The organism is Chromobacterium sp. Ag138, from assembly GCF_055181315.1.
The window spans coordinates 449,519-503,025 of record NZ_JBUPWA010000001.1 but is presented as its reverse complement, the minus strand read 5'-3'; the positions used below and the strand labels follow the sequence as shown (position 1 = coordinate 503,025).

Sequence of the window (53,507 nt, the reverse complement as noted above, 5' to 3'; positions counted from 1 at the left end):
CTCTCGGCTGGCATGCCACGCCGTCGCTGGCGGCCACGACGATCTGCTGCCCCAATCCGTGGCTGTCTGCCGCCGGGAAGGCGATGCCCTCGAAGCCCTGCGCCGCCAGCAGCGCGCGCCAGCCCTCCGGCCGCAAACCGGGGCATCCCTCGATCCGCAACGCCGGATCGTCATGCCGCCACCAGCCTTCGAGCAAGCCGAAAGTCAGGTGGGTGAACATCGCGCGATCGCTGATTTCGTTCAGCAGCAGCAAGCCGCCGCGCCTCAACGCGGACTTGACGTTGCCCAGCGAGCGCCGCAGGTCCGTCGTGGCGTGCAGGACGTTGGTGGCGATCGCCAGGTCATAGCAGCCGGTGGCGATGCCCTGTTCGGCGCAAGCCTGGCCGGCGTCGAAAATCGCGGTGCGCAGATACGGCGCCCGCGGCGCGAAGCGCTGTTCCGCATGGCGCAGGAAGGCCTGCGACACGTCGGTGTAGCAATACTCGGCGATGTGGTCGCTCCATGGCCGCAGCCGCTCTATCAAACCCGCCGTGGTGCCGCCGGTACCGGCGCCGACCTCCAGAATGCGCACGATTTCGCCGGCCTCGACTCGGCGGCGGACGATGTCGGCCGCCGCTTCGCACAATACCGCGTTGAAGTAGTCGGCGATCAGGTTGTTCTTGTAGACATCCTCGACCCGCGACATCGAACCGCCAGGGAACATCACTTCGGTAGCCGGCGTGTCGCCGCGCAGGATGGCGGGCAAGGCCCGCGCGCAGGCTTCCACCAGCCTCAGCTGGGCATCCAGGCCGCCATCACCCCGCCAGCCCTCGCTCGCCCGCTCCCACTCCCGCCACAGTCCGGCGGCATCGGACGATGCCTCCCGCAACCGCCCGGCCTCGTCGACATGCCCCTCTTGCGCCAACAGGCGCAGGCTTTCTCTCAGCCAGCGCCGGTAGAACGGCTGGGAGGCCAGATTGGCGGACACCGCCGGATGCGAGCAGATGGCGGATTCGGTCAGCGCTTCGCCGCCGGCCAGGTCGGCCAAACTGGCGCAAACCAGCCGCAACAGCAAGCGGTCCATGTCGCCGGCGGCGGCGTGGTGGCTGGGCGGCGGCCCCAGCCTGTCCGCCGCAGCCTGCCAGTCGACGGTTGCGGCGTCCGCCTGCTCGCCGGGATAGCAATCCAGCGACCGGCCGCCGTCTATGCCAGGAATCTCCATCGCCTCCAGCAGTTTGACCAGGCCCAGTTGCGGCAGCGGGGAGTCCAGCAGCGCGTCCAGCGCCGCCATGCCTTCTTCCGGCTCGATCGACCCCAGTCCCAGGCCAGCCATTCTGGCGCGGTGCTCCGGATCGGCCACCACGCCGACGCTGCCCCAATAGCCCCAGTTGATCACTTTCACCGGACACGGCCACCGCTGGCCAAGCCGGGCGGCGAACGCATCGGCGAACGCGCAGCCGGCTGCGTAATTGCCCTGGCCGGCGGCGCGGCTGAACGAGATCATCGACGAGAAGAACAGCGCGAAATCCAGCTCCGGACTGTGTTCCGGGCCGAACGCCTCGGCCATGCGCACGCTGGCCGCCATCTTCGCGTCGAGCGCGGAGACGAACCCGGCCTCGTCCATCTGCTCCAGCCTGGCGTCGTCCAGCACCAGCGCAGAATGCACCAAGCCATGGATAGCGCCGCAGGTTTCGACGACCTGCCGCCTCGCCCTCTCCAGCTGCGCGGCGTCGGTAGCGTCGGCCTGGATGTACAAGGGAGCCGGCGCGCCGCATGTCCGGCCGACCTCGGCCAGCGACGCCAGCTTGGAGCGGATCGCGTCGTCGACCGCGCGGCGGCCCAGCCAGACCACTTGCGCGCGGCAGCGGCGCATCGCGTGCACGGTCCAGGCTTCGCCTATGCCGCCGGCGCCGCCTATCACCAGATAGACGCCGCCTTCGCGATAGCGCGCCCCGCCATCCGGCCTCGCCCGCTCCGCCAGCGGCAGCAATCGCTGGCGGAACCATTCGCCGCCGCGCCAGGCCAGACACTCGGCCGGCAGTTCCGGCTCGGGCTCGCCGGCAGGCAGCGGCTGCCCATCGGTTGGCAAGTCCAGCAGCTCGACCCGCCAATGCTCGTACTCCTGGGCCAGCGAACCGGCCAGGCCATGGCAGGCGGCCAGTTCCGGCGCCGCCATCTCCCCGGCGCCGACGGCGGCGCTGCCTGAGAAAACCAGGCTCAGCGCCAGCGGCTGCTTGTCGTAACCCAGCCGGATCAATGCCTTGGCCAGACGGAACAGGCCCAACACGCGTTGGTCGCGGCCATCCAGCAAACCTTGGTCCTCAACGCTGTCCTGCGCCGGCGGCGCCACCCAAACCAGCCGCTGGAACGGGCCGCTGGCGTCAAGCTGAGAGGCGATGCCGTCCACGCTGTCAGCCAGCCCCGGCAGCGAGCGAAGCTGCGGATGCCGCCCGGCCAGCCAGTCGCGCATCGCATGCGTACCGCCTATCGCCAGCGTCGGCGCCGGCTGCGGCGGAACAGGCTCACCGGCCACGACTTCCCATCGCGGCGCCAGCAGGCTCAAACCGGCCGGCAGCGCGCCGGCGAGGTCCGGCGCGGCGGACGCCGCGCCCACCGGCCGCGAGCTGAAGCCGCGGATGCTGACGGCGATTTGGCCGTCCTCGCCGCACAAGTCGATGTCGATGCGCCGCCCCGCGCCGCCCCGGCCGCCGCGCCCCAGTCGGATGCTCGCCCACATCGCCGGCCGGCAGCCGCCGTAAACAGTCAAGCGCTCCAGCGCGAACGGCAGCCGGGTTTGGTCCAATCCGCCGTTCTGCAGCAGCAGGCCGATGGATGCCTGCACCGCGGAATCCAGCATGCCCGGGTGCAGTGTCCAATCGCCGCCGAACATGGCGGCATCCAGCTCCAGCCTGGCCAGCAGCCGTCCTTCTCCCAGCCACAGCCGCCGAACGCCGCGGTGGCCCGCGCCGTAATGGATCTCCATGCGCTCGAACAGCGGATACAGCTCGGCCGCATCCAGGACCCGCGGCCACGGCTCGGCCCTCAGCGCTGCCAAATCCAACGTTTCCGGCTCCATCGACGACGACGCAGCCGCACTGCCTTTACAGTGCTCGGTCTCGCCGCCGTCGGCCAGAGAATAGATTCTGAAATCGATCCGCTCGCCATCCAGCCCCAGCTCGACATGAAGTTCGCTATGCTCCAGCCCCGGTGTGTACGGCACCAGCCAGACGACGTTGTCGAACTGCAGCGCACAGCCGGCCAGCCGGTCCGCGCTCCATGACTGGGCAATCGCCGCGCGGGCCATTTCCAGGTAGCCGACGCCGGGCATGATCTTGCGGCCGCCTACCTGGTGGTCGACAAACCAGCTCTCCTCGCCCAGCCAGCGGCTGCTGAAACGCTGGCGGTAGAAATCGGAGGTATTGCGCTCCAGCATCGGATGCAGCCAGGCGCCGCCGGACGTCGGCGCGGACGGGCGGGCCGTCGCCAGATCGGTCACCCAGTATCGCTCCTCGGCGAAGGGATAGCCTGGCAGGCTGAGCCTTCGCGGCTGGCGGCCGGTGCGATGGAAGCGCTGCCAGTCTATCTCCAGCCCCTGGCACCACAGCTCCGCCAGCTTGCGGAATTTCCGCTTGTCCATCCAGGCCGCCAACGCGGCGGCCATGTCCTCGTCCTCCCGGAACAGCGCCGTCGCCTGGCCGCCGGCGGCGCGCCCATGGCAGGCGGCCTGACCGCCCGCGGCGAAATCGGCGAGCTGGCGCTGTAGCTCGTCCAGCGAATCGCAAAGCAGCGCCAGCCTTTCCTCCATCGGCTCGCGGCCGGTTTGCAGCGTGTAGGCCAGATCGTCGAGATACGGCAAGGGGTCGCGCCAGGCGTCGCCCGGACGATCCTCGAGGAATGCGGACAAGCGGCGCGCGTACTCGCGCAAGCGCTCAGGCGTCCTGGCCGACAGCAGAATGGGCCGCGCGCCGGGTTCCGCAGGACCGTCGCGCCGCGCCGGCGGATGATATTCCTCGAGCAAAATATGGGCGTTGGCGCCGCCGAAGCCGAAGGAGCTGACCCCCGCGCGGCGCGGCAGCTCCCTGCCCTGGGCGTCGCGTGCCGCCGGCCAGGGGCGGCTTTCGCGCACGATGTAGAACGGGCTGTCGTCCAGCTCGATATAGGGATTGATTTCCTCGCAGTGCAGGCTGGGGAACAGCGTCCGGTGCTTGAGTTGCAGCAGCGCCTTGATCACGCCGGCGATGCCCGCGGCCAGTTCCAGGTGGCCGACATTGGACTTCACCGAGCCGACCCCGCAATAGCCCCGCTCCAGCGAAGCGATGCCCATCTCTTCCGCCAGTTCGTCGAAGGCCGTCTTCAGCCCGTTGATCTCGATGGGGTCCCCCAGCGCGGTGCCGGTGCCGTGCGCCTCGATATAGCCGATGCTGCGCGGATCGACGCCGGCCTGGCGGTATGCCGACTTAAGCAACTCGGCCTGCGCTCGCGGATTCGGCGCGGTCAGCGAGTTGGCCTTGCCGCCGTGGTTTTCCGCGGTGGCTCGGATCAGTGCGTAAATGTGGTCGCCGTCGGCTTCGGCCTGGGCGCGCCGCTTCAGCACGATCATGCCCGCCCCTTCGCCGCGCGCGTAGCCGTTGGCCTGGGCGGAGAAGGTTTTGCTGCGCCCGTCCAGCGCCAGCATGCCCGCCTTGTTGAAGCTGATCTGCGCCTCCGGCGCGATCAGCGTGTTGACGCCGCCGACGATGGCCATCGAGCAGTCCCCGGCGCGCATCGCCTGCACTGCGCGGTGTATCGCCACCAGCGATGAAGAGCAGGCTGTTTCCACCGGTTCGCTGGGCCCGTGCAGGTCCAGGAAAAAGCTCATCCGGTTGGGGCCGACCGACGGCACCATCGCGGTGGCGCTATAGCCCTCGATAGGCACGCCGCTCTTGGCGATCAGGCTGCTGTAGCCGGTGACGCCGGTGCCGACGAAAATGCCTGCGTCGCTGCCAGCCAAGGCCGAGGCGGCGTAACCGGCGTCCTCCATCGCCAGCCAGACGTGCGTCATCAGCAGGCGCTGTTGAGGATCCATCAGCTGGGCTTCGCGCGGCGAGATGCCGAAGAACAGCGGGTCGAAATGATCGACGCCGCGGATGAAACCGCCCCATTTGACATTGGTCTTATCAGGCTGGCGGTGCGGATCGCCGTAGTATTCGCGCCAATCCCAACGGTCACCTGGAATCTCGCTTATGCAGTCTTTGCCGTCGCGAAGATTGCGGAAAAACGCGTCGACGTCGTCGGCCATGGGAAAGCGGCCGCTGACGCCGATCACCGCGATATCGTCGTCGGCGAGCGGCTTGACGGCCGGCGGCAAAACGCGTCCGGACCGGGATGGATCGGCCTTCATTCGCCGCCATCCCTGTTGCCCCCCCTTGGCCTGGCCCGCTGCCGGCGGCTGGGCGACGGAGGTCGGCGCGAACAGGCCCGCCAGCTTGCCGCCGTGCGCGCGCGCCAGATAAGCGGCGAAACGGGCTATCGTCGGGTGCTCGAAAAACACCGTCGGCGCCAGCTCCAGCCGCCATTGCCGTTTCAACTCGCCCGCCAGCGCGGTCAGGCTGATCGAGTCGTAGCCGTACTGGCTGAATTCGGCGTCGGCGCGGATATCCGGGGAGGGTATCTTCATCTGCCCCGCCACCAGCTCCGCCAGGCCTCGGCGCAACGCCTCGGCCAACGGCGCGTGATCCCCTGCAGGCATGGACGCGCCGGCGGACGGCTCCGCCGGCTCGCCTTGGCCGGCCATCAGCGCCTCAATCCGGACGGGATCGCCATGCATGACCAGCGCCTGCGCCTCGCCCAGCGCGACGCACTGGCGAAGCGCGTGGACGCCTGCATTGGTCGGCATCGCTGCGATGCCGGCGCTTCGGGCCATCCTCCGCTCGGTTTCGACGTCCACTTTCATGCCCCCCTCGCGCCACAGCGGCCAGTTGATCGCCAGGCTGAGTCCCCCGCGGCGTCCCTGCCGCGCCAGCCTGTCGCGGTAAGCGGCGTAACGGTCGACGAAGGCGTTGGCCGCGGCGTAGTCGGCCTGGCCGGCATTGCCGACCGCGCCGGTGCCAGACGAAAACAGGATCATGAAATCCAGAGGCAGCGACGACGTCGCCAAGTCCAGATTGCGCGTGCCGGCCACCTTGGCCGCCAGCACTTGCTCAACATCTTCATCGCGCTTGTTGACCAGCAGGCTGTCCCGGATCACGCCGGCGCAATGCAACACGCCATCCAGTCTCCCATGCTCGGCCAGCGCCGCGTCGACCAACCGGCCCACCGCGCCGCGGTCGCCGACGTCCAGGCGCTGGTATTCGATCCGGTTGCCGCACGCGCCCAGGCCGTCGAGCAAGGCCGGCGCGGGGTCCGAGCGACCAGTCAGGATCAGGACCGCGCCGCTGACATCGGCGTCGATCGCGCGCGCGAAGACGCGGCCCAGGCCACCCAGGCCGCCGGTGATCAGATACACGCCGCCATCCTTCCACGGCGCGCCCACCGCCAGATCCGCCTCGGGGCAGCGCCGCCAGCGCAAAATCTGGCGGCGTCCCGCGCGGTAGCGGATCTCCACGGCGTCAGCGCCCGCGTTGTCGTCCAGCCGCTCAGCCAGCGCAGCGGCTTCGTCCAGCTCGATCAGCTGGCAGACGATATCCGGCGCTTCCTGGCGCAAGCTGCGCAGCATCGCCGCCAATCCGCCGGCCATTCGCTCGCCGGATGGATCGTGCACGGCCAATTGCAGCCGCCGCAGGCCTCCTCCCTGCCGCAGCAGGATGCGGATGCGCGCCAGCAACGCCAATGCGGTGAGGCGGTAATCGTCGGCGGGATCGCCGGCCGCCGCGTCCAACGATTCGCAGCGGCAGGATGGATCGCGCTCGACCAGCCGCCGCTTCGCATCCGCGACCGTCTCCGCGTCGAAACCGCTCAACAGGACCAGGCGCTGCGCTGAGCTTGTTGCGGCCTGGCGGGAGGCGGCTTCGTCCTCCCAATGCGGCCGGAACAGCAGCGTTTCACCGCGCAGGCCTTCATCGGCCGGCGCTTCGGCCTCGCTCAACACCCGCGAAGTGAAACCAAGCATGGCCGCGCACAGCTTGCCCCCTTCATCGAACAGCTCGATGTCCAGCCGCTGCAGGCCCCCCGAACCGCCGCCCTCGGCCGGGTCGGCGCAACTCACCCGCGCCCACATCCGCTCGCCGCAGCGGTCGAATATCCGCAGTTCATCCAGCGCGAAAGGCAGGGTCGGCCGCGTGGCGGGCGGCAGCCCATCCCGGCCGCGGTCCGGCAACACCACGTCGGCTCCCAAGCTCAGTGCGATCGCCGCCTGCAAGGCTGAATCCATCAGCGACGGATGCAGTAGATAATCGTCCAGGCTGCCCTGCCTGCAAGGCGGCAGCGCCAGCTCCGCCAGCACCTCGCCCCGGCCCAGCCGGATCGAGCGCAAGCCCTGGTAGGCTGGGCCATGCTCGAAAGTCATGTCGTGGTAGGCGCGGTAGCACTGTTCCGCGCTCAGCGCGCCGCCGGCCGTCCGGGCCCGGAGCGCCTCCAAATCGACGCCGGACCCGGACCGCGTCTCGTCGAAACCGGCCACGCCCTGACTGTGCAGCTCCGGCTCCCCGCTGGCGACGCCGTTCGCCTGGTCGTAATCGCGGCTGGATATTTCAAAACGGATTCGGCCATCGTCCTCCGGGATCAGCGCCACCTCCACCTGCCGCGGACTGCCGTCCAGAATCAGCGGCCGCAGCCAGACGACGTTGCTGAACCAAGGCTGTCTGCCGGCGGCCATCGTCCCCGCCGCCAGCGCCACCGCGGCTCTGGCCATTTCCAGATGGCCGACGCCGGGGAAGATGCGGCGTCCGCCCACCACGTGCTGCTTGAGAAAGAATTCCTCGCCGTCGAAAACCGCGACATAGCGCTGGCTGCCCAGGTCCGACACATTCTGCGCCAGGAAGGGATGCAGGCGGCCTGCCCAGATCGGCGCGGCGGCAGAACCGGCCTCGCCGCGGCCCGAGCCCCTGCGCTCGGGGGGGATCCAGAAATTCTGCCGGGCGAATGGATAGGTCGGCGCGTGGATGCGCCGGGCCGCGGGCGCGTGCATGCGGCCGAATGCGAACCAGTCCACCCGCCCGCCGTCGGCCCAGGCTTCAGCCAGCCGCGGCAGCCCGGCGGCGTCGGACGGCAAAACGATCTGCCCGCCCTCGATGCCGTCCCCCGCGCCATGCCAGCAATGCTCGGGACGGCCGCCCTCCAACCAGCCGTCCAGCTGGCGGATCAATTCGTCCATGTCCCGGCACAGGAAAACCAGCCGATGGGCAAGCTCCGGCCGGCCAATCCGCAATGTATGGGCCAGGTCGGCAAGACTGACGCCCGGTTCGGCCGCAGCCTGCCGCAGTCGCCCGGCGTATTGCGTAAGGCTGTCCGCCGTGCGCGCGGACAACGGCAGCACGTGCGGGCCGTCGGACTGGGCAGCCGGCACTGCGGCCGCGTCGGCCTCCCGTATCACCATGTGGACGTTGGTGCCGCTGTGGCCGAAGGAATTCAGCGCCGCCATCAACGGCCCGCCGCCGCTGGACCACGGCTGGTCCTCGCGGGCGATATAGAACGCTGAGCCCTCCAGCGGCAGCTTCGGATTCGGCCGCTCGAAATTGAGCAGGCCCGGCAGACGGCGGTGCCGCATCGACAGCAATATCTTGATCAGGCTGACCACGCCCGCCGCGGCAGAAGCGTGGCCGATGTGGGCCTTGGCGCTGCCCAGCGCGCAATAACCGGCATCGGCGGTGAAACGGCGGAAGGCGCGCGCCAGCGCGCCGACCTCGACCGGATCGCCCAGCGGCGTGCCGGTGCCGTGCGCCTCGACATAGCCGATGCGCCGAGGATCGATGCAAAAACGACGATACAGCTCGCTGATCAGCCTTTCCTGGGCCTGTCCGTTCGGCGCGGTGATGCCGTTGCTGGCGCCGTCCTGATTCATGCCCGAGGCGCAGATCACGCCGTGGATGGGGTCGCCGTCGGCCAGCGCGTCCGACAGGCGCTTGAGCGCGACCATGCCGACCGCCTCGGCCAACACGATGCCGTCGCTGCGCTCGTCGAAAGTGCGGCAGCGGCCGCTGGGCGACAGCATGTCCATCTGCGACAGGCTGATCAGGCTGGGTTCGCCCAGGGTGGCGAACACGCCGCCGGCCAGCGCCAATCCGGTTTCGCCGTTGCGCAGGCTGTCGCAAGCCAGGTGGATGGCCGCCGCCGACGACGAGCAACCGGTGTTGACGACCAGAGCCGGCCCTTTGAAGTCTAGAAAATAAGACAGGCGCGACGCGATGATGGCGTCGGAAGCGCCGATGAAGGTTTCATGGAAATAGCCCGTCGGCTCCGCGCCGACAAATACGCCCACTGGGCAGTCCTTGAGGCTTCGCGGGTTGTAACCCGCGTCCTCCAGCGCTTTCCAGCCCTCTTGCAGGATCAGCCGCTGGTGCGGATTCATCGATTCCGCGTCGCGCGGGGAAATGTTGAAGAACAGCGGATCGAAATCATCCCGTGTCTCCAGCGCGCCGCCCCATTTGCAGTAAGTCTTACCGGCTTGTCGCTGCGGCGCGTAGCGGCGGCCGGCATCGAGATAGCGCTCGCCCAATTCGGCCACGCCGTCGACGCCTGCGGCGAGATTGCGCCAGAAAGCGTCGACATCCTCGGCGCCCGGAAATTGCCCGGCCATGCCGATCACCGCGATCTCCGCACCTGAGTCGGGCGGCGAGTTCCCCGATGCCTTTGTCGGGCTGGAGCCGGCCTTCAGCCGCTGCAAGCGCGACCTTGCCTCTGCCTCCGTGATCCGCCCGTGCTGCAACGCTGCGAGAATGGCTTGAAATTCTTGGCTGCTCATATTGATCGTTTCCAGACAATTTCCCGCGCTACGCAGCGGCCCATAACCGTTCAATGACAAATGTACGGACTAAAATGATTTAAATGCTTTTAAGATATGATTCTAGCATGGCAGAAATGTACAGATCGCTGGCGTTTTACGCAAAGTAACAAAAGATTTTTGCAACCCGTCGATGGCTGCCGATGCAAAAGAAACAGCCCCGGCGGTTCAAGGCCGCCTGGGCTGAACCCGGTCATCCAGGGCGCGGGGCTTATTGCTCGACGGCATCCTTGCCGATCAGATCCAGCAAGGCGTCGACGGACAGTTCGCCGGACAGGAAGCGCCGTTCCAGACCTTCCGCAGCCGGCACCCTGATCACCGCCTCCCTCGCCGGCCCGGCGTTGGCAAGCGCGTCCGCCGGCCGGCGCTTTGCGCCCAGGCCATCGAGATAGCCGGTCAGGCTGGCCACGGTCGAGTACTCGAACAATATCGCCGCGCCCAGCTCTACTCCCAGCGCCGCGCCCAGACGGTCTATCAAGCCAGCCCCCAAGATAGAGTCCAGCCCATAGTCGGAAAACGGCTGTTCGCGGTCGATCTGCGCCGGCTCCAATTGCAAGGCCTCGGCCAAAGCATCCGTCACCAACGCCGCCAACGCCTCCCCGTCGGCGCCGCGCTCACTGTCGGCGGCATGGGAATGCGCCGCGCGCCCATCCAAGCGGGCGCAGGCCTGGGGCCACCGCTCCGCCAGATGGGCCACCAGGCTGTCCAAGGTCGGGTAGTCGAACAGCAAGGCGGTGTTGAGCTCCTCGCCCAGCGCCTGGCTCAAAGCGTCGACAAAGCTCACGCCGAGAATGGAGTCGATGCCGTAATCGGCGAAAGGCTGGTCCGGCCGGATCTGCGTTGCATCCATCTGCAGCGCGTCTGCCAGGCTGGCCAGCGCCGCCGCCATCAGCGCGGTTCCGCCGCCGCGCGCTTCCGGACGGCTGGCGGGAAGCGGCTCAGGCGCCGCCACGGTTGCGGACATCACGCCGGCATCCGCCCCGCTTCGCTCGGCGACGATGATCTGCTGGCCCAGGACATGGGCGCAGCGGGCTGGAAAACGCGCGCCGCCGAACCCGGAATCCGCCAGCGCGGCGGCCCAGCCGTCCGGATCCAGCGCCGGCGTGCCGGGAATGCGTAGTTCGGGATCCTCGTACAGCCACCAGCCCTTGAGCAGACCGAAAGTCAGATGCGAGAACAGCGAGCGGTCGCTGATCTCGTTCAGCAGCAGAATGCCGCCAGCCCGCAGCGCAGCGCCGGCATGGCGCAAAGTGCGGCGGATATTCGCCGTGGCGTGCAGCACATTGGCGGCGATCACGATATCGTATCCGCCGGCCCGCACCTCCTGGCTCTCCGGCGGTTGCTCCACGTTCCACAGGCGGTAGCTAAGGAAGGGATAGTCGGAGCCGTAGGTTTTCCTGGCGTACAGCAGAAAAGCCTTGGACACGTCGGTATAGCAGTACTCGGCGATGCGCTCGCTCAGCGGCCGCAGCGCCGGCAACACGACCGAAGTGGTGCCGCCGGTGCCGGCGCCGATTTCCAGGATGCGAATGCGTCGCTGCGGATTTTCGGCCAGCAGGGCTTCGACATGCTTCAACGCCACGTCGGCCACCACCCGGTTGAAGTAGTCGGAGCGCGCGTTGTTGCGATACACCCATTCCACTTTTTCCATCGACGAACGGGGGAAGATCACATCGGTCGCCTGTAGCCGGCCGTCCAGTATTTCCGGCAAGCGCTGCAGGCAGGCATCGACTAGCTCGACCTGCGCCCGGCGCTGCGGATCAGCGGACAGCTCCTCGCGCAGCCGGCGCCAGTCCGCGGCGGAATCGGCCGACAGCGCCTTGTCCGTCGCGCATGCCTCCGCGCCTCGCAGCCTGGTCAATCCGTGCCGTTCCAACAACTCCAGGCAGGTCTGCCACCAACGGCGGTACTGCTCGCCTATTCGGGCAGCTCGGCGCAACGCCTCGCCGTCCTCGAAGCGGCCCGGTTTCGCGAACAGGCCCATGGCGCGCAGCTGGGCCAGCAGCATGCCGGCCATCGCCCGGTCGAAAGGCTCGGGGTCGTGGGCCGCCAACAGCGGAGCGGCGTCCGCGCGATAGCGCTCGAACCGGTCGCCGGCAGGCGCGGTCGGCTTGGCCGGCAGCCCCATCAGCTGGCGCACCGGCGCGGAGGCGGCCATGCATATCGCCTGCGTCAACGCGCCGGCGCGCAGCGTCCGGATAAAGCGGACGAAGCATTCGCATCCGTCGCGGTCCTCCAGCGCGGCCGCGTGGCGGCTCATCGCCTGCGCCGACGGATCCGCCGCCTGGCGCTCCCGCAACGATGCCTGCCAGAAGCCCCAGTTGACGACGCCGACCGGGAAAGCCGCCGACCGGCCCAGGCTGCGGACCAACGCGTCGGAGAAGGTGATGCCCGCGGCGTAGGCCGGCAGCCTGGCCGCGCCGGAGAAGGCGAAGCTCTGGGCCGACGAGAAATAGCACAGAAAATCCAGCGCCTGATCCGCCAGCGCGCGATAGAAATTCATGCTGCCGCGGCTCTTCACCTCCATGATGTCGCGAAACAGCGGTTCGGCCATCTTGCCGACCGGCTCCTCGCTGCCGAACACCACGCCGGAGAACACCGCGCCGTGAATCTCGCCGTGGCGTCGCTTCGCCAGCGCCACCGCGCGCCGCAGCGACGCCTCGTCGTTGGCGTCCGCCTGCAGGTAATCCAGTCTCGCGGAATCAGTGCCGGCGGCGGCCAGGCAATCCGCCAACCGCCGCTTCACTCCGGCGTCGTCGGCGGAACGGCGTCCCAGCCAAACCACCGTGGCCTGGTGTTCCGCCAGCAGGTGGCGGCTGATCACCGAACCGACCGTGCCGGCTCCGCCCAGGATCAGGTACACGCCATTCCGCCTCAGCCCCGGCCCCGCATCCGCCGACGTCCAATCCAGAACCTCGATGGACTGGCGATAACGCGCGCCGCCGCGCAGGCACAGCGCGTCGCCGCGCGCCAGTCCCTGCTCGGCGCTCACCTGGCTCGCCCATTGAGGCAGGCGGACCGGGTCGGCCAGCTCCCGGCTGTCCGCGTCGATATTGCGCACGCGGAACCGGTGTTCGCCCTGGGCGATCGCGTAGGCCAGCCCGGTCAGGCCGCCGCCGAAAGCGCTGGCCGCCGAGCCGGCGACGTCGAAATTGTCCTGGCTGACGATATAGCAATCTACCGCCTGGCCATGGCCATGCCGCTTCAACCACTGGATCAGCCTGAGCAGCAGAATCTCGTTGCGCCGCGGACTGTCCCGCAGCGCGTCCCAATCGGCCGGATCGCCAGCCTCGCCGATGAAGTACAGGCAGTCGATGGCGGGATAGCCGCCCAGCGCCCGATCCAGCGCCTGCGGATCGTCGGCGGCCAGCGTCCAGCGGTCCGTAGACCGCTCCAGGCTGCGCTCGCCGGGCTCGGCCAGAATCACTCGGCCGCCCGCGGCCGCGAAGCCTGCGTCGTCCAGATGAAGCCGGGCAAGCGCCTCTGCCGCGGGCGAAGCGGAAGCCGGCGCGACGATCAACACGCAGCGCCGCCCGCCTATGCCCTGCCCATCATCCGCGCGAGCCTCCGGCAGCCAACGCGCGGCGAAACTCAAGTCATCCACCTCGGACGCGCCCGGTTCGGATGCGGCTTCGCACGGAACCGCCTCTTTGCCTGCGACGCTTGCGCGCGGAGCGCTCTCGACCGGCCAGAAGGTTTGGCGGGCAAAAGGATAAGCGGGCAAGCTGACGCGGAAGGGCATCGCACCGCCGCGGCGGGCATGCAGCCGCATCCAGTCCACCATCGCGCCCTCGGTCCACGCTCGCAACAGCGCCAGCGCGTCGCCATCGTCCGCGGCGGCCAGCACCGCGCCGCGCGCCGCCTCGCCCCGATACACGCCGTCGCCCAATACACCGCTATCGACGAAGGCGCTCAGTTTCGCCTCCAGATCGGCTGGCGACGTCGCCAGTACGCCCAGCCGTGCGGCCATGGCCTCGCGGCCGGTCTGCAGCGTGAAAGCCAGATTGGCCAGGTCCGCGGCCGTCATCCCGGGACGGGCCCGGACATGGGCCAGCAGCGCCTCGGCGTAAGCCAACAGCCGCTCGCCGTCGCGGGCGGACAGCACGATGGCCTCCTCGCCCCCGGATGCCGGCTCGCGGTACTCCGCGCATTCCTGCAGCAACGCGTGCGCGTTGGCGCCGCCCGCGCCGAAGGACGATACGCCGGCGATGCGCGGCCCACCGTCCGGCGTCAGCCAGTCTCCTAGTTCCCGTTGCAGGCGGAACGGCGTGGTTTCCAGCGCCAGATTGGGATTGAGCCTGGCCGCGTTCAGGCTGGGCGCGATCTGGCCATGCCGGAACTGCAGTATCACCTTGCTGACGCCGGCGACGCCGGCCGCAGCCTCCAAATGGCCGATGCTGGCCTTAACCGAGCCCAGCGCGCAGCTGCCCGGCGCCACCCCGTCCGGGGCGAAAGCCTGGCTCAAGCCGCTCACTTCGATCGGATCGCCCAGCTCGGTGCCGGTGCCGTGGGCCTCGATGTAGCCGACCTGGCCGGCATTCAATCCGGCGCGCTCGATGGCCTGGCGGACCACCGCGGCCTGGGCCTGAGGATTGGGCACGGTGTAGCCATTGGTCTTGCCGCCGTGGTTCACCGCGGTGGCGCGGATCACCGCGTGGATATTGTCCCGGTCCGCCAGCGCCCGCGACAACGGCTTGAGCAGCAGCGCGCCGACGCCCTCGCCGGGTACAAAGCCATTTCCGCCCTCGCCGAAGCTGCGGCAGACGCCGTCCCGGGACAACATCTGGCCGGCGCACAGTTCGACGTAATTGGATGGATGCAGGTACAGATTGACCCCGCCGGCGAAAGCCATCCGGCACTCGCCGCGCCGCAGGCTCTCGCAGGCGCGGTGCAGCGCGGTCAGCGACGACGAGCACATGGTGTCCACCGGCTCGCTCGGCCCGCTCAGCCCCAGCGCATAGGACACGCGATTGGCGGCGGAGCCGAACGAAGTGCGCGGAAACGCCATCCGCCCCTGTTCCCGCATCGCCGGCCCGTACAGGCCGTAGCCGGTTTTGGTGATGCCCACGAACACGCCGACTTCGCCGCGATACGGCCCGGCCAGGTCGGCCCGGGTCAGCCCGGCATCCTCCATCGCCTGCCAGCAGGTCTGCAGAAACAGGCGCTCCTGCGGATCCATATTCAGCGCCTCGCGCGGCGAGATATTGAAGAAAAGCGGATCAAAATCGGCGAAACCGTCGAGAAATCCCCCCCATTTGCTGTAGCTGCGCCCCTGCCTCACCGCCTCCTGCGGCGACTCGACGTAAAAACCGTCCAGCGGCCAGCGCGCGGGCGGGATTTCGGTGATGGCGTCATGGCCGTCGCGCAGATTGCGCCAGAACGCGTCCAGGTCGCCGGCTTGGGGATAGCGCCCGCTGATGCCGATCACCGCAATCGGTTCCTGCTCCGCCGGCCGCGCCGGCTCAGCGCTCCCGGCCTCCTCTCCGGCTTTGGCTCCGTCATCGCCCAGGCCGCTCCACGCGGCGCAGGCGCGCGGATGCCGCTGCGCCAGATGGGCGGCCGCGGCGGCCAGCGTGTGGCATTCGAAAAACAGCGTCTTCGACGGCTGCCGCTCCGCCGCCGGCAACGCAGCCAGCCGCGAAAACGCGACGTCCAATGCCTGGTTCAGCCGAGTGATCATGATGGAATCGATGCCATAGCGCTCCAGCGGCGCATCCAGCTCCACGCGGTCCGGCGGCAGCTTGGTCACTTCGCAGAACACGGCCTTGAGCCGTTCCCGCGTCGCGGCGAGCAGCCGTTCGCCGTCAAGCGCCGACGCGGGCTCGGCGACGACGGCATCGGCCAGTGGCTCCGCGCCGCCTAGGCGAGCGCGAAGCCTGGGCAGATCGCCCTCGATTACCATCAGGCGCTCCAGGCCGGCGCGCAAACCCAGCCGCAACGCCCGCACGCCATGGCCGGACTGCATCGGCGCCATCCCGGTCATGTTGCGGATGCCGGCCTCGGTGGCGGCGTCCACCCGCATGCCGCCGTCCCGCCACAGCGGATAGTTGATCGACAGCGTGTGGCCGAAGCACAGGCCCTCGGCCACGCGGCGGTTTCGCCAGCCGGCGAAATGGTCCATGAACGCGTTGGCCGCCGCGTAATCCGCCTGGCCGGGGCCGCCCAGCACGGCCGAGCAGGAGGAGAACAACGCGAAGAAATCCAGACGGAACCGCCGGCAGACCCGGTCCAGCAGCTCGGTGCCGATCACCTTGGCGGCGAACACCTCGACCAGTTCCTGCGCCGTTTTTCTCGCCAGCGAGCGGTCGCGGTTGACGCCCGCGGCGTGCAGCACGCCGTCCAGGCCGCCGTATTCGGCGCGGATTTCGTCCATCAGGCCGTCCAGCGCCTCGCCGTCGGTCAGGTCCAGCCGGCAATAGCGGACTCTGGCCCCGGCGTCGCGCATCTTCTGCAGCCGCGCCTCGCGGCCGGCGTCCAGCGCCGAACGGCCCAGCAGGATCAGGGAAACGTCGCGACATTGCGCGGCGATGTCCTCGGCGAAAATCAAGCCCAAGCCGCCCGCGCCGCCGGTGATCAGGTAAACGCCCCCGTCCCGCCATGCCGCCTGGCCCTCGCCCTGCATATCTGGATCGATGGTCGCGTCGCTCAGTTCCTGCCACTGCAATTCCAGGCAACCGTCGCCGGCCTCGCTTCTTTGCAGCGAGCAGGCGCCGTGGCGCGGCGCATCCGCCAGCGCCCGCTCCAGCTCGGCGACGCGCGCGGCCTCCAGCGGCGCATCGTCGTTCACCGGCACCAGCAGGCAACGGGCGCCGAGATCGTCCCGCTCCAGGCAGGCGGTTTTGAGCATGCCGTCCAGACCAGCGAGCAGCCCATGCGCCGGCGTCCGCTCCGCGATCCACAACTCGATCCGCGCCGGGCCGTCCTGCGCCTGCAAACGCCGCAACAGCTCCAGCGCCAGCGCCTGGTAGCGCGCGGCCGGCGTCGCCTTGTCCGATGCCAGGATTTCGCACTCGAATCCATCTCCGGCCGCCGTGCGCAGTTGCGCCGCCTGTTGTCCGGAAAAGCCCGTCAGCCACAGCATGCGCCGGCCCATGTCCGAGCCGTTCTCGCCGTCCAGCGCGTCCCGCCAGATCGGCCGGGCCAACAGCAGTCCTGTCGCGGCATGGAGGTCCTTGCCGTCAGCGATCGGCGCCGGCTGCGTCGTCGGCGCATCGGCGGACAACGGCCGTTGCTCGATCCAATAGCGCTCCTTGGCGAAGGAATAAGATGGCAGATGGATGCGGCGCGCCGAGCCAGCCGGCCACAACGCGGCCCAGTCCACCCGCCTGCCCGCTGCCCACGCCGCGGCCAGCCCCTCCTTGTCGACGTCTGGCTGAACCGCCGCGCCGCCATCGGCCAGCCGCCTCAACTCGGCCCGCAGTTCCGCAACGCTCCCCGCCGTCAGCGCGGCGCGAACCCGCATCGCCTCCCTGGCGGTCTGCAGCGTGAACGCGGCGTCGGCCAGCGCGGTCTCCCCCGCGGCCTCAGCTCCGTCCAGCCATTGCGCCAACGCCCGCGCGTAATCGCGCAGGCTGCCGTCGGTCTGGGCCGACAACGGGAAGACCCGGCCCGCGGCAGGCGGCTCGATGCGATGAGCCGGAGCCGCCGCGTATTCGCCTACCACCAGATGGGCGTTGGTGCCGCTGTGGCCGAAGGAATTCAGCGCGGCCAATCGGCGGCCGCCGGCTGGCCAATCCACCGTCCGGCGATTGATGTAGAACGGCGAGCCGTCCAGTTCGATCAGCGGGTTGAGCCTCTCGAAGCCCGGCATCGCCGGCAGCTTGCCGTGGCGCAGCGACAGCAGCACCTTGATCAGGCCGATCACGCCGGCGCCGGCCGCCGCATGGCCAAGGCTGGCCTTGGCGCTGCCCAGCGCGCAGTATCCGCTGGCGTCGGTGAACCGGCGGAACGCGCGGACCAGCGCGCCGGCCTCGACCGGATCGCCCAGCCGGGTGCCGGTGCCGTGCGCCTCGACGTAGCCGATGCGCGCCGGGTCTATCGCGAACTTGCGGTAAACGTCCAGGATCAGCTGTTCCTGCGCCTCGCCGTTGGGCGCGGTAATGCCGTTGCTGGCGCCGTCCTGATTGACGCCGGACGCCTCAATCACGCCGTGGATGGGATCGCCGTCGGCCTCCGCGTCCTCCAGCCGCTTCAGCGCGACCATGCCGACGCCCTCGGAAATCACCGTGCCGTCGGCCGCGGCGTCGAACGCGTGGCAGCGGCCGCTGGGGCTGAGCATGTCTATCGCCGACAGGCTGACCAGGCCCCGCTGGTCAAGCAGCGCGTAGACGCCGCCGGCCAGCGCCATCCGGCTTTCGCCGCGGCGCAGGCTCTCGCAGGCCTGGTGGATGGCGACGCCCGACGACGAGCAACCAGTGTTGATCGTCATCGCCGGGCCGCGCAGATCGAGGAAATAGGACAGCCTCGACGCCACGATCGCCTCGGAAGCGCCGGTGAAGGAATCGTGCTGGTAGCCGCCGGGTTCCGCGCCGACGTAGACGCTCACCGGCTGGCCGGCCAGCGCCATCGGGTTGTAGCCGGCGTCCTCCAGCGCTTTCCAGCCCTCCTGCATCACCAGCCGCTGGTGCGGCGTCATGGCCTCCGCCTCGCGCGGGGTGAGGTTGAAGAATAGCGGGTCGAAACAGTCGCGGTTCTTCAAGATGCCCGCTCGCCGGCATTGGCTCTTGCCCGGCTGTTTGTCCGCGCTGTACGCGTCCGGTGCGAGGTAATGCGCGGGTAGATCCTCCACGCAATCGGTCCCGGCCAGCAGCTTGCTCCACAACTGATCGGGATCGTCGGCGCCGGGAAACTGGCCTGACATCCCGATCACCGCGATGCGGCCGCTGTCCGCCTCCGGCCGGACCGGTTCGGAAACCCTAGCCCCGCCGGCAAGGGCCGCCGCCATCACCGGACTGATGTCCTCAGCCGAGGCAGCCGTCGGCGCGGCCTCCCGACGGGACGCTGCGGCGCTGGCCGCCTCCAGCGCGCGCCGCACCTGGGCGCCGTAGGCGGCCAGCAGGTAGTCCCGCAGCCTAGCCACCGTGGCGTGGTCGAACAAAATGGCGCTGTTGAGCGGGATGTCCAGTCTGCCGGCAAGCTGCTTGACGAAGCCGACGCCCAGGATGGAGTCCACGCCGTAGTCGGAAAATGGCGCGCGCGGCGAGATGCTGTCGCCATCAGCCTTGAGCGTGCTGGCTAGCGCGTCGACGATCAGCCGCTGCAGCCGCTCGGAAATGTCTTCTGCGGCCGGGCTCGCGCCGGCCGGATGGCATTGTTGCGTCAAATGGTCGTTCTCCGCTTCCGGCGCCTGCGCGCCTTGTCCGGTTTGCTGTGGGATCAGGCCGTCGCTGTAGGCGACGAAAATCTGCTGCCCCAACTCATCGCCGCTTCCGATCAGCGGTACCGCCTGTCGGAAACCCTCGCTTCTCAGCAGCCAAAGCCAGGCGTCCTCAGCCAGCAGCGGCGAGCCTGGAATACGCAACGAAGCGTCCTCGTACAACCACCAGCCATCCAGCAGGCCGAAGGTCGCGGTGGCGGCCGCGGTCTTGCGCACCAGCTCGTTGACCGCCAGCAGGCCGCCGCCGCGCAGCAGGGACTTGGCCCGGGACAGCGTGCGGCGCATATTGGCGGTGGCGTGCAGCACATTGGTGGCGATCACGATGTCGTAAGCGCCGTCATCCCGCGGCCCCGCAACGGCCGGCTGGCCGATATCCAGCGTCCGGGTCCGGAAATACGGCCGTCCGGCGGCGAAGCGGCTTTCGCCATGCCGCAGGAAGGCGCGCGACAGATCGGTATAGCAGTACTCGCCGATGCCGCCAGCCAGCGGCTCCAGCGCCGCCAATACCGCGCCGGTGGTGCCACCGGTGCCCGCTCCGGCCTCCAGTATTCGCACCGGGCGGCCGGGATGCCGCTCGATCAGGCCGCGGACTTGCTCCGCCACCCGCTCCGCCAGCCTGGCGTTGAAAAAGTCTGACAGCGTGTTTCGCTGGTAGATGCCTTCCACCTTGTCCATGGAGCCGTCCGGAAACAGCGTATCGGTCGCTTGCGCGCGGCCCCGCAGGATGTCAGGCAGCCTGGACAGGCAGTCATCGATCAGCGCCGCCTGCGCCTGACGGTCGGGGTCGGCCAGATAGCGGTCCAGCTGTCCGCGCCAGGCGGTCTGGATGGCGTCCCGGCCGCCGGCCGGAACATTCGCCGCCAGGCCGAAAGCGTCCCCCTCCTGCCGCAACAGGCCATGTTCGGCCAGGATGGCCAGGCATTCCGCCCACCAGCGGCCATGACGGTCCGCGACGCCAGCCTGCCTCCGCCAGCTTTCCGCGTCCCGCATCTGCGGTCCGGCGAAAACGCCCAGCTCCCGCAGTTGAAGCAGCAGCAAGACGGCGACGGACTGGTCGAGAACGGCCGGATCGAAGGTGCGCCGCAGACGCGCCATTTCGGCGGGGTCCAACTCGATGCGGTCCTGTCCCGCCGGCAAACCCGGCGACGGGTCCAGCCGGTAACGCAGCCCTTCCGGCACCGCCATCAGCTGCCGGACGGCGGCCGAGGCCTTGATGCACAACAGCCGCGACAGCGAGCCGCCGGCCAGCTGGGAAACGAAGCGGCTGAAGCAGGCGAAGCCTTCCTCGTCGTCCAGCGCGTCCATGTGGCGGCTGATCTCCTGTTCACGCAGCGAGGCGCGCCAGAAGCCCCAGTTGATCACCCCAACCGGGAAAGGCGCCGCCGGCCGCGCCCATTCAGCGAACGCGTCGGCGAAGGCGATGCCGCAGGAATAGGCCGACAAGCGGGCCGCGCCGGAAAACGCGAACCCTTGCCCCGACGAGAAATAACACAGGAAATCCAGCGGCTCGCCGGCCAGCGCCTGGTAGAAATTGACGCTGCCGCAGCTCTTGATGCCCAGGATTTCGCGGAACCGGGCTTCGGAGGTCTGCTGGATGCCGTTCTCGAAATCGAACACCATGCCGGAGAACACCGCGCCGTCAAGCCGCCCGTGACGCCGCTTGGCCTCCGCCACCGCGCCTTGCAACTGGGCCAGATCGGTCGCGTCGGCTTGGATGTAGTCGACGCCGCCGCGCAGCTCGTGCGCGGCCAGGCTTTGCCTCACTTCAGGGCTGTCGGCCGCCTTTCGCCCCAGCCACACCACGCGGGCCTGGTAATGCTCGATCAGCTGCCGGCTGATGGTCCGTCCGATAACGCCGCCGCCGCCCAGAATCAGATAGACGCCGCCGCGCTTCAGCGCCGTCGCGCCGCCGGCAGGCAACGCCACCGGCACCAGCCGCTGCTCCAACCGCTCGCCGCGCGCCAGCCTGACCGGCTCGCCCCGCTCGGAGCCAGGCTCGGCGGTAATGTGCGCCAGCAAGCGGCTCAGCGCCGCGGCATCGGCCGTTTCCGCCGGATCAATGTCCAGATTGCGCAGGCGCACCCGGTGGTCGCCCTGCGCCAGCGCGTAGCCCAACCCGGCCATGCCCGCGCCCTGCGGGTTGGCGCCCGCCTCATCCCCTGCGGGATAACGGCGCTGCGAGATCAGGAAGCAATCCAGCCAGGCATCCGCGGCCAGGCGGCTCTGCGCGGCCTTGAACAAGCGCAGCAGCGGCAGCTCGTTGCGCTCGGTGCTGTCAGCCAGCTCCGCCGGCGCGACCTCGGCGGCCTCCGGCCCCATCACCACGATGCAGGCCGCCTCGCCGATTTCGGCGAATATCCGCTCGAAACCCTGCGCGTCGCCGCGGCCGCAGCGCCAGTGCCCGGCAGCCAGCGCCTCGGTGCCGCCATCGCCGCAGCGTATCCGCACCACCTTGCGCTCGGCGCGGTAATGCCGCTCCATCGAATCCAGCAGCCGCTCGGCCGCCACGCCGCACGCCTCCAGCGCCACCAATACCGCCGCGCCCGGTCCGGTCGGCGCGGGCTTGCCGGCCGCCGGGTACGGCCGCCAGTCGGGCAGATAGCAGCAGTCGTCCAGCGCCGGCCCCTCCGCCGACGCCGCGTCGCTCCAGGCATCGTTCGCGCCGGCCTGCGGGTGCGGCAGGCCCGGCAGCCAGCAGCGTTGCCTAGCGAAAGGATAGCCCGGCAGGCTGATCCGCCGCGGCAGATGGCAGGCGGGGTCGCGGCGCAGCCGCTGCCAATCGATCTCGCAGCCGTCGACCCATGCTGCCGCCAGTTCGGCCAGCATCCCGCTTTCCAGCCAGCGGTCGATGTCGGCCAGGCGTCCCGCGTCGGCAGGCGCATTGTCGCCGAAAGGATCCACATGGCCGCTCAACACGCCCTCCGCCGGCGTCCCCGCCTGCCAGCGAGCCAGCCGCTCGTCCAGCTCCGCCGCGGAATCGACAAGCAGTGCCAGCCGCTGCGCCATCGGCTCCCGTCCCTGCTGCAGCGTATGCGCCAGATCGGCCATCTCCGCGCCGCGCCCCTCGTCGTCGCTCAGGAAGCGCCGCAGCTGGGCGACCGCCTCCTCCAGCCGCTGCGGATCGCGGGCCGACAAGGGGACCAGCCACGGCCCGGCCGCCGCCGGGCGGGAATCGGCCGCCGCGACATGCTCCTCTACGATCAGCGAAGCGTTGGCGCCGCCGGCGCCGAACGAGGAAACCGCCGCGACCCGCGTCGCGCCGTTGGCGCGCCACGGCCCCAACCGCAGCTGCAGGCTGAACGGCGTGCCGTCGAAATCGATCTTCGGATTGAGGCGTTCGGCATGCAGCGTCGGCGCCAGCTGGCGGCGGCGCAGCTGCAACAGCACCTTGCTCAGCCCGGCGATGCCCGCCGCGCTCTCGCAATGGCCGATATTGCTCTTGACCGAGCCGATTGCGCACGGAGCGGCGCTGTCGCCGAAGACGCGGACCAGGCCGCTGATCTCGATGGGATCGCCAAGCGCGGTGCCGGTGCCGTGGGCTTCGACATAGCTGATCCGCCCGGCATCCATCCGGGCGCGCGACAGCGCCTTCTCCAGCACGCGCCGCTGCGCGCCGGCGCTGGGCACGGTATAGCCGTTGGTCTTGCCGCCGGCGTTGATCGCGCCGCCGCGGATCACGCCGTATATCCGGTCCCCGTCCGCCAGCGCCTTGTCCAGCGGCTTGAGCAGCGCCGCGCCCACGCCCTCGGCGTCGACGAAGCCGTCTGCATCCGCGCCGAAAGCGCTGCAGCGCTCGCCCGGCGACAGCATCATCATTTCGCACAGGCCGAGATGATGGTGGGGATTGACGATCAGGTTGACGCCCCCGGCTATCGCCAGCTGGCAATTCCCTCCGGCCAGGCTTTCCGCCGCCAGATGGATCGCCGTCAGCGACGATGAGCAGGCGCTGTCCACCGCCAGGCTGGGCCCGTTCAGGTTCAGTTGATAGGACACCCGGTTGGCGATCGACCAATGATTGGGCATCGGGTGGTAGCCGCCGTTCATCGCGCCGACGAACACGCCGACCTCGCCCAGCCGGCCCAGCGCCGCCGGGTTGTAGCCGGCGTCCTCGACACAGTGGTAAGCCGTCTCCAGGAACAGCCGCTCCTGCGGATCCATGCGCTCCGCCTCGCGCCGCGAGATGCGGAAGAAGGCGGGATCGAAGCTGTCGATATCGTCGAGAAAGCCGCCCCATCGGGTATAGCTGCTGCCGGCCTTGCCCTTTTCCGGATCGAAATAACGGCGCCAGTCCCAGCGTTGCGCCGGAATCTCGTCTATCGAGCAACGGCCTTCGGCCAGGTTGGACCAGAAGTCGCGCAGCGACGCCGCGCCCGGATAGCGTCCGGCCAACCCGATGACGGCGATGGCGAGTCCGCCCTCGGAATCCGAAGGCCCAGTCCGCGGCGCGTTCGCCAAGTGCGCATCGTCCTCGCCGTCAGCCCCCGCGATCATGGAAGACCCCTTACCGGCCTCCGGCGGGTTATGTCCCAGCAGCGCCTTGAGTTCGGCATCCCGATGCGCGAGGAAGTGCTCGGTCAGCGCGGCCAGCGTCGGAAGCTCGAAGAACAATGCGCTGTCCACCGCCTGGAAACGCTCGTTGAAGGCGTTGACCAATCTGACCACCAGGATGGAGTCCAGGCCGTACTCCTCTAGCGGGCGCGCCGGGTGCAGCCGGGCTGCCGGGATCTTCAGCGTGGAAGCCACCAACTCCCGCAGATACGCGCCCACCCGCCCCCGCCAGCCATCCTGCTCCTGCGGAATGGGCTCATTGTCCCGCGCCGTCTCGGCTGGCTGCCCCGCTTCGGCCAGCGTCGCTTCCGCCTGCTGGCGGATGATGCCGTCGCTGACGGCGAGAATGACCTGCTGCCCCAGCCCGTGGGCTGTCTCGGCCGGAAACAACGCCGGGTCCAGCCCTTCCTGCCGCAGCGCCGCGCGCCATCCCGCCGGCGACAAGCCAGGGCAGCCGGGAATGCGCAGCTCGGCGTCGCGGTAGTTCCACCAGCCCTCCAGCAAGCCAAAGCTGAGATGGGTGAACAGCGAAGCCTCGCTGATTTCATTGATCAGCAGCAGGCCGCCGCCCCGCAGCGCGGCCTTGGCGTTGCGCAGGGTCTGGCAGATATCCGGCGTGGCGTGCAGCACATTGTTCGCCACCGCCAGATGGTAGCTGCCGATGTCTATGCCCTGCTCGGCGCAGGGCCGCGACACATCGAACAGCCGGGTGCGCAGGAAGGGATGATCGCGGCCGAAAGTTTCCTCGCCATGCTGAAGGAAGGCATGCGACAGGTCGGTATAGCAATATTCGCCGATCGCGCCGCTCCAGGGAGCCAGCGCGGCCAGCAGACCCGCAGTGGCGCCGCCGGTGCCAGCCCCGATCTCCAGGATGCGCAGCGGCTCCGCGTCTTTCGGGCGGCTTTCGACATAGGCCAGCGCGGACTCGATCAACACCCGGTTGAAGTAGTCGGACACCTCGTTGTTCTTGTACACCCCCTCCACCAGCGCCATCGAGCCGCCGGGAAAGAGCACGCTGGTGGCGGGCGTTTCGCCGCTCAGCCAGGCAGGCAGGCTTTGCAGGCAGGCATCCAGCAGCCGCGCCCTGGCCGCCAGATCGGCGTTCTCCCGCCAGCCGGCCAAGCATGCCCGCCATTGTTCCCACGCGCGTTCCGGCGCTTCCGCTTCCACGCCCTCCGCATAGCGCAGGCTTTCCCGCAGCCAGGGATATCGGTGATCCCGCGCGATCGCGTCCCCTTTCCGGTCCAGGCGTTCCAGATCGTCCGCGCCGAGCAGCGACAGCTGCCGCAACTGGGCGGCCAGCACGCGGCGCGCCAGGGCGTCCAGCGCCTCGGCCTGGGATACGTTGGTCTGATTTGCGGCTGTCAGCATGTTTCCACTTCCTCGCGGCGCCCGGAGCGTCCGTCAATGCTTGTTTCGATGCGTGTCACGTGTTGCGGCGGCGTCAACGCCGCCAGTCTGGCGGCCAGCCGGCCCGCCAGCGCGTCCATGTCCGGCCTTTCGTCCGGGTGGATGCGGATGCTGTCGCCGGAGATCAGGCCGGCCAGCGTGCCCAGGCCGTCCGCCTGCCCGCCTCGCAGCACCTTCAGCAAGGCGAGTTGATCCAGCTCTCCGCCCAGCAGCCGCTCCAGCGCCCGCATGCCTTCTTCCGGCTCGATGGACCCCAGCCCCAGCGCGGCCATCCGTTCGCGGTAGCGGGCGCCGCTGACCGAGCCGACACCTCCCCAGTATCCCCAGTTGATCACTTTGACCGGGCATGGCCAGTCGCTGCGCAGCCGGTCGGCGAACGCGTCGGCGAACGCGCAGCCGGCAGCGTAATTGGCCTGTCCCGCCGCGGTGCTGAAGGACATCATCGAGGAGAAGAACAGCACGAAATCCAATTTGGCCGCGCTGTCGGCGAACACACGGGCCAGCGCCGCGCAAGTGGCTGCCTTGGCGTCCAACACATCGGTGAACGCCTGCTCGTCCATCTTGGCGAGGCTGCCGTCCCGCAGCGCCAGCGCCGAGTGCACCACGCCGTCAATGCGGCCGAAGCGCTCGATCGCCGCGCGCCTCGCCGCGTCTAGCTGCCGCTCGTCGGCGGCATCCGCCTGCAGGTAGACCGGGGCCGGCGCGCCGCTGCGCAGGCTGAAGGCGGTCAACGCGTCCAGCCGGGCTCGCAGCTCGCCCTCCAGAGGCCGGCGGCCCAGCAGAAGCACGCGGGCGCGGTGCTTGCGGATCACGTGCCGGCTCCACACGTCGCCGATGCCGCCGGCGCCGCCCACCACCAGGTAGACGCCGCCTTCGCGGCAGCGCGGCCCAGCAGCGTCCGGCGCGGCCGCATCCACCCTGGCCAGCCGCCGGCGCCGCCAGCCGCCTTGCCGCCAGGCCAGGGCGGCGCCGGAAGGAACCGCATCGAACGGCGCCTCCGCGAGGGGCGCCAGCCGCTCGCCGTCCAAGTCGGCCAAACGGACGCTCCAGTGCGGATACTCTTTGGCCAGCGAGCCGGCCAGGCCATGAACCGCGGCGTGGGCCGGCCGGCACGCCTCGTCCGCCAACGCGCCGACGGCCGATTGCGTGACCACGGTCAGCCGCAGCGGGCGCCGGCCATAGCCCTGGCTCAGCAAAGCCTTGACCAGGCGGAACAGCGCCAGCGCGCCGCGCCGCTGCGCGGGAAGCAGTTCCGGATCGGTTGCGCCCATATCGGTTTCGGACGGCGCCAGCCACACCACCTCGTCCAGATTCCGGCCTCCGCCCAGCGCAGCCGAATAGTCGCCGTCCGGCGTCAGCTCCGCGCCGGGATACAGCGCGGCCGCTGCCTGGCGGCGCGCGCCGGAAGCGCCGAACACCAGCGCTGGGACGCGGGCTGCCGGGCGCGGCTCCGCCGCGCCAGCCACCGTTTCCCACACGGGCGCCAGCAGCCATTCCTCCTCCCGCTCCGCTTCGGCAGGTTTCGTGTCCGGCAGCGACCGGGACCTCAAGCCCTGGAAGCGCGCGCAGACATTGCCCTGCTCATCGCACAGATCGATGTCGATGCCGGCCTGCGGATCTTCCGCCGGGCAGGACAGCAGCGCCCACATCCGGCCCGAGCCAGGCGCGAGAATGTCCAGCCTGCGCAGCTCGAAAGGCATCCAGCCCGAAGACTCGAGCGGCGCACCGTCCAGCGGCAGCAACATGGCGATCGCCGCTTGCAGCGCGCTGTCGGCCATGCCTGGCTCCAGCCAGCAGCCCGCAGCGTCGGCGCGCACGTCCGTCTCCAGTGACAGCTCCGCCAGCGCCAGCCGTCTGTCGCCGCTCTGCGCCGTCCGCAGCGCGCGGATGCCGCGATGGCTGGGGCCGTATTCGACGCCCATCCGCTCGAACAGCCGATACACCTGCCCGCCGTCCAGCCGCAGCGGCCAATCGCGGCTTTGCCAGCCCGCCAGATCCAAGCGCTGCTGACCGCCGGCGGGCAACGCTGCCGCCAGCGCCTGGCAATGCAGCGTCGCCCGCGCCTCCCCGCCGCCGCTGCTCAGCTCGACGGCGATCCGGCCGTCCATGCGCGTCAGCTCCACATGCAGCCTGCGCGGCCCAGCCTCCACAGCGAACGGCGCCACCCAGTTGAGCTGCGTCATCGTCACCGCGCCGCCGGCACCCAGCGACTGCGCGGCCGCGGCCCGGATGATCTCCAGGCATGCCGCGCCGGGCAGCACCTTGCGGCCGCCGACCTGGTGGTCCCGCAGCCAGGGCTCGCCGCCGTCAAAGTCGGTGGAGAACCGCTGGCGGTCGAACGACGACTGATTGCGATGCAGCAAGGGATGCCGCCTCCCGGCGCTCACAGGCAGCCGCCGCGCGCCGGTCGGCGCCCAATAGCGCTCCTCGGAGAAGGGATAGCCGGGCAGGCCGATGCGCCGGCCTCCTGGCCCCCTAAGCGCTTCCCAATCCACCGCCAGCCCCTGGCTCCACAACTCCAGCGCCGCCCGTAACTCACCGGCGGCGAACAGCGCAGCCAAACGTTCGCGCCACAGGGCGCCGGGGACGGTTTTGAATCGCTCGGCAAGCGCGCCGGCCGCCATCGCCTCGCCGCAGATCCAGCCGCGGCGATCGCCGGCGGCGAAACGTCCCAACGCCTCGCGCAATTCATCCATGCTGCCGACAACGCAGGCCGCGCGGTGCGCCATCGCTTCGCGCCCCGCCTGCAGCGTGTAGGCCACCGCGGCTAGGCTGTCTCCGGGCTGAGGCTTGGCCAGCCGCTCCAACAGGCGGCCGACCATGCGCTCCAGCCGCTCCGGCTCGCGGGCGGACAGCACGATCATTTCCGGCCGGCCGCTTTCGGCATCCTCCGCCGCCGAGCCAAGGTATTCCGCCACGATCAGGTGTCCATTGGAGCCGCCGGCGCCGAACGACGAAATGCCAGCCATCCGCGGCGCGGACCGGCCATCCCGCTCCGGCCTCGGCCATTCGCGCAGTCGCTGGTTCACTTCGAACGGCGTCGCCGCGAAATCGATGAAGGGATTCAGCGCGCCGGAATGCAGCGATGGCGCGATCTGTCCATGCCTGAGCTGCATCAGCACCTTGGTCAGCCCGGCGACGCCCGCCGCCGCTTCGCAGTGGCCGATATTCGACTTGACCGAGCCTATCCAGCAAGTGCGTCCCGCCGGACGCTCTCCCAGCGCGCCGGCCAGCCCGGCGATCTCTATCGGATCGCCCAGCCGGGTGCCGGTGCCGTGCGCTTCGACATAGCCGATGGCATCCGGCGCGGCGCCGGCGTCGTCCAGCGCCGCGCGAATGGCTTCCCGCTGCGCGTTCGGATTGGGCGCGCTGTAGCCGGCGCTCCGGCCGCCGTGGTTCAACCCACTGCCCTTGATCACGCCGTAGATGCGGTCGCCGTCGCGCTCCGCGTCGGCCAGCCGCTTGAGCACGACCGCCCCCACGCCCTCGCCCGGCACGTAACCGTCGCCGCCCTCGCCGAAGCTGGCGCAATGCCCCTGGGTGGAAATGAACTGCCCGCCGCTGAGCATCAGGTATTTATTGGGATGCAAGGTGAGATTCACCCCGCCGGCGATGGCCATCGCGATCCGGCCTCCGCGCAGATCCTGGCAGGCCAGGTGGATGGCGGTCAGCGATCCCGAGCACATAGAATCCACCGCCATGCTGGGGCCCCGCAGATTCAGGCAGAAGGACACCCGGTTGGCGATGCTGGCATTGCTGCCGGCGAAGCCCATCCGTTGCCCCCTCATGCTGGCCTCCGCGCCGAATAGCTGGTACTCGCTGTACATGACGCCGACGTAGACGCCGGTCCGGCCATCATCCTCGCCCGCCCGGCGGCCATAGCCGGCGTCTTCCATCGCGTTCCAGGCGGTTTGCAGGAACAAGCGCTCCTGCGGGTCGATCAGCTCCGCCTCCAGCGGCGAGATATTGAAGAACAATGGGTCGAAACGGTCGACGCCGTCGATGAAACCGCCCCATTTGCTGTTGTGCACGCCGCTCTCGCCGCGGTTCTCGCTGTAATACTCGCGCCAGTCCCAGCGCTCGGCCGGAATTTCGCCGACGGAATCGCGCCCCTGGCTGAGATTGCGCCAGAACGCCTCCACGTCGTCAGCATCCGGATAACGCCCAGCCAGGCCGACGATGGCGATATCGGTTCCGGCCGCATCGGCCTGCGCTTGCGCCGCGCGCTCGAACAGACGCGGCTGCCGCGGCGCCGGTTCGGCGGCAACAGGCTCCGTTCGCGACAGCGGCTCGAAGCCTGACGGCGCGGCCTGCCGCTTGGACAGGTATTCCGCCAGCGAGCGCAGCGTTGAGCGTTCGTACAGCAGCGCGCCGGGCAGCGGGCCAAAGCGTTTATCCAGATCGCAGGACAGGGCCATGATCGCCAGCGAGTCCAGACCGTATTGCTCAAAGCCCCGTTCATCGTCGATCTCGGCCGGAGTCAACTTCAAGGCATCCGCCAGCATCCGCCGCAGTTCGGCGAGCGGAGCCGCCTCTCCCGCCGCCTGTCTGTCCGGCAGCGCGGCCGACAGATGGCCGGCCAGCCGGCGCAAGCTGGGATATTCGAAAAACAGCGTCTTGGGCAAGGGGCCGAAGCGCTTTTCCAACACCGACGTCATGTCCATCATCATCAGCGAGTCGATGCCATACTTTTCGAACGGCTCGTCGTCGTCCAGCCGCGACGCGGCGATTTTCACCGTGTCCGCCAGCAGGCGGCGCAGATCGGACAACAGATCGCCGTCGTCCGCCGGCAACGCCGTTGCAACAACCGGCTGGGGGGCACGCTCCAACAGCGCGGCCAGACGATCGCCGTTTCCGGCCAGCACCATCAGCTGGTCGCCGCCGTCGCCCAGCGCCTGGTACAGCGCCTGGATGCCGGTTTCGCTGTCCATCGACTCGATGCCGGTGCGCTCGGCCAGCGCGCGCATGGCGGCCTCGCTCATCCGCATGCCGCCCTCGCGCCACAGCGGCCAGTTGATCGCCACGGTGCGGCCCCGGCGCGCGCCCGCCGCGACTAGGCGGTTGCGGATGCCGGCGAAGGCGTCGAGATAACCATTGGCCGCCGCGTAATCGCACTGGCCGGCATTGCCGAGCACGCTGGCCACCGACGAGCACAAGACGAAGAAATCCAAATCCAGCGCCGCGCTGGCCTGATCGAGATGGCGCGCGGCGTCCACCTTGGCCGCCAGCACCGCGTCGAAATCGGCCTTGGTCTTGCCCGCCAGCAAAGCGTCGCGGGTGATGCCGGCGCAATGGACGATGCCATGCAGGCCGCCGAACTCCGCGACCGCGTAGTCGATCAGTCGCCGCGCCTGCGCCGCGTCGCCAAGATCCGCCTGGCGATAGCAGCCGCGCCCGTCCAACGCCGCCAGTTTGGCGGCGACGCCCGGCGACCCGGCAACCGAGCGGCCGCACAGCAACACCCGGGCGCGCGGCGCGGCTTTGAGAATCGCCCGCGCGATCGCCATGCCCACGCCGCCCAGCCCACCGGCGATCAGATACGCGCCGTCGGGCCGCCAGGGCGCCGCGCCGCCGGCCAGCGGACCATGGCTCCACGCCAGGCGCTGCCGCCGCAAACCGCCGGCGGCGGACAGATAACGCAGATGGCCTTCCTCGGCCGCCTCCGCATCCGCCAACAGTTGCCGCGCCAGCAGTCCAGCGTCCAGTTCCGGCGCGATCTCCACCAGTTGGCAGGCCAACGCCGGCTGCTCGCGGCCGACGCTGAACAACAGGCCGCCCAGGCCGCGATAAGCGTGCGCGTCATCCTGCGGCACAATCAGCTGCGCCACGCCGACGCGCCCGGCGGCCAGCAGCGGCCGGATCCGCTCGGCCAGCGCCCAGGCTGCCTGACCGTAGTCCATGTCGTCCAGCGCTGCGCACTCCACGCCCTGTCCGCGCAAGCGCTCGGGCAGGCCTGCGAAGGCAGGATGGCTGCCCAGCGTCAGCGCCAGCCGCAATTCCGGCTGCGCTTCGGCTGCTTGCGGCGTCTCCGCGTCCAACCACTGCCGACGGCAGAACAAGCCGTCTCCCGGAGACTTGCCGCGCGGCGCCGGCTTGAACGACAGGCGGCGGATCAACGCGCGGCACCCGCCGTTCCCATCGAACAAGGCCAAGTCGAAGCAATGCTCGCCATCCACCCGCCGGATCCATGCCTGCAGCGTCGGGGGCAAATCGCCGAAGCGCGCGAATTCGCCGACGCTCTCCGGCAGCAACAACGCCGGCTGCGCGTCCAGTTCGTCTATCAGCAACGCCATGCACCCCTGCATCGCCGCGTCCAGCAGCGCCGGAGCCATCGCCATGCCCTCGCCATCGGCTTCGTTTTCCAGCCGCACCCGCGCCAGCGCCTGATCTTCGGTACGCAGCAGCGAGCGCATGCCGCGGAAGCCCGGCCCGTATTCGATGCCCATTTCGGCGAAGCGCCGGTAGCAGGCGTCGACATCGACCCGGCGCGCGGCGGCGGACGGGAAATCCAGCGCCACCGGCAGCGCTGCCGCCATGCCCGCCTGCGCGCGGCAATGCAGCAGCGGCAGCCCGTCGTTGCCATACGAATAGACGCCCAGCCGGCACTCGCCCTCTAGCGACGCCTCCAATTCCAGGAACAACTCGCCCCGGTTGCCGCCATCCACGACGAACGGCCGCGTCCAGGCCAGATGGCGGATGCGCGGCAGACGGCCGTCGGACGGCTCCGCGCCGTACGCCTCGCGCAGCGCCGCATCCATCATCGCCACCATCGCCGCGCCCGGCATCACGCCACGGCCGTCGACCACATGCTGAGACAGGAAACGCTCCCGGCCGCTGAAGCGGCTGGCGTAGCGCAAGCCGCGCAGGTCAGACACATTCCGATGCAGCAGCGGATGCATGGTTGCCGCCTCTATGGCCGGCTCCGCCTGCGGACGCCAATAGCGCTCGCGGGCGAAGGGATAGCCCGGCAGGCTGACAGGCTGCGGCGCGCCATCCCGGTACAACAAGCGCCAATCGACGTCCCGGCCGTCGAGCCAAGCCTTCAGCAATGACTCGTGCCTGCCTTCGGCCATCCAGTCTGCGAACGGCGTCCCGCCGTCTGCGCTGGCATGGCTCAACTGGGCGCGGCGCGCGGCGCTCAGCCGCCCGCGCAGATGCCGCGCGCTCGATGGATCGTCGACGAAATCCCTCAGCGAGCGCTTCAGCCCGTCCATGGACGCGGCCAGGAAGCCCAGCCGCCATTCCATCGCCTCCCGTCCAGTTTGCAAGGTGCAGGCCAGCGCAGGCAGTTCGGCGTCACCCCAGCTCTCTCGCTCCAGCCTATCCAACAACAGGCCGGCCACGTCCGTCAGCTGCGCCTCGGTTTTGGCCGACAAGGGGATGATCGCTGGCCGCCGCTCGTCGACGGCGAGCATGGCCCGCCGCCGGACATCGGCATGCTCTTCTATCACCACGCAGGCATTGGCGCCGCCGGCGCCGAACGACGATACCAGCGCGACGCGCTTGCCCGCATGCAGCGCGGGCTGCCACGCGGTCAACGCCTGCTGAACCGCAAATGGCCCGGCGGAGAAATCGATCTCCGGATTGGCCGTTTCCGCATGCAGCGACGGCGCCAGCTGGCGGTGCTTCAGCTGCAGCAGCACCTTGGTGACGCCTGCGATGCCGGCCGCGCTCTCGCAGTGGCCGATATTGGGCTTGATCGATCCAATCGCGCAGCGTTGCGCCACCGTCCGTCCGGCATCGCGGAAGGCCCGCTCCAAACCGGCGATCTCGATCGGATCGCCCAACGCAGTGCCGGTGCCGTGCGCCTCGACATAGCTAACCGCCGCGGCGTCGACGCCCGCCGCCGCCAGCGCGTCCGACACCAGCCGGCTCTGCGCCAGCGGATTGGGCACGGTGTAGCCGTTGGTCTTGCCGCCGGCGTTGATCATGCTGCCCTTGATCACGCCGTAAATGCGGTCGCCGTCGGCTTCGGCCCTGACCAGCGGTTTGAGCAGCAGCACGCCCACGCCCTCCCCGTCGACAAAACCGTCGGCGTCGGCGCCGAAGGCCCGGCACTCGCGCCCAGGCGACAGCATCTTCATCTCGGTCAAACCCAGATAGTGGGCGGGATCGACCACCAGATTGACGCCGCCAACCAGCGCGCAGTCGCTGGCGCCGCCGCGCAGGCTTTCCAGCGCCAGATGGATGGCGGTCAGCGAAGACGAGCAAGCGGTGTCCACCGCCAGGCTGGGCCCCTGGAAATCGAACTGGTAGGACACCCGGTTGGCTACCGACCAATAGCTGGACTGGCGGGCGTAGGTGCCGTTCATCACGCCGACGAACACGCCGACCCGGGACGCCGCGCTAAGCCGCGCCGGGGTATAGCCGGCGTCGGCGATGCAGTGGTAGGCCTCCTCCAGGAACAGCCGCTCCTGCGGGTCCATCTTTTCCGCCTCGCGCGGCGAGATGTGGAAAAACAGCGGATCGAATTTGTCGATTTCGCGGATGAAGCCGCCCCAGCGGGTGTAGATGCGCCCCGCCTTGCCCGGCTCAGGATCGAAATACCGTCGCCAGTCCCAGCGGTCGGCCGGCACTTCGCCTATGCAATTCTCACCCTGGCTCAGCCGCAGCCAGAGCTCGTCCACATTGTCGGCCCCGGCATAGCGGCCGGCGATGCCGATGATGGCGACGTCCGCGCTTTCCCGGCTCGCGGCAGCGGGCTCGGCGGGCCTGGCGGCGAAACGGTCGCCGGATAGCCGGGCAGCGGTTTCCGCTGCGTCGGCGCGGACCGGGGATGCGGACCCCGCCGGCGCTGCCGGGTCGCCCCCCAGCGCCGCGGCCAGCCGGTCGGGCTGCGCCACGACGAAATGGTCGGCCAACGCGTCAAGGGTCCGGCACTCGAAGAACAGCGCGCTGCCCACGCTCAGCCCCTGGCCGCGCAGCAGATTGGTCAGCTGCACCACCAGGATGGAGTCGATGCCGTAAGTCTCCAGCGGCTCCCGCGCGTCTATCTCTTCCGGCCGGATCTTGAACAAGCCGCCGACCGTCCGCCGCAGATGGCCGAGCGCCCGCTCTTTCAGTCCCGGCGCATTGGCCGGTTCGGCCCTGGCCGCCAGATCGGCGCGCGGCGCGGCCCTCGCAGCGGGAACGGGCCGGCTGGCCGGCGCCGGCCTGGCTCCGGCCTCCTGCCAGATCACGCCGTCGCTTTCGGCGATCACGATTTGTTGGCCCAGATCATGGCAAGAGAGCGCTGGATAGCGGACCCGGCGGAAACCCTCGCCCTCCAGCGCGCGCTTCCACTGCTCCGGCGACAATGCCGGGCCGCCCGGCAGCCGCAACGCTTCGTCGTCGAACAGCCACCAGCCCTTGAGCAGGCCGAAAGTCAGATGGGTAAACAAGCCGTTGACGCTGATTTCATTGATCAGCAGCAAGCCGTTGCGCTTCAGCGCGGCCTTGGCGTTGCGCAGGGTCCGCCGGATGTCCGGCGTCGCGTGTAGCACATTGGTGGCGATCGCCAGATCGTATCCGCCGGCCTCCAGGCCTTGCTCTGCCGGCGGCCGGCCGGCGTCGAACAGCCGGCAGTTCAGATACGGCGCGGCCGCGCCGTAGTTTTCACGCGCATGCTGCAGAAAAGCCTGGGAAACGTCGGTGTAGCAGTACTCCGCGATATGGCCGCGATACGGTCTGAGCTTGTCGAAAGCCCGCGCGCTGGTGCCGCCGGTGCCGGCGCCGATCTCCAGAATGCGGATCCGCGCGTCGGGCGACGCCGCCAGCCGCTGCCGCACGAAGGCGTCCATCTGCTCCAGCATCGCCTCATTGAAGAAATCCGACACCGGATTGCGCTGGTATATTCCCTCCACCATGGCCATGGACGCGTCCGGGAACATGATGTCGGTCGCAGGGGTACGTCCGCTCAACACGTCCGGCAGAACGCGCAGCATCGCTTCCGCCAGCCGCGCCTCGGCCTGCAGCGCCGGTTCGGTTAGCCAGGCCGGCGTGCCCGCCTGCCATTGCGCCCACAGTTCGTCACGATCCGGCGACCGCCGGTCAGCCTGACGGTAGGCGAGCGGCCTGCCATCGCCCACCGGCGACAGGTAGCCGCGCCGCGCCAACTCGGCCAGGCTCTTGTCCAGCCAGCGGCCGTACATCGGCAGCAGGCCGCCGCGCAGCCGCATTGCCTCCGCAGTCCCGGCTCCGCCGTCGAAGCAGCCCAGAGACTGCAACTGAGCGCACAACAAACCCGCCTGGAGCGCGTCCAGCGCCTCGCGCGCCGCCGCGGTCCGCGCCACTTCCGCCCTGACCTCGCAGCCGTCAGCCTGGCTTTGCCTGGCGTCGGATGACGATAACAGATAATCTGCCGGCAATATCTCGCCGCGCTCACCGAAGGCGCCGTCCGGATGCGCCGGCAGCGGCAGTTCGGCGAAGGCGTCGTCCAGCCGCCTGGAAGTCCGCAAGAAGCCCAATTGGGACAGCGGCTGCGCCAGCAGCGTCTCCAATGCCGCCATCGCCTGCCCGCCATCGATCGAGCCTAACCCGAGCTTTTCCATGCGGCGGCGGTAGTCGTCGCCGGCAACCGAGCCGACCTCGCCCCAATATCCCCAATTGACCACCTTGACCGGATAGTCAAGCGTCTGCGCCAGATAATGGGCGAACGCGTTCTTGAACGCGCAGCCGGCCGCGTAGTTGCTCTGTCCCGCCGACTTGGTGAAGCTCTGCAGCGATGAGAAGAACAGCATGAAATCAAGCGGCATGCGGCCGAACACCTCGGCCAGCCGCACGCAGACATCCACCTTGGCCGCCAGCCCGGCGGCGAAACGCCGCTCGTCCATCCGCGCCAAGCCGCTGTCCTGCAGCTGGATAGCCGCGTGCACCACGCCGTGGATGACGCCGAACTCGGCGATCGCCTCTTCCGCCGCCCTGCTCAATTCCGCGTGCCTGGCCGCGTCGGCGCGGATATAGCGCGGCGCCGGGCCCAGCTTGGCCAACGCCTCTATCGCCGCGTCGATTTCCGCGTCGCGCTCGCGCCGTCCCAGCCACACCACCTGCGCTTGGCGGGCGCGGATCAGATGCTCGGTCCATACCCGGCCGATCCCGCCCGCGCCGCCTATCACCAGATAGACGCCGCCGTCGCGATAGAGACTGGACGCTCGATCGGACGCGCCAGGCCGGACAGGCGTCAGATGCTGGCGATGCCAGACGCCGTCCCGCCAGGCAAGCGCGTTCCCTGCGGGGTCGGCCGGCAGCGTCAACGGGTCCCGGTCGGGCCAGGCGCCGTCCGCCGGCAGATCCGCCAGCCTCACCTGCCAATGGCCATGCTCCTTCGCCATCGCGCCCGCCAGTCCGTGCACGCCTGCATGGGCCGGCGCCGTCGGATCGGTCAAGGCGCTATGGCGGCTGTCGGCCGCGCCGGATACGGTCGACGCGCCGCGGGTGATCACGGTCCATTCCAGCGGACGCTGGTCCCACTCCAGCGCCTGCAGCGCCTTGATCAGACGGAAGCACGCCAGCACGCCGCGCTGCTGCGCGCGGATCATGCCCTCCAGACCGCTTTCCGCTTCCGGCGCGGCAGGCGCCAGCCACAGCAGGCGGTCGGCGAAACCGGACTCGCGCAGCCGCTCGGCCAGTTCGTCGATCGACTCCCCGCCCGTCAACGACAGCAAGCTCCCTTGCGGATAGCGCTCAGCCAGTTGGCGATCGTCGCGCGGATCGTTGCTGATCAACAGCAAGCGGCTCGCCGACGGCGCGGAATCGGCCGGCTCGCAACGCCGCCAACGTTCCGCCAGGCAATGATGGCTGCCGGGCGCGTCATCCAAAGCCGTCTGTTCCCGCTTCATCACGCGCAACGCGAAGCCTCGCAGCGCGGCGCAATGCTCGCCCTGCCGGTTATAAATGTCGATGTCGAACGTCGGCTGTTCCGTATCGTCCCCGGCCGGAGCGCTGCGCGTCCAGGCCCAGATCTCCCCGCCCAGCTCGCCTCTCGCCCGCAGGCTCTCCAGCGCGAAAGGCACCCAGGTCCGCTCCGGCTGGGGCGCCAGGCCGCGTTCGACGCGCACCGCCGCCAGCGCGGCCAAGGTGGTCTGCAGCGCGCCGTCCAGCAGGCTGGGATGCAGCGAAAAACGCTGGCGGCCGGACAACGGCTGTGGCAGCTCGATTCGCGCCAGCGCTTCGCCGCCGGCAACGCGCAGCTCGCGCACCACGCGGTGCCAGCGACCGTAATGGATGCCGACGCCGTCGAACATCCGGTACAAATCGTCCGCGTCCATCGCGCCGGTGATCGCCGCCTGCAGCGCGGCCAGCGACTTCGGCGCGTCTGCCTCGCCCTCCTGCTGCCAGGCCTCGCCCTGGCAGCACGCGGCGTCTACTCCGCGCTCGATAATCTCGAAAGCCAGCCTGCCATCGTCCAGGCGGTCGATGCGCGTCTCCACCTCAAGCAGCTCCCCGCCGCCGCCGGCCAGCGCCAATGGCTGCGACCACGCCACGTTGCGCAAATGGAACCCGCCGCCGGCCTGCCCGCCCAGCGACAGGCGAACCGCCTCCCCGGCCATTTCCAGATAAGCCGCCCCGGGCAGCACCCTGCAGCCGCCCACTTGGTGATCGCGCAGGAAGAACTCGCCGCCGTGGAACACGGAGGCGAACTTCTGCCGCGACAGGTCTGACACGTTGGCGTGCAGCAGCGGATGCAGCCGCTCGCCGCCCATCGGGCCATCCTGGCCGGCGTAATGCGACTCGCCCGACACCCAGATCCGCTCCCGGGCGAAAGGATAGCCCGGCAGGCTGATGCGCCGCGCGCCGCCGGCCGGCTGCCCCAGCGCGCGCCAGTCCAGCGGCAAACCCTTCACCCACAACTCCAGCAGCTTGTGATGCTTGCCCTTGCCCGCCCACGCCGCCAGCGTCGCCGCCATGTCCTCATCCTCGGCCAGCACCGCCATCGCGGACTTGTTGTCCTTCGCCCGGCCGAAATGAATGTCGTCGAAGCAGCCGGACAGCTGGGGCTGCGCCGCCAGCCGTTCGATGGCCTGGACCAGCCGCGCGCTCAGCTGGGCGATGGACTCGGCGTGGAAAGCCAGGCGGTGCTCCATCGCCTCCCGCCCCCGCTGCAGCGTGAACGCCAGGTCGGACAGCCGCAGCGCCGGCGAGTCCCCGATGTCCTGCCCCAGGAAGCGGAGCAGGCGCTCGGCCACCTGCCGCAGCTGTCCAGGCGTCCTGGCGGACAGCGGGATCAGCGCCGCGCGCGCCGCATCCTCTTCTGCCCGCGCGGGCGCCGGGTATTCCGCGATAATCACGTGGCCGTTGGCGCCGCCGGAGCCAAACGAGGACACCGAGGCCGCGCGCGGATATTCGCGCAAGCGTCCGTCCAGGCTCAGCATCGGCCGCCGCCACGATTCCAGGCGCTGCGGCACGTAGAACGGCGAATCGGCGAAGGCGATACCGGGATTCAGGCGGGCCGAGTGCAGCGACGGCGCCAACTGGCCATGCCTGAGCTGCAGCAATACCTTGGCGATGCCGGCGATGCCTGCCGCCGACTCCAGATGGCCGATATTGGACTTCACCGAGCCCACCGCGCATTGGCCGGCCGGCGCGGCTCCCACGCCCAAGGCCGCGCTGCGGCGGGCGAAGCCCTGGCTCAAGCCCGCGATCTCGATCGGGTCGCCCAGCGCCGTGCCCGTGCCGTGCGCCTCGATGTAGCTCAGTTCCCGCGGGTCCATGCCCGCCTTGTCCAGCGAGGCGGCGATCATCGCGCCCTGGGCATTCGGGCTGGGCACGGTGTAGCCGTGGGTCTTGCCGTTGTGGTTGACGGTGGTCGCCCGGATCACGCCGTAAATATGGTCGCCGTCCGCTTCGGCCTGGGACAGCGGCTTGAGCAGAACCGCGCCGACGCCCTCTCCCGGCACGAAGCCGTCGCCGCCCTCGCCGAAGCTGCGGCAGCGCCCATCGGTGGACGACATCGTCAATTGCGACTGGATGAAATACTTGTTGGGATGCAGCGACAGGTTGACGCCGCCGGCGAACGCCAGCCGGCACTCGCCGCGCCGCAGGCTCTCCACCGCCAGGTGCAGCGCGGTCAGCGAAGACGAGCAGATGGTGTCCACCGCCATGCTCGGGCCGTTGCAGTCCAGCACGTGCGACACCCGGTTGGCGATTGAGCCGAACGAGGAATCCACCGCGTCGTCCTCGCAGTCGGCCGCGGCGGAGCGGGTGTACAGCAGGTATTCGCCGTGCATCACGCCGACGAACACGCCCACCTCGCCCTGGTAATGGCTGCGCAACCCGGCCCTGTCGTAGCCGGCGTCCTCCAGCGCGTGCCAGGCGGTTTCCAGGAAAATCCGCTCCTGCGGGTCCATCCGCTCGGCGTCGCGCGGCGAGATGTTGAAGAACAGCGGGTCGAAACGGTCCATGCCGTCGATGAAACCGCCCCAGCGGGTATGGATCTTGCCTTTTTGCGCTCGGTCGCGGCTGTAGTAGCGGCCATGCTCCCAGCGCTCGGCGGGGATTTCGCCGATGCTGTCCACGCCGTCGCGCAGATTGTTCCAAAACGTGTCCAGATCCTCCGCGCCGGGGAAGCGTCCGGCCAGGCCGATGATGGCGATCGGCTCGCCGTCCCGGCCAGGCCGCGGAAGCTCCCTGCGCGCGGCCGCGGCGCCGGCCGACGGCCAGGCGACCGCCGGCCGAATGTCCAGCAGCTGCCGGCTGCGCGCCGGATGCTCGTTGGCGAAATAGTCGGCCAGTTCGACGATGCTCTGATATTCGAAGAACAGCGTGGACGGCAGCTCGCCGAACGCCTGCGAAAGCTGGCGGTTCAACGCGGTGATCATCAGCGAGGTCAGTCCGTAGCGCTCGAACGACTCCTGGCAATCGATCTCGCTCTCGTCGATGGCCGACACCTGGGCAAAATGGCGGCGCAGATAGCCTTGCAGCGCCCTTTGCAGCGTCTCGTCGCCCAGTGGCGGCGGCGCTTCCGCGACGGCCGCGGCGGCGATATGGCAATCCACGGCCGCGAAAGGATAGGCGGCCAGCGCGACGCGCCGGCGCCCATGGCGCGCGATCCGCCCCAGGCCGCGCTCGCCGGCCATCCAGCCCGCGGCGGCCTCAGCCAGGGCTGGCCGGTCCAGCCCCCTCAGGCTTTCAATCTGGCTCTCCGGCGCGGACGCCGCCTGTGGCGCGCCTGCAGACGCCTCCACTCCATCCAGCAAATTCAGCAATTCTTCGCGGCTGCCGGCGACGACCGCCAACCGGCAAGCAAGCGCGACCCTGCCGACGCAAAGCGTGTAGCTGATGTCGCCCAAGGCTTCGCCATCCAACGTCCCCGAACGCAAATCACCGGCGAACGCCGCAAGCAGCCGGCCCAGTTGCTCGCGGCTGGCGGCGGAAAACGGGAACAGCCACGGCCCTGCGTCGACGGCAGCGGCCGCGCGCTCGGGCGGTGCCTCCAGTATCAAATGGCCGCCGGAGCCGCTGGCTCCGAAAGCGTTGATCAGCGCCCGCCGCGGCCCGCTCCATGCCAACAGGCCATCCGCGACGGCGAGCCTGCCGCCGGTGGACGGCAATACCGGGCTGAGCGGCGCGCAACCCAGCGTGGGGGCGATGCTGCCGTGGCGCAGCTGTTGCAGCACCTTGGCGATCTGCGACAAGGCAGATGCTGACTCCAAATGGCCGATATTGCCCTTGATCGACCCCACCGGCAGCGGCGCGTCGCCGCGCCGTTCGCCGAACACCCGGGCAAGCGCGGCGAACTCCGCGCCGTCGGCCAGGCTGGCCCCCGGCGCCGCGGCCTCGATATAGCCGATATCCTCGGCCGCCAAGCCCGCTTGCTCCAATGCCAGCCGGATCGACTGCGCCTGGCTGTCGGCGTTGGGCGCGCCGTAGCGGAAGGTTCTGCCGCCATGGCTGACCGCGGTGGCGCGGATCACGCCCAGCACCCGGTCCCCGTCCCGCTCGGCATCGGCCAACGGCCGGATCAACAAGGCACCGACGCCCTCGCCCGGCACCCAGCCGTCGGCGTCGCGGCCGAAAGGATGGGCCTGGCCGTCGCCGGACAGCAGCTGCAGCGAGGAAAGCAGCTCCAGATGCGCCGGATGGCTGATCAGATTGACGCCGCCGACGACCGCCGCCCTGCATTCGCCCTGGCGGATGCTGTTGCAGGCGAAATGCAGCGCAGTCATCGCCGACGAGCACGAGGTGTCGAACACCACGCTGGGGCCGTTGAAATCATTGAAGAAGGACACCCGATTGGCGATCGCCGACAGGAAGGAGGTAGCCCGCTCTTCGCGGCCGGCCGAGCCATGTCGCTGGTAATCTCCCCACATCGCGCCGACGAACACGCCGACACGTCCGGCATGGCGAACCAGGTTGTCCGCGGTGTAGCCGCTGTTTTCCAAACAATGCCACACCGTCTGCAGGAACAAACGCTCCTGCGGATCCAGGGTCTTCGCCTCAGCCGGCGTGATCCTGAACAGCAGCGGGTCGAACAGATGCTTGTCCGCCAATTCGCCCGCCGCCCAGTGGGACGCCTCCGTTTCGGACGCACCGCTGCGCAGCAGCGCCTCGCCGCTCAGCTCGCCGATGCTGGAACGGCCTGCGCTCAGGTTGACCCACAGTTGGTCCACGTCGGCCGCGCCGGGAAACCGGCCGCTGATGCCGACGATGGCCAGCGCGCCATCATCGCGGGAGGATGGGGAGGACTGGCCGGACGCGGCTTGGCCTCCGATTTCCAATCGTGGCCAAGCGGCCGGCAGCGCCTGCTCCACCGCGCCGCCGACCAGGCTGTGCGCCAACTCGTCGCCATCGTCCAGGCCGAATGCGCCGCGCAGACGATCGAAATTCATCGCGCCTATCGGGCATAGCCCCACGCCGAATTCGCCCTGCCGCTCCAGCAGCAGCTGCCCCATCCGGCCCGCCTGCAACAGGCTGAAATAGCGGCCTTCCTCGCCAAATGCCGGGGAGCGGCCCGCGACCAGGAAAATCCGCAGCCTCGACTGCTGCGCATGCCTGCGGTTGAACGGGTTGTAACCGGCGTTGAGCGCCGCCATGTCGGCGTCGCCGACGCGCTGCAGACAGTGCGGACCGGCGTCGTAACGGTATATGCCCGCCGGCAGATAACGGTCCTGGCAGCCCCACAGCACGCCTTGCTCGGCCAGCAGCAGATAGACCTTGATTGCAGGCCCCACCTCCGCGCCATGCAGGCTGCGTCCCTCGCCGTCCGGCCGCAGCAGGCTCAGCAAGCGGCTCAGCTGGCCAAAGCTCAGCGGCCCGTCCAGATACTGCCGCTTCGCCGCGCGCAAGCGCAGCGCGTCCTCGCTGATGGGCTCTTCCGGCAAGGCGATCGCGCCGTCACCCTGCTCCGGCAAATCAGGGCGGATCTGCCGCTGCTCCTGATGCAGCCGGGCCATGTCCTCCTCGCCCGGTAGGGCGAAGCCATTGTTCCGTCCGCTGAGGAAGTCGGCGAACGCCGCGTCCGGGCGACGCCAGTGGGCGCTCAGGCCGGCATCGCCATAGAGCGCCAGCCCAGCCGGCGCGGTGCCTTCGATCAGGCAATGCAGGAAGCGGTGGCTAGGTTGAAGACGGAAGGATTCGGCCAGCGCGGCGAAATCGACGCCGTAGGCCGGGCTGAGCGTCAGACCCAGCTCAGCCTGGCGCGACAACAGCATCTGCTCGATATAGCCGGCCTCCAGCGCCACCAGCGTGGGCGCGGCGTCGTTGTAGATCGGCGCGATCGCGTCGGTTTCCGCGATCAGGAACAAGGCGAAACCGGCGGCGGCGAACTGCCCGCGCTGCGCCGGCAGGAAAGCGTCCGCATCCAGCACCGCCTGCGCGCTGACCGGCAGCAGGCGGTTGAGCCGGGGATGGTGGTAATAGACGCCTCCGGGCAGGCCGGGAATCCGCCCCTCCGCCGCGTAGAGATAACACTGGACCGCGTTGAGGCCGCCTGCGGACGAATACAAATACTTGCCGTTGCCATCCAGCGGCGTCTCCCTCAGCAAGGACAGCAATCGTCCCAGCCGCGCCAGATCGGCGGAACTGCCGCCATCGCGGCGGTAGGCACTTGGATCGAAACCGACTTCCTCCAACGGAATCGCAACCTCATCCGCTTTTGCCCCCCGCTCTGACTGCCCGCTTTCCGGCGCCTCGCCGCCGCCAAGCGCGGCCAGCAGGCGGCCCGTTACCGCCGCTATGGTGGGCCGCTCCAGAAACGCGTCCACCGGCAACGTGACCCGGTACTCCTGCTGAATGCCGTGCACCGCCTGCACCAGGGTGAAGGAGGTGGCGCCTTGGTCGAACAGATCATCGTCGGCGGACAATTCGGCCGCGCCGAGCGCCTCGCGGAAATACCGGGCCAACCATTCGCTCACAGCCTGCCGCGTCGGTCCGGCTTCCGCGACGGGCGTCTGGACGCCGGCGCCGTCCAGCAGCGCCTTGCGATCGGCCTTGCCATGCGCGGTCACCGGAATATGCTCGACGAAGGCAACCAGATTCGGCGTCATATACTCCGGCAGCCGCGACTTGATGAAGTCCCGCACCGCCTTCTTGTCCAGCCCCGCGCCTACCACGAAAGCCGCCAGCTTGGGATCTTCCGAACCGGGGTCCTTGACCAAGACCACCGCGTCGTCGATCAGCGGGTGGCCGCGCAGCGTGTTCTCGATCTCGCCCAGTTCGATCCGGAAGCCGCGCAGTTTGACTTGGGAGTCGAAACGGCCCAGCAGCTCGATTTCGCCGTTCTCCAGGAAACGCGCCTGGTCGCCGGTACGGTACAAACGGGCGGCCGCGTCGTCGGAAAAGGGATCGGGGACGAACTTCTCGGCGGTGAGCTCCGGGCGGTTGAGATAGCCCCTGGCCAGGCCCACGCCGCCGATGCACAGCTCGCCGGTATCGCCGATCGGTACCGCCTGGCTTTCCGCGTCCAGGATGTGGATCTGGATATTGTCTATCGGCCGGCCGATCGGCACGATCTGGTCGGCTCGCGGCTCGCCGGGCCAATAGGTCACGTCCACCGCCGCCTCGGTCGGCCCGTACAGATTGTGCAGTTCGGCCTCCAGGCGGCCGCGGAACTGCAGCAGCAGGTCATGGGTCAGCGCCTCGCCGCTGACGAACACCTTGGCCAGCGAACGGCATTGCGAAACAGCGGGGTGCTTGAGGAAAAAACGCAGCATCGACGGTACGAAATGGCAGATGGTGATCCGCTCCGCCAGCATGGTTTCCACCAGGTAATTCGTGTCCTTGTGCCCTTCCGGCCTGGCCATCACCAGGCAGGCTCCGCTCAGCAGCGGCAGGAATAGTTCCCATACTGAAACATCGAAGGTGAACGGGGTTTTCTGCAGAATCCGATCCTGCGCCCCCACATCGTAATGCCGCCGCATCCACAAGAGACGGTTGCAGATCGCCCGGTGCGGCAGCATGCAGCCCTTGGGCCGCCCGGTGGAGCCCGAGGTGTAGATGACGTAGGCGAGATCGTCCGGACCGTTGACCGGCTCCGGGTTGCCGTCATGTCCTGCCGACACATCGCATTCCGCATCGTCCAGGCAGATCGTTGCGCCGCCATAGGCCGCCAGCCGCGGGAGAAAGCGCCGCTGGGTCAGGATGACCTTGACCGCCGCATCCTCGACGATCAGCGCCAGCCTCTCCTCCGGGTAGCCGGGATCCAGCGGCAGATAGGCGCCGCCGGCTTTCAGAATGGCCAGCAGGCCGACCATCAGCTCCGCCGAGCGCTCCATCTGAACGCCGACGAGGCTGTCCGGCCCCACGCCCAAGCCACGCAACTGATGCGCCAGCAGGTTGGCCCGCCGGTTCAATTCGCGATAGCACACATCCTCGCCTTCGAAGCGCACCGCCGCCGCGTCCGGGCTGCGCTCAGCCTGTTCCTCAATCAACTGCTGCAGGCACTTGTCCAACGGATATGCCCGGTAAGTGTCGTTCCAGGAGGAAATGACCATGCTCTCTTGTATGTTCACGAATCAGCATCCCAACCCATGAACGACGGCATCGCACAAAACTGCGGCACCGGCGTCCGTGAATCCATATGAAGTGTGCGAGGAGAACGGCTCGGCGCGACAGCGGGCATGACTTTTTAAACAAGTACAATGTCCTTGCCCGCTGAGGATTTGCATTCTATTCACGAAATATTACAAATACAAACAGCAAATTCATTTGTCAATGAAATGGCATACAAATTAAATAATGACGCAACCAAGCCACTCCAACAACAAGGACATCAGACAGGATCAGGTTGCGCCGCCATCGCCTCGGTTTCTCTCCCGCAAGCGGCTAATGCCTCCGTCAGCCACGCCTCCGGCATCTCCCACAACTCGTCTCCGCGCGCCAACGCCTCAAGCAAGCGGCAGTAATCGGCGAACATCGCTTCGACATTGCCCCCCGGCAGCGAGCCGGCGGCGAAATCCCAATGGATCAGCAGCGCGTCGGACAGCTCCATGCTCAGATTGTCCAGCGCCACGCCGTGCGTGCGACTGGCGAACTTGACCAGCTCCACGCCTTCGGCCAGTTCCAGTGGCCCCTGCGGGTTGAGTCGGGTGAATACCACGGGAAACTGCAGCCGCCGGTGCCATTGCCTATCCGCAGCGGCCTTGCGCAAGGCAGGCAAGCCTCCTATCAGACCATGGCTGTCGTCTTCGGCCAGAACCCGGCCGCAACGGCGGGCGCGTTCGATGAAGGTCAGCGCTTCGGCGTAAAAATCCACCCAACTCAAGGAAGTGAAATCGCCAACCACACCGTTGATTTCTGCGTGAGCAGCCGGCCTGCGCCAACCAGGCGCCACCAGAGAGAAAGGCAATGGGCAGCCGTGGCGCGCCAGGCACCAGCCATAGGCGGCAATCAACAGCGCATCGGCGCATACGCCGGCCTGAGCTGCCCGCGCCTTTAGGACCCGCCAACCGTTCAAGCGATGCCCGAACCCCAGATGCGAGGTGGTCTCCCCCTCTCCGACGCTTGGTCCGAGCGGCAATTGACGGAACTTCTCCGTCCAGTACGCCATTTCGTCCAGCCCGGCCGGCGAGCGCCGGAACTGCGCCAAGGCGGCGATGTAGTCGGCATAGACGATGGCCGGCACGACCGGCGATCGGCCCTGATAGATATCCAGCAACTGGCGGGCCAGCAGATCCCGGCTGGGCAGATCGGCGATCAGCAAGTCCACCGCCAGATGCGCCAGGCTGCGCCCGTCCTCCAGCGGCGTCACCCGCAGCCAGGCATGGGGCCAGCCGCCCAGTTCCGTCGCCCGGCCCAGCATCTCGCGCGCGATGCGTTCCGGATCGCCGCGATCTTCGCGCCGCTCGAACGGCAAAGGCGGCGGCGAGGCGCTCAACTGCTGGACGCCGTTGGGCGTGATCCGGACGTTCAGCATCGAATGCCGCGCGGCCAGTTCCTGCCAGGCCCGTTCCAGCCTCTCGATATCCAGGTCCTCGATCGCCAGCGCCAGATACAGATGCGACGCGCCGCGCTCGCCATGCAGCGCCCGGCTGAACGCGTACGCCTGTTGCTGATCGGTCAGGGCGAATGCCTCGCCCTTCGCGGCGCCCGGCTCCAGCGCCAACGGGCTTTCCGCCAGCGCCGCGAAGGCCGGCGCATGCGCCCAGTCGGCTTCGCCGTCGGCCAGACGGGTCAACAGCCGGCGATAATCGTCGAACAGCCGCTCCATCATTCCATCGGGGAAGCAATCGACGGCCACGTCCCAGCTGAAGCACAGCGTGCCGCCGCGCTCCCTCAACTGGTGGTCCAGATTGACCTGCGGCGTCTGGGTGACGCAGTAACGCTCCGCATCGCCGAAGCTGTCCGCGCCGCCGATCACCGGATTGTTGAGCATGGAAGTGAATACCGCTTCGCCGCCGCTGAACGCCAGGCCCTGGCGGCGCCGGCTCTCGCGCAGCACCGCTACGCCGCCCACGCTCATGTGGTCCATGTCTTCCAGCAACTGGCGCTGCGTCCGCCGCGCCAATTCCGCCAGCGTCTCGCCGCTCTCGTCATCGAAAGCGAAAAACTGGGTCGAGATCAGCGGTCCGACCAAACCGTCGACGTCGGAATGCAGCGGCAGACGGTTATAGCAAGTGGAAATCAAGGTGAATCCCGCGCCGGCGTTCTCCCGGCGCAGCGTCAGGCCGAACAGGGCCAGCAGCAGCGCGCTGCCCGAAACGCCGAGCGCCTCGCCGCGTTGCTTCAGCCTACTCCAGCGCGCCGCGTCCAGCGTGGCCGCCAGCCGCCGCCGCAATCGGCTGGCCGGCCGCTGCGCCTTCTGCAGGCTCAGGCCGGGCGGCATTCGCTCCAACCGATCCATCCAGTACTGCAGGTCATTCCGGTAGCGGATGGAGTCCTTGAACGCCGCCACCGACAGCAGGTAATCGCGGAAAGACAAGCCCGGCGCGGTGAGCGCCGCCTCCGGGTCTCGGTAGCACGCCAGCCACTGCTGCAACAGCGTTTCCAGCGAGGTGGCGTCGACCACCAGTTCATCCACGCTCAGATGCACGCGGCCAACGACATCCGCCAACAGCGAAACGCGGATTTCGAACAACGCCTCCGCGCCCGGCAAATAAACCTTGTGCGACATCTGTTCCCGCACCGCGTCCAGCGCCCTCGCGCACGCCTCGGCATCGGCCTGCCGCAAATCCTGGACGGCGAAACAAGAAGGTGCGGCATCGGCAATCTGCTGGCGGCCATCGGCCAACAGGCGGATGCGCAGCGCCTCATGGCAACCGACCAGCCGGTTCCAGGCCGAGTTGAGCCTGGCAACGTCCAGATCACGCCAATCAAACTCCAAATAGATATGGCAGCCCACTCTTTCCGCCTCGGCCAGCAACTGGCGGCCGGACAGGAAGGACTGCTGGATGTCGTTGAGAGGGAACGGCAGCGAATGGCTTTCCAGATCGACGATCAGCCTGGGCAGCGCCAGCTCGCCGCCGCCCTGCGCCAGCGCCTCCAGCCCGGCCTCAGCCTCGCCCAGGCTCAGGAAAGGGTCGAGCCGCGCCAGCGGCACCGGTCGCGCCCAATCCCGCTCCAGCTTGGCCTTGACCCCCAGCGCAGCCAGAGAGTTGAGTCCCAGATCCGCCAGACGGCAGCCCTCCCGTCCCGACAACGCCTCCGGCGGACATCCCAAGGCATCGGCCAGCATTTCGCGAAAGCCCGCGGCCTCCGACTCGCCAGCGCAAGCGTTCATCTGCGCCGGCGCATGCCGGGATGGAAGCCAATGCCTTGCGCGGGCGAAAGCATAACCCGGCAGGCCTATCCGCCTCGGCGCGCCGGCGCGAGGCAGCCTGTTCCAGTCGGGCTCCGCGCCTTCCTGCCAAAGATCGCCCAGCGCGCGCAAATCGTTGCTGGACAAAGCTAGCTCGACGGCGGCGCTGAATTCGACAGCCGATCGCGCCGATCGCGCGTCGATATTTCCGACGCCCACGGCCAACTCTCCCAGCGCTTTCGACAGGGACTCGAGGCTGTCCGCCACGCAGCGCCAGCGGCAGGACATAGCCGTTCGCCCTGTCTGCAAGGTGTAAGCGATGTCGGCCAGGCGCAGCTCCGGATGCGACTCAAGATGGCGGCCCAGCCGCGCGGCCTGCTCGCGCAGGCTGTCGACGTCGCGCGCCGACAGCACGATCAATTGGCTGCCGCCATCGCCCGCCTCCTCGCCGGCCGGCGCCAGATGTTCCTCCACCACTAGGTGGGCGCAAACGCCGCCGAAACCGTAGCTGTTGATGCCGGCCCGGCGCGGCAGCGCGACGCCGGCGACATCCCGGCGCGCCGGCCATGGGACGCTGTCGGCTTCGAACGCCAGCAGCCGCTTGTCCAAGTCGATGGAGGGGAGAAGGGTCTGATAACCGGCCAAACCGGGCAGACGCCGCGTGGCGATGGCGTCGATCACCCGGAACAGCGCGGCCAAGCCGGAGGCCAGCTCGCAATGGCCGATCACCGGCTTCAGGCTGGCGACGCGCCAGGCATCGCCAGGTCCGCCGCCGGCGCCCAATTCCAGCCTGGCGGCCTGCAGCGCGGCGATCTCGATCGCATCGCCCAGCGGCGAGCCGACGCCGTGCGCCTCCACGTAATCCACGCTGTCCGGCGCCACCCCGGCGTCGCGGTGGGCCGCCACGATCGCCGCCTGGATGCCATCATGGTTGGGCGCGGTCAGAGAAACGCCCTTTCCGCCGTGCAAGGCCGCGCTGCCCTTGATCTTCAGGTAAATCCGGTCTCCGTCCCGCTCGGCGTCGGCCAGCGGCTTGAGCAGCAACGCGCCCACGCCTTCCGATCTCACATAGCCGTCCGCCCCCTCCTGGAACGAACGGGTTCGGCCGCTGCCGCTCAGCAATCCCATCCGACGGTATCCGTCGGTTTCCGCCGGGGACAGCAGCAGGTTGACCGCGCCGACCAGCGCCTGTCCGCACTCCCCGGCGCGGATGGCGCGGATGGCGCGGTGGATGGCCGCCAGCGCCGACGAACACGCAGTGTTGCAGTATTCGCTTGGCCCCCGCAAATCCAGCAACTGGGAGATGCGGTTGGCGTACATGCAAGGAGAAGAGGACGTCAGCAGGAAAGGGCTGTCGGCCGGATGCGCCGCCGTTTCCCGGTATTCGCCTGCCGCGGCGGCGATGAATACGCCAGTGCGGCTGCCGGCCAGCCTCGGCGCCGGAATGCCCGCGTCCTCCATCGCCAGCCAGGCATATTGCAGCAATAGGCGCTGCTGAGGGTCCATCTGCGCGGCTTCCGCCGCCGACAGGCCGAAAAAGACGTGGTCGAAACAATCGATGTCGTCGATGTAGCCGCCAAGCCCCCCGCCGCCGCGCCACGCCGGCGCGTTCCGCAGCTGGCTTTCCCCGCCGCGAGCGGCTTCCAGGAATGACTCCAGCTCCCCGCCCGGAAAACGGCCGCTGATGCCGATGATCGCGAAGTCGCCATGGCTTTTCGCGCGCGGCATCCCAAGCGCCTCCGGCTGCGGCGTGCTGACCGAGCCGCCCCCCAGGCGCAGCGACAGCGCCTCGACGATTTTTTCCATGCAGTCGTAACGGAAGAAAAACGTCTGTTCCAGCGCCAGCCCGAGCGTCAACCCCAGCTGCTCGGTCAAGGAAAGCATGTCGGCCGAATCCAAACCCAATTCCATCAAGCTGCGCTGCGGCGGCAAGCTGCCGTCGTCCGGCCGGCCCAGGCAGCGGTTCACCGCGGCCCGGACCGCATCGCCGACCGGCCGCTCGGCCGGAGCCAAGGCCGAAGGCGGCAGACTCAGTTCCTGCCTCACCCGGTCTGCTAGGTCATAGCGCACCAGCACCCCGTGGGCCGCGTTGTCGACATCCGCGGGACGATAGCCGGCCACCAAACGCTCGACCCTGGCGCCGTGCAGTTCGTGAAAGCGCAGCACCGGATCCAGCAGCATCCCGGCCTGGTTGCGGCCATGAATGTAATCGCCCAATGGCATGCGCGCCGCCTGCTTGGGATAATCCTTGCAGCGAGTGACCCCGACCACGGTGTCGACACCCTCCAGCAGCGAGCAGTACTGGAGCATGAACTCCAGCAGTTGGTCGCCATAGCTGCTGTACTGGTGCGCCGGCAGCACGTTCAGACTCTGTATCTGCACGATGCCGCCGTCTGGGTGGAACAGCCGGTCCACCGTCGAGAAATCGACGTCGAACAGCCCTTCGATCTCCATGATGCGCTGGGAATAGATCACGCCCAGCACCTCGCTGCCCCGCTCCAGCACCAATTGCCCGGCCGGCCAGCGCGCCAGCCGCCGGCGCAGAATATCGTCGCCCACTCGCCCGCCTTCCGGCCAGCAGGCGATTTCCAGCGCGGACAGCGCCGGCAGGTCGCCGGGAACCGCGCGGCGTACCCGATACGCCCGGGCGCGATAGCAGCCCGCGCTCGACTCGCACGCTCCTCTGCGGGGATGCCTATGCAGCATGCCCGGTTCCGGAAGCCAGCCCTCGCCGGCCAGCGCCAGCAGATGGCGTGCCGCCTCCGGCGCGTCATCGCGGGAAAAACGCCCCAACAACGGTCCGCTCTTGTAGCTATGGCTGGCGCCAATGATTAGCGCGTGATCGCCGACCCGCTCGGCCAATCGGCGGAAACCCGGCCTCAATGCGCCGGAAGGCCCGAGCGTCAGCGAGGACAGACACAGCCACAGCGGCCGATCGCCATCCCGCAAACCGGCTTTCCGCAGCAAGCGCTCCAGCTCCGCGCCATCGTCCAGCGCCTCCGGCGCCAGCGGCAGCACCCGGACTGGCGGAGGCCGCGCGGCTTCAAGTGCAGCGGCCATGCCGCCGATGGCGATGATGGCATCAGGTTGGGTCTCCCCTGGCCCTTGACCGAGCATCCGGTCCAAAATCTCTTTTAGCGCCGGCCCGCCCGCCATCGAAGGCTCCCGCTCGCCGGCTGCCGCCATCCATTCGGCGGCGTTTTCCCAAGCGTCGCCTTTTCCAAACAGCAGACCATCCAGCGCTGCGGGGAGGCCAGCGCAGAACGACGAAAAAGACTCGTCCCGGCACGCGGACAGCGCCGCCGGCTCAAGCCTGCCCGCCACCAGCCATTTGCCGGCAATCAGGAACCCCGTCAGGCGCCCGGCCAATCCCGGAGCGAGGCCGGCGACGGACATATCCAGCCTGCCGCTCCCCGCCTCCACCACCTCATCCGCCGCCAACCGGCGCAACGAGGCCCGTGCCAGCAGTTCGTCGAGCCCTCGCGCCAGCGTCGGACAATCCAGGTCCCATCGCAGGGCCGCCGACTCCAGCCAGGCTGACCACCACAGCGGATCCTCCGCGGCTGGCCGCCGATCAGGCGACATCCATTGAAACAACTCTTCCAGCCGTTCCGGCAGCCGTCCGGCGGCCGACGCCCGGCCACTGAACCGCCAACCATCCGGCCCGGAACGGCTCAACCAGCCGCAAGTTTCCAGAATGTCGGCGGCAATGCGGGCCGGCCCGGCGTTGGCGGTATCACCGGGAAAGAGCCGGGCCGGCTCGAACGGCTGGCGGAGGCCCAGATTGGAAATCAGCCCGCGCTTTTGCAGGCAGAAAACGAGTGACAAAAAAAGCAGGTGGTCGGCAGCAGAAAATGTCGGCATCTCGTCATGACAAAATACATTTTAATGCTGTATAAGTATCCCAAAATCACGTTCAGCTCAAATGAATTTACTGCCACCTTCCCGCGACGCGCCCATCCAGCCCCCCCTGGCGACCGTCGCTGGATACCGCGCGCCCGAAATAGCGCGATACGGCTCGGAACCATCCTTCAGGACCGGAAAACATGCCTTATCTCCATCAAGGAAAGCAGTGCTCCATTGTCTTCATGCTCCCCGGCCAAGGCGGCCAGTTCTATCAGATGGGCCGGGAGCTCTATCAAAACCAGCCGGTGTTCCACCGCTGGATGAATGACCTGGACAGCCTGGTCCGCGCCGAGCTCGGGCGCTCGGTGATCACCGAGATCTATCACGACAACAACGCGCGCTCCAAAGCCTTCGACGATATCCGCCTCAGCCACCCGGCGATCTTCATGGTGGAATACGCGTTGGGCAAGACGCTGGAAGAACAAGGAATCCAGCCCGACTTCCTCCTGGGCGCCAGCTTGGGCGAACTGGTCGCGGCGGCGCTCGCCGATATGCTTCCGCTGCCCGACGCGATCCGCCTGGTGGTCGCCCAAGGCAAATTGTTTCACGAACGCCATGCCGGCGTCGAAGGGGCCATGCTGGCCATCCTGGCCGGTGAGCCGCTCTATCGGCAAACGCCGTTATTGAGCCAGCACTGCGACATCGCCGCTTATAACGCCGACTCGCTCATCGTCGTCTCCGGCACCGCAGAGCGCATCGCAGAGGCTGAACGCCATCTGCGCGAACGGGATATCGTAGTGCAGCGCCTGCCCGTCCGGCAGGCCTTTCATTCCCGCCAGATCGACTTTCTGCGGCCGGAGGCCGAGGCGCTGTGCAGCCAGTTGAACTTCGGTCCCTCACGCACCCCGCTGATCTCCTGCAGCGAAGCCGCTCCGCTGGAAAGCATGCGCGCCGAATATTTCTGGCAGGTGATCCGCCAACCCATCCGTTTTTCCCAAACCTTGGCGCGGCTGGAACGAGAAGCCGCCGAGCGCGGTGAAACGCCCATCTACCTGGACTTGGGGCCCAGCGGCACGCTGGCCAATCTGGTCAGGCAGAATATCGGCGGCGAGGCATCGCGCATTTTCGCAGCGCTCAGCCCCTTCGGCCGCGATCTGGAGAAATTCGACGGCGTACTGTCGCTGGCTCGCGGGCTTCAAGCACAGCCGACTGCCGCGCAAGCGCCGAAGTCAGCCGCTGGCCGCATCGATCAGCCGCAAACCCCGCCGCCGGCCCCTGCTCGG

Annotated in this window: 6 protein-coding genes; 2 read left to right on the top strand and 4 right to left on the bottom strand. The window is 68.7% G+C overall.

Translation table 11 applies throughout. The features are described from left to right. The 4 genes from ACY3GB_RS02305 to ACY3GB_RS02290 all read right to left on the bottom strand — a co-directional run. Positions 1–9,691: SDR family NAD(P)-dependent oxidoreductase (locus ACY3GB_RS02305; RefSeq protein WP_463087300.1), on the bottom strand; the 9,691-nt coding region annotated here is incomplete at its 3' end. Positions 9,692–10,106: 415 nt separating this feature from the next. Next, positions 10,107–25,190, bottom strand: a complete 15,084-nt coding sequence (locus tag ACY3GB_RS02300; RefSeq protein WP_463087299.1) for an SDR family NAD(P)-dependent oxidoreductase — start codon at positions 25,188–25,190, stop codon at positions 10,107–10,109. Further along, positions 25,184–45,136 carry an amino acid adenylation domain-containing protein gene (locus tag ACY3GB_RS02295; RefSeq protein WP_463087298.1) on the bottom strand — a complete coding sequence of 6,651 codons (19,953 nt, stop codon included), beginning with the start codon at positions 45,134–45,136 and terminating at the stop codon, positions 25,184–25,186. Before ACY3GB_RS02295 ends, ACY3GB_RS02300 begins: the two co-directional genes overlap by 7 nt. 278 nt (positions 45,137–45,414) lie before the next feature. Further along, a complete protein-coding gene (locus tag ACY3GB_RS02290; protein WP_463087297.1) occupies positions 45,415–51,963 on the bottom strand; it encodes a beta-ketoacyl synthase N-terminal-like domain-containing protein in 6,549 nt (2,182 codons plus the stop codon). A gap of 3 nt (positions 51,964–51,966) precedes the next feature. Between ACY3GB_RS02290 and ACY3GB_RS02285 the strand changes: the two genes are divergently transcribed. Together ACY3GB_RS02285 and ACY3GB_RS02280 are read left to right on the top strand one after the other, a co-directional pair. After that, positions 51,967–52,203 (top strand): hypothetical protein, encoded by a 237-nt coding sequence (locus tag ACY3GB_RS02285; protein WP_463087296.1) that lies wholly within the window; start codon positions 51,967–51,969, stop codon positions 52,201–52,203. Positions 52,204–52,424: 221 nt separating this feature from the next. Continuing rightward, on the top strand, positions 52,425–53,507 hold a 1,083-nt coding region (locus tag ACY3GB_RS02280), incomplete at its 3' end, for an acyltransferase domain-containing protein (protein ID WP_463087295.1).

Coding starts and splice junctions, on each gene's coding strand:
- ACY3GB_RS02300 (WP_463087299.1), bottom strand. CDS start 25,190: ATGCTGACAGCCGCAAATCAGACCAACGTATCCCAGGCCGAGGCGCTG.
- ACY3GB_RS02290 (WP_463087297.1), bottom strand. CDS start 51,963: ATGTCGCCTGATCGGCGGCCAGCCGCGGAGGATCCGCTGTGGTGGTCA.
- ACY3GB_RS02295 (WP_463087298.1), bottom strand. CDS start 45,136: ATGGTCATTTCCTCCTGGAACGACACTTACCGGGCATATCCGTTGGAC.